We start from the raw sequence: 57,671 nt of genomic DNA, 5'->3' as shown, positions 1-57,671 counted from the left end.
ACAGCCACAGCCAATATCATGAACAGAGCCATAAAGTTCATTGGTATCGACAGTACTAAGAAGCAGTGCGGTGCCGTCATCAAGGCTTCCATGGGAAAATACATTGACATCCTGCCTAAGCTTTAGATTTTGATCATTAATGGACAGATTAAGAATATCTTCTTTATAGGTCTTGGTAAAAGGTTCTTTGTACACTGTCTCAAAGAGCGTGCATTTTCTGGCACTGTCAGTTTTGTAGACAGCATTAGTAGTAGCTATAATTTTGTCACAGGACTTGCCGCCTGACACATTCTCTCCTACTATAAAAATCTGAGTATCCCTGGCAAAAAGATGCTGAGCGCTTACTAGTATTTTGCGACAGTAATCCTTGACTTTGGATAAAAATAAAATGACACAGTCAAACTCCACATCCTTTAACTGTGAGGCAAAAATGTCAGCGCCTGCAAAACATAGATTAAGGTGTTTATAGCTAAGTAAAGAGCTTATAGAGCTGCTATCTTGAGTCAGATTCAAAGCCGAGGCAATCTGTGAGGCGTAGGCAAAGTTATCTGTAAGTACAGTGCAGGAGGCCATATCTTTTACAAGATGCAAAATGGCAGGAGAATCAATATCGCCGGCAATAAGTACCTTTTTTTGAGTAAATCTTTCTTTATTTCTTAAAAGCAGTTCTACTTTTGGATTATCAATACGCATGTTACACCACTAACTTTCAGGGATCAGAGTTTTATATTGTATAGCTAAAATAAAAAAAGATGGTGCCACAGAGCACCATCTTCAAGAATTATTATGCAATAAATACTTTAGAAAATTGAATTTAACTCATCTTCTGAGTCGACTATGCGGGATGCCAGTCTCTCATAATCAATTTTGTAGGTACCATTTTCAATTTCTTTCTTAAGAGCCGCAACTTTATTATAGTCAATACCCTCTGCCTCTTTTGCTTTAGCTACGGCAGATGAAAATACCTTTGCATCAGAAGTCAGGACAATTGCATCATTTTCAGTAGCAGCATTATCTTTAGTTTTGGCTACAGCACCGGTATTTGTTCTGCTAGCGGCCTTGCCCGCTACAGTCTCGGGCATGGCTTTGGCGATATTGCTTCTTAAAATATCTATGGCCATGATTCTACCCTCTTCTCTCTCTTAAAAATTTTTGAGTTGTAATAAATTAAATATATCTAATTATCGGAACGATTTTAAATTCCTTTAGTAAAAATTTAAAAATTTTTTATTTAAATTTTTACCATGTACAAATAACGGCAGTCAGGCAAAAAAGTTGAGTATTTTTTTACATAACTACACGGGCCTGGCCTGGGGCAAAAACCTTGGCATTTAAAACCTTCTTTGACTGATTGTTTTTAACCCTTATGGTGTCATTAAAAAAGCCATCCTCAAGAGCTGTGGCTGTGGTTTTTAAAGACAGACCTGAGCTTTGAGCCTCAAGAGTTATACTATCTCCTTTGCACACTACACAAAAGTTCTGTGGCTTTATCATATCGCCCTGTTTGATATTCTGCTTGATGCGTGAGCCGATGAGCAGCTCAGGGTTGGAAATTGATGCTTTGGTGGTAGTGTTGTTAGGAGCAAATACGGCCTTGAGATCATTTTTTGCAATAATCTCACCTTTGCTCAGATTACGTGCAGCCACTATAGAGGCAACAAGACGCTCAACCTTTACAGGAATGAAGATGGTAAAAGGATTGCCAGGGCGGCTGCAGATTATTTTTACAGTAGAGGTGCTTTTTATACTCTGACCTTGCAACTCCGCTGTCAGATAGCCCTCGCAGCGCCCTCCAAAATCTCTGTCTGTATCTACTTTTGAGGCATTGACTTCTACTTTAGAGCTGCCATCTGATGGGGGAAATTGGGCCAGAATATACTGTTCTGCAACACGTTCATAAAATTTTGCATCCTGAACATTGGCTATTGCAGTATTTGCACAAAGCAGTAAATTTAGCGCAAGAAATGCCGTTAAAACTGTTGATATAGGTTTCAAAACTGTAACCTCATTGTAGAAAGTTATACATATATGAAGTATTTTATTATACATTGTATAGCCAACTAATGATAAAATATAAAGATAGTTGTAAAAGATTTTAAGATTGAATTGTTGGAGATAGGTACATGGCAAGTGTAATGGATTCGGTCAATCAGCTTACAGAGCTGGTTGGACAAAACCGTATGGAACTTCTTCTGTTCAGACTTTCTGGCAGATCACAAAGATATGGTATCAATGTATTCAAGGTGCGTGAAGTTTTGCCATGCCCAAAACTGACTGTAATGCCAAGATTGCATAAATTTGTAGTCGGTGTAGCTCATATCCGCGGTCAAACTCTGTCAGTTATCGATCTGGCATATGCAATTGGCGGTAGACCGGTTCAGAACTTTGATAAAAACTTTATAATTATCGCCGAGTACAACAGATCAACCCACGCTTTTCTGGTTTCCAATGTCGAGCGAATTTTAAATATGAACTGGAGCAAGATTATGCCACCTCCAAAGGGTGCAGGTCACTCCAACTACATGACAGCTGTAACCGAGATTGAAGGTGAGCTTGTAGAAATTCTTGATGTTGAGAAGATTTTAGATGAAATCTCACCTAAGGAAATCATTGTAAGTGAAGACCTCAAGGTCAATGGCAAAGTTCCTACAGATCTTAAGGTGCTTGTGGCTGACGACTCCAAGGTGGCTTTAAATCAGGTGGCAAGGGCCCTTGAGAACATCGGTGTTGAGGTTATCAAGGCCAGAGACGGCCGTGAGGCTTATGATCTGCTGCGTGTGTTTGCAGCCAATGGCCCTATCAAGGACAGTGTTGAGCTTGTTATCTCTGACGTTGAAATGCCTGAGATGGATGGCTATACACTCTGCGCCTCAATCCGTCAGGATCCTACATTAAAGGATCTTTATGTAATTCTGCACACCTCGCTATCTGGTGTCTTTAACCAGAGCATGGTTAAAAAGGCAGGCGCCAATGACTTTATTCCTAAATTCAATCCAGATGAGCTTGCTGCAGCCGTAGAGCGTGGTATTGAATGTGTTGAGTCAGGAATCTCTGGTGCTGACTGCATCATGAAAAATCATTGATAAATTTGTATAAAGCTCAAAATGCAAAATATAATAAATGTATTTTGCATTTTGGCAATTCTTGCGTAAGTAAATTATAGGTTTGAGGACAGTAAAATCATTTTTAAGGTGCACTTATGACCGACAGCAACAACAGTCAGGATTTTAGACGTCCTGCAACTGCAGCTTTTAATACTACAGGACAGGGCAGATTAAACAGTACATCAGCCAATATAAGAACAGCAGCTGACAGTACTGCACGTCCTGCTCTAAGTCCAAGACCTGCAGCGGCAGCATCTTCTTCTCCCCCTTCAACTGTGTCTGCTCTATCACGTCCTGCTTTAAGTCCAAGACCTGCAGCTACAACTGCAGCCAAGCCTACTACAGGAACATTCTCATATTTTAACGGTGCACGCGACAGCGCCTCTGCAACAAGACCATCCTTTGCCTCTCAGACTGATGCCAGAACCTCACTGTCATCTCAGGCGGGGACACAAGCAACCTATACACGACCTGCATCAGTTGCAGGTGCTACAAGGGCACCATATACACCACCTGTATCAAGAGCCACAACTTCAGCCCCACTGTCAAGAAGCTCAGTGCCTGAGGTCTCGCGTGGATCTTTAAGCTCAGCAACATCAGGTGAGGCCAGAGCCACATTTACTCCAAGTACCTTCCCAGGAGCCAGCGCTCTGTCAATAGAGGCTCAGAAGGTAGGCTATGCCAGAGTCATGTCAAGCAATCCAGATGCTGCACAGTCTACAGGCGGCTCTTTATCTTCAAATTCACGCATTGTGACAGATATTCAGTATCGTCGCTTTGCAGCCTATCTTGAGGATCAGAGTGGTATTGTACTTGGTGAGGGTAAACAGTATCTAGTCAACAGCAGACTGTCTCCGCTTTTAAACAGATTCAAGGTGACAACTGTAGACGATCTTATCAACAAGGCCATGGAGCCAAACCGCTACAAGGAAATATCCTCTGCTGTTATTGATGCCATGACTACCAATGAGACCTTGTGGTTTAGAGATACCTATCCGTATCTGGCTTTAAAGAATATGATTCTGCCAGAGCTTGCCACCAAGCGCAAAAATCCTGTGCGTATATGGTCAGCTGCCTGCTCATCAGGTCAGGAGCCTTTTTCTATTGCCATGGTAGTGCAGGAACAGGTTACGCAGATGGTACATGTAGATCCGGCACAGACTCAGATTGTAGGTACAGATATCTCTCCTGAAATGCTTGAGCGCTGCCGTCAGGGTCTGTATGACAGCCATGCTCTGGCCAGAGGTTTGTCTGCAGAGCGCAAGGCTAAATTTTTCAAGCCAACCAATGATCCAAATCAGATGAAAATTGATGACAAGATCAAGCAGATGTGTATTTTCAAGCATATGAATCTATTAAGCTCCTATGCTCTGCTTGGCAAGTTTGATGTTATTTTCTGCAGAAATGTGCTTATTTATTTTAATAATGAAGTCAAATCGCAGATATTAAACAAATTTGCCTTGTCATTAAATCCAGGTGGCTATCTGATTTTAGGTTCTTCAGAGTCCATGTCAGGTCTTACTGACAAATATGAAATGGTACGTTGCAATCCAGGTCTTGCCTATAGACTAAAAGGCTGATTTAGAGAAAGAAAAAATTAATATTTTGATCTAACTTGTAGGTCTTAATAACTTTTTTAAGTAAAATCAATCTTATAGACTATTTAATAGTTGCATATAAGATTGATTTTTTTATATGCATATTTGTTTTTACATTGGTGATACAGATGACAGATGTTAACAAACTGACTTTGTCCGACGATAAACTTGCCAAGCTATGTCAAAGTCTTGGTTTATCCAGATCAGATCTTGAGACCTTTTTACGCAGCAATCCAGATTTGAGTCTTGATGAGCTTGAGGCTATGGCCTGTATGGCAGAAAAACAGCAGAGTCTGAACGAACATCTTGTAAAGACCTTTGAGGCTAATATGGAGGTGTTCAAAGAACACTATCCAGCTTTGTACGAACAGTTTAAAGATTACAAACCAGAACGCTCCTTTGAGTTTTTTGTATCTGATGACAATATAGCCAATATACAGTTTTTAGACAACAATGATATTTTTTATAAAAGCAGCAGAGTCGAGGATATATGCAAGGCACAGTATGAAGAGGTAAAGGAAAAGCTTGATAATGTATGTCTGCATTATGATCTGCAGGTAGACAAATTCGGGCAGATCCATCTGCGCTATTTTAATGAGGCCATTAGCATTATGAATGACAATAATGTCAATGGCTATACGTTCAAGGTAACCGATACTAATTTTATACCGCATCTTATTATGTTTGGCTGCGGTCTTGGCTATCCTCTTGACTATATCTACAATGATTTTAGTGTAGCCAATCTGCTGGTGCTTGAGCCAACTGCCGATGTCTTTTATGCCTCACTTTACACCTATGACTGGAAAAAGCTGATTTTAGATAGTAAGGCACAGATGCGCTCTATTGAGTTTTTTGTCGGCAGAACAGATATTTACAACGAGTGGTATGATTACTACAGAGAAAAGGGTGAATTTCTGGCAGCCTGCAGATGTACCTTTGTACATTATGTCAATGCACAGATGCAGCCTTTGATTGACCTGTACAATGAGAAGTTTTATATCTACACCTCAGCTCTTGGCATATTTGATGACAATATGTTTGGTATGTCCCATGCTGCGCACAACCTAAAGGAGCATTATCCTCTGGCTATTTACGACAGTACTGTAGGGGATGAGTATAAACATGTGCCTGTGTTTGTAGTTGGCAATGGTCCTTCAATTGACAATGATATTGCCTTTTTGCGCCGCTATCAGGATAAGGCTGTAATTATTGCCTGCGGCTCGGCTCTTGACACTCTGTACAATGCAGGAATTCAGGCAGATATATATGTGGCCACAGAGCGTATGGGCTATATCAGTCAGACCCTTGAAATCTTCAAGGATACTGGATATCTAGACAATATTTTATGTATAGGCACCAATATTCTGCATCCTTCTGTATTAAAGCACTTTAAAAAGGTCATGCTTTTTGACAAGGCAGGAGAATATTTCAGAGAGGGTCTTGTGCTAAATGGCTGCCACTCTTTTAAAAAGTGGGCCTCATTGCCTTATATAAATCCACTAGTGGGCAATGCAGGTCTAGCCACTGCCGTAACCTTAGGCTTTAAACAGATCTATATGTTTGGTATGGACAATGGCAAGGTTATAAATGCAAAAAATGAGCACTCACAGTACTCTGATCTTTACGGTAAAAGATATGCGCTTAATGAAAAGAGTCCTATTGCCGGCAAAGAGATAATTTTAAAGGGAAATTTTGGCTCTGATGTCGTATCAAATCAGCTGTATAAAACAGCTACAGATACATTTGAAAGGCTTATGCTCTCAAATGCTGATGATAAGGAGCTTGTCTGCTACAACTGCTCTGATGGTGCTCTCATCAGCAAGACAGTACCTATGCACAGCAGTGATATCAATCTTCTGCACAATGACAATATTGATAAAGACAAGCTTATTGATCATATTTTAAAGGATATGACCTTTGTAGTTGATATGACGCAGAGTGATTTGACCAATGTCTTTCATAAAGAAGAGTACAACAAGATAAGCTCATCTATTATTCGCTTTTTTGCCCAGCCGTGCCAGAATCGTTTTGAGCTTATTATGCTTTTAAGCTCAATAAGCTCTGTACTCAATAATTTAAGGCAGTCGCCTTTTACCGTAATATCACAGACTATAAATTCAGCCACACAGTATTTCTTTATTCTGCTGACTACAGTTTTGTGCGCCAGAGGCGATGATAAAGAGGCTTTGCCTATAGCCAATAAAATACTTGAACGTTATATATACTTCCTGCAGGATTCGCAGTATGTCTTTGATATGCTGCCAGATTATCTTGAGAGTGATCATGTAAGAATGCTTGGTTACAGATTAGGTCTTGATCATGACAATTCAAAGGCACCTGAAAATATAAAGGCCTTTGTTCTTATTGACAGTGACAAGCTTAAAAATAAAAAAGAAGCATTTAAAAAGCGCTATGAATAGTTAAGGATGTAATATGGATTTAGAGAAGGTTTTTAATAATATCCCAGCCTATCTGCAGGCAGATGAGGTATTAATAGCGCAGTTTTGCACTAATCTGTCAAAGCTTGAGGAATTTTTTCCCGATCTGTATGAGCGCTTTTATCTATATACACCAAAAAGACCTTTTGCCTTTATTAAAGAGGTGGATAATTCCTACAATATAGGTTTTATCAATGAAAATATAAAACTCTATCCTGCTCCTCCGGCTGAGTTTTCCCGTACCCATGTCGATGCTTTTATGCAGCAGAGCGTGGCTCAGACCTACAATTATTATAAGCAATATGACTATTTTGGAGCTTTTCACTACAAGTATTCCAATGAATGCGCAGACTTTATGGCCACTCTTAACAGAAAGAGACTAAATCTTGTTAAATGTCCGCATATGCCTGTGTGCTCCATGTATGGCTGCGGTCTTGGCTATCATATACAGGAGCTGTTTTCAAAGGTAGATATAGCCAATCTTATTTTGGTTGAAACTGATGAGGATATTTTCTACGCCTCGCTCTTTACCTTTAACTGGTCGGCATTTTTAAGTTTTTTAAGAGAGAATGGCTGTGGTTTTAAAATCATTATTGACAATGATATTGACCGTATAGTCAAAGATTATACAGACTATATTGTGCGCTATGGCAGATTTTTAACCTTTTACTATCTGCCTTTTAATTTCAGAAGCTCACCATTACATACAAAAATTCATGAGGTAGTGGATCATAAATTAAAATATGAGCTGACAGCTCTTAGTTTTATTGATGATCATCTCTTTGCCACTTCTCACTCTGCTATCAATCTTATCAATAAAAGACCGCTTTTATCAGTAAACAAGCATTTGGCAGATGATCTTAAAAAGACTCCCATCTTTATTGTGGCCAACGGCCCGTCACTTAGTAATGATATAGAATTTCTGCAGCGCAATCAGGACAAGGCCTTAATTATTGCCTGCGGCACAGCCATTGACACTTTATATAACAGTGGTATCAAACCTGATTTTTATGCGGCCACAGAAAGAACCTGCGACATTATTCCTACTGTTGAGATTTTCAACAAAGATGGTTTTTTAGACGATGTTGTGCTGCTTGCAAGTGAAGTGGTGCATCCTAAGATGAGTGCACTCTTTAAAAAACAAATTATATTCAACAAGGCCAATGAAACTATTTTATGGCTCTTTTTACAGAAGCATGACTATGTGGATTTTGTCAGAAACTGGAAGGGAGCTGTGTACATGAATCCATTGGTGGCCAATATGGGTGTCAGCGCCGCCCTGTCATTGGGCTTTGAAAATCTGTTTTTATTTGGCATGGATAATGGCAAGGTTATAGACAATACAGACTCAGAGGCCACACATCCTGAGGCATCTTTGATTTACAAAGAAAATCTAGGTGACAAAAAAGGCTATAAGTTTAATTCTACATCAACACTTGATATTGAAGGTGAAGGCAATTTTGGGCGCAGGGTTAAAACTGATTATAACTATCTTGCCTGTGCTAGATTTATTGGCAGAGCCATTGCCTACCACAGTGAAGAGCAGGGGGCGGATATAAGTGCTGTAAACTGTTCAGATGGTCTTTTAATTGAAAATGCCAAAGGTGTAAGAAGCACAGATCTTGATTTTAGTCACAATGTGTTACTTGATAAAAAGGCTATTTTAGATGCTCTTTTCAATCTGTGTTTTAGCATTGATGTAACTTACGATGAGATTAAGGCTCTGCTTGATTGCAATGAGTACAACAGCATCTGTGATGAGATCTGTAATCTTTTAAAACAGGATGTAAAGACCAGAAATGAGCTGTGTCTGCGTATGCAGGATATATGTGTCTTTTTATATGATTTGCACAGCACACGCTATAATTTCTATGCCTCACTTATAGATGGCTCGGTTGAATCTCTTTTTGTTATGGTTATGAATACACTCTATACCATTGAGGATGAGGCTGAGGCTGTTGGTGCTGCAATGCAGGTTGTAAAGCGCATTATTTATCTGCTTGAGGATTCAAAGATTCTGTTTTCCATGCTGCCAGATTATATTCAGTCAGAGCATTTAAAAAAGCTTGATTATACTATTGGTTTTGATCATGAAGACTCAAAAGGTCAAAGGGGTTTTAAAGAGTGGTATCTGTTTGATGATAAACAGTTAGCCTATTTAAAAGGACAGGTACAGCCATTTGTGAAAATAACAGGATAGATTATGTTAAAGCAGGTACGATTTTTAAATCAGGATCTTACAGATGGGCTGCTTGCAATGTTTGAGCAGAATATTGAGTTTTTTAAAAGAGCCAATATGCCAGATCTTGCCGCTTTTGAACATTACACTCCCAAAGAGGTTATAAACTTTTTCCATCTGCAAAACGGTGTGGTTAATTTTGAGCATGGCGGGAGTATTTTTTATCCATCAGAAAACCCGCTTGACTATGTACAGAATCAGGTTTTAGAGTATATAGACAATGACAGAGGGCGCTATAGCTACACCAAATACGAAAAAGAGCATGATTTTTACGGGCATATTCATTACCGTTATTTAAATGAGTGCGCCACACTTCTTGAAAACTATCTTAAGGACAATGCCAATGACAAGGACAGAGGCGTTGTAACCATTCCTCACTGTCTGATGCTAGGTATTGGTCTGGGTTATGGGTTAACAGAGCTTATATCAAGTGTTGAGATCTGTCATCTTACCTTGATTGAGCCTGATGATGACATATTTTTTGCCTCACTGTTCTGTCTTGACTATGAGTCAGTGTGCAACTATTTTAAAGACAATAACGTGCGCTTTAATATAATTACACAAAAGAATATTCCTGCAGCTCTTAGCCATATTTACAAAGATTTAAGTTACAATGGCAAATTCCTGTCAGGCTTTAGCAGGGCCTTTGTGCATTACAGCTCAGATAGTATCAAAGCTATTGTGCAGGATCTGCTGAAGTATTTTAAAAATATCTATGCCATGATGGGTTTTTATGATGATCATCTCTTTGGCATAAGTCATGGCATTCACTCAATACAAGAAGGGCGCGGCTATATATTAAATAAAAAAATGAAAAATGCCTCCTCCCTGCCTGTCTTTATAGTAGGCAACGGCCCATCTCTTGACAATGACATTGCCTTTTTGCGCAGAAATCAGGATAAGGCTTTAATTGTAGCAGCAGGCTCTGCTATTGATACTTTATACAGCGCAGGTGTGCAGGTAGATTTTTATGTAGCTATAGAGCGCACCAATGATATTACACAGATTTTAAAACATATTGATCCAGAATATATTGACAAGGTCACCTTGCTTGCAACAGATGTGGTCAATCCTGTAACCTGCCGCTTTTTCAAACAATCGGCTTTGTTTATGAAAAATGATGAGCCATTGTATGAGCTTTTAAGCGCTAATGGTGTAGATTTAAAAGCATTAAGCTCTGTAACCTATGTCAATCCACTAGTTTCAAATCTGGCACTAAGTGCCATGCTCGAGCTTGGCTTTTTGCACATCTATCTTTTTGGCATAGACAATGGCAAGAAAACAGTATATTCATCAGTGCACTCGCAGTACTCCAAAGCTTATGGTGGAGAGTATTACGGACAGATTGAATTTGACAGTGTCTACACACCTGACAGTATGGCAGAGGGTAATTTTGGTGGCATGGTAGAGACCAATTACCTGTATAAAAAGTCTGTATACAACCTTGAAAACACACTAGAGCAATATATCAAAGAGAGCAGGGATATTAGCTGTATCAATTGCTCAGATGGTGCAAAAATTGAGCATACCAAACCTAAAAGAAGCAGTGAGCTTGATTTTAATGCACATAAGGATCTAAATAAAGCTCAGATTATTAAGGACTTTTTAGCAGATAATGTCAAAGTTTTGTCTATAGGCAAGGAGCAGATTGAATCCTTACTTGATGTAAATGGCTTTAATCAGACTGTAGATACACTCTTAAATGTTATAAAGACAGAGGATATTACTGACAGGGCCAGCGCTATCAAGGCTTTGATTGAGCAGAGTCGTACTCTTTATGAGTGCAAACTCTCAGGCTGCAATGTATCACGTCTTTTAGATGGTTCGCTGCAGTATTTCTTTATATGCATGGCTCAGGGTCTCTTTACTATACGCCATGAGAGAGATGCTCTTGAGATTTTCCAGCAGATGCTTGAGCGTTATAAATATTTTCTGTCTGATGCCAAAAAGCTTTATGCCTATATGCCAGATTATATACAAAACGAGCATTTGAAGATTTTAAAGGGTAAATTAGGTTTTGATCATGAAAACTCAAAGGCCCCAGCTACCATTGACAGTTATGAGCTTGACTTTAAAGGCCATGGTTATGACAGCTTCAAAAAGCGCTATGAGTAGATTATAGAGCTTTAAAATATTAAGGGGGGATGTGCCTTGTGCAGATCCCTTTTTTTTATCTGAAATCTTGCAAAAAAGAAGGAAATAAGGGTTCTTCCCTGAAATTGGGGGTTGACCCAAGATCGCAAACGGTATCTATGGTCTTAAGCACAAGAATGCTTAAGACCCGGCCAAATTGTCAATGCAAAAACTGTCCGTCAATGACGAGCCCTTACGGGTTGGCTTTGCCAATCATTGACTGTCAGTCTTTTGCATTTGCTAAAGCTTTATGAAAAATCCCAAAGATTTTTCCCTTGAGATTAATTTTTATATTTCAGATAAAATAAGGGCCCTGACAACAACTTTACCCGACCAAAGGAAAGAATATGACAGAGCCTAGTGCTATTATAATAAATTCCTACACTGCTGCCAATACAGAAACAAATGAAACTTTAATCAAAGCCAGTGCTAATGAATTAATGCACTGTAAGTTTGAACACGGCGTTCTCAATATGTACCCGGGTTGTGTAATGTCTGGTGAGCCTGAAATAGATGCTATGGCAATGACTGTTACCTATCATCTTGGCTATACGCTTTGGAGAGAGGAGCTTGAACAAAATTGCCCACTCTGTGGCTGCCATAAAGTAAATATAAAGGACTGGGGAGAGCGCACAGTAAAAGATTGCACACTAGGACCATTTGCGGTTATTTTAAAGATACGCGTACCTAAGGTCATTTGTTGTGGTTGTGATCATGCCAGGTGGCTAAAGCCAAGCTTTGTCCATCCGCATCATAGGATAACCTTACGCTTATATGGGCAGATACTGCAGCTTCTTGATTTGGGCGAGAGTCATCTAGATTTAAAGAAAATAAGCTCTATCACGGCTGTAGAGGCAGATATTGTCAGGAACATTGATAAGGCAAGGCTTATAGAGATGTTCAAAGATATAAGTCTTGAAGACGTTAGGAACATAGCTATAGACGAGATAAGCGTTAAAAAGCACCATAAGTATATATCAGTCATCATAGATGCCGATACCAGGCGCCTTTTGTATGCTGCCTACGGCAGAAAGAAAGATGATTTAAGGCCATTCTTTGATAGATTAAAAGAGCTTGGACTGCTTGACCAGATTGAAGGTGCAGTAATGGATGGCAACTGCGGATATCAGAATCTAGTCAAAGAGCTCTGCCCTAATGCAAAGATAGTGCTTGATTTATTCCACTGCCTGCAACAGTTTAACAGTGAAGTGGCAGATGCCATAAGGCTTGATAAAATAAAAGATTTACGCAAGGAGCTTGGCGCCATGGACGCCGGCGAGTATCAACAAAAGAAAAGTGAATACAAGAAGCGTATAAAAGATCTTAGACAGAGCAAGTGGCTGACTTACATGGGCTCAGATAAACTCAACACTCTTGAAGAGTCGCAAAAAGATCTTGTAGAAACCCTCAAACAGAATAAGAGCTTGTTTACAATATCAATTTTTGGAGACCATATCAGAGATCTATGGCATAGCGGAGGTACACTTGAGCAGGTTGAAACAGAAATTAAAAACCTGTATTCACAAGCTGAAGCAACAGAAATTCCTTTACTGATAAGGTTCTGTAAGAAGCTAAAAGATTGGAGCTGTTATATTATTCATGCGGCTGCAACTGGCTTAAACACCAGTATTTTAGAGGGATGCAATGCTAAATTCAAAACCATTAAAAGGGTAGCATACGGTTTTAGAGATATAGGGTACTATATATTGAAAATGCATCAGGCTCTGTCTCGAGATAGAAAATCAACACTCAAAGCTGCCGTAGTTTCAGAGCCTGTTGAAAATGTCAACCCCCAAATTTAGGGATGAGTCGAAATAAGCAAATAAGATACTGATTATAAAAGAAAAATAATAAATAAAAATTTGGCATAAAATTTGAAATATATATCAACAGTTAAGATTGCGTTATAAATTTGACGTTTAAAAATGAGGTGTTTATGGCTATTAGCTTTGATAAGGTTTTTGGAATACATCAGCACACCATGCGTGTACGTAATGACAGAGCTGAAGTACTTGCCGGTAATCTTGCAAATGCAGATACCCCGGGCTATAAGGCACGTGATATAGATTTTAATACAGCACTGGTACAGCAGGCTAATCTGCAGTTTGAGCAGGATAAAGCTGCCCCTATGGTTAAAACCAATCAGAGACACATGGATCTGAGCGACCTTGAGAAAGATCCTCTGTTAACCTTAAAGTACAGACTGCCATATCAGGCCGACACCGGTAACGGCAATACTGTTGAGGTTAACTCAGAGCGTATGAATTATATGTCAAACAGCATTGAGTATCAGGCCACAATGCGCTTTTTAAACGGCAAAATTTCCAAGTTAAAGACAGCACTGTCATCAGGTAACTAATTTAGGAGTGTTACATGAGCGTTTTTAGAATTCTTGACATAGCAGGTACTGCTATGAATGCACAGTCAGTAAGATTAAATGCCACAGCATCAAACCTGGCTAATGCCGAGTCAGTAAGCTCCTCAGTTGAGCAGACCTATAAGGCCCGCCGTCCATTATTCTCAGCTGCTATGGATGAGGCTCTTGAGTATCAGAAAAATACAGGTGAAAGAGCTGATCCTGTAACAGGTGAGCCATATGGCATTGGAGTATCATTACGTGGTATTATAGAATCAGATGCTCCTGCTATCGTAGAGTACAGTCCTGATCATCCTCTTGCAGACAAAGATGGTTATATCTACAGACCAAATGTAAACCCTGTAGAGGAAATGGCTGATATGATAAGTGCCAACCGCTCCTATCAGACTGCCGTTCAGGTTGCCGATTCGGCAAAGAAAATGCTGCTGCAGACCCTGCGTCTTGGCGAGAGTTAATAAAAGTGGCAATAATCCTTAGACAAAAAGTGCAGTGCTAAGGATTATTTATTTGATTTTAAACAACTCTACAAAAATATTTAAATCTGGCACACATATTGAATAATTGAGTGTATAGATAGTAATAAGAGGCAAATTCTGCCTTAAAGTAAAGTTCAGAGGTGTACTATGGCTGTATCATTAAACAATCAGAATGGCTTGAATCCTAGCCTATTTAGTTTAAATAATAACAGCAAAGTCAGAACAACATCTGATGATTCAGGTGTGAACTTTGAGGCTATAGGTAAAACTCGCGATTTAGATGCCAGAGCCGTAGCTGAAAAAAGTAAATCACAGGTTTTAAATCAGGAGGACTTTTTAAAGCTCCTGACAACACAGTTGGCCCATCAGGATCCAACTGAGCCAATGGACAACTCACAGATGGTGACACAGATGTCACAGCTGTCCATGGTTGAGGGACTTAACTCTGTAAATACAGGTATGGCAGATATTATTGCAGCTGTATCATCAAGCTCAGCTCTGTCTGCTTCAACTTTAGTGGGTCGTTCAGTACTTGTTGAATCCAAGAAGGCCTTCTTTGATGGTAAGAATGCCGTTACTGCAAAAATTGACGCCGGCAAAGGCTATGGCGATATCAAGATTGTGGTTAAGGATCAGGGCGGTAATATCGTCAGTGAGTACACAGCTCCTGGTGGCAAGGGCAAGATGGACTTCTCATGGGATGGTGTCAAGAAACCGGCTGAAGGCAACAACAAAGCTGAACTATATCCTGCCGGCATGTATACCGTTGAGGCTGTAGGTACCGATCTTGCAACAGGTAAACCAACTGCGCTGCCAGTTTCAGTATATGCAGTAGTAGGTAGCGTAACCTTAGGCAAGACACACGCCGATACTATGTTAAACCTCATTGGTTTTGGCGATGTAGCTCTCAAGGACATCAAGGAAGTAGCCCTGTAATCTCTTTTAAGTTTCCGGCGCCTGTCGCCGGAAATTTGTCATATACTTCATACCTTCTCAAAAAATCTCTAAAATCTTCAAATATTTTCTTATTTATTAATAACTTATTAATTATGGCATGATGTGTGCAAAATATCTCTTGTAAAGATACATTGGTATCTGGAGGGATATTATGGATAAATTATTATGGGTGGCAATGTCTGGTGCAAAGGAAAACTTCCACAGCCTTGCAGTCAGATCAAATAATCTTGCCAATGCAAATACAACAGGTTTTAAGGCAGACTTTGAAAATTCAAGAGCCATGTCTGTATTTGCCAATGCCTATCCTACACGTGCTTTTTCCATGACCGAGCGTCCAGGCTACAACATGGAGGACGGAGCCATTGAATCTACAGGACGTTCTCTTGACGTTGCCATCAAAGGACCTGGTATGTTTGCAGTTGCTGATAAGCAGGGTCAGGAAGCCTATACCCGCTATGGCAGCTTTACCATCAATGCAGATGGTGTATTAAAAACCACAAATGGTCTTGATGTATTAGATGAAGACGGTACACAGATTGTACTGCCTGTTCCGCTTGATGATGTAGCTATCAACGAAGACGGTGTAATCTCAGGACGTCCGCAGGGTGCTGACAGAAACGTTATTGAAATATTCCAGAGATTAAAGCTTGTCAATGAAGATATACGCAATATTGAAAAGGGTTATGACGGACTGTTCCGCAGGACAGACGGCACACAAATTGCTATGGATGAGACTGTGAAGGTTGAAAGTGGTGCCCTTGAGTCCTCAAACGTCAATCCTGTCGAGGAGCTGACCAGTCTTATCAGGATTCAAAGACAGTATGATACCCAGGTCAAGCTGATGGAAACTGCAAGTCAGATGGACCAGACACAGAATAATTTAATGTCTTATGACTAAAAAATGACACATAAGTAAAACAGGAGCTAAATATGATACCGGCATTATGGATTAGTAAAACAGGCCTGGATGCACAGCAGACCAATATATCTGTGACATCCAACAACCTGGCTAACGCCTCAACCATTGGTTTTAAAAAGAGCAGAGCCATCTTTGAGGATCTTTTATATCAAAAGGTTAATCAGCCAGGCGGCAGATCATCTGCTGACACCTTCTTGCCAGAAGGTCTGATGATTGGTGCAGGCTCAAAGGTTGTAGCCACCCAGAAAAACTTCACTCAGGGTGATGTTGATACAACTGACAATTCATTTGACCTTATGATTCAGGGTCGCGGTTTCTTTGAGGTTGAAATGCCAGATGGCACCACAGCCTACACCAGAAACGGTCAGTTCACCAAGAATGATGAAGGTACTATTGTAACAGCCGAAGGTTATCCACTGCTGCCACAGATTCAGGTACCAGAAAATGCCTTAGGACTTACTGTAAGTCAGGATGGTCAGGTTTCTGTAATGCTGCCAGGTCAGCCTCAGGCTCAGGATTTAGGTCAGGTGACAGTAACTGACTTTATCAATCCAGCTGGTTTAGAGCCAGTTGGCGGCAATCTCTATCTTGAGACAGCAGCCTCAGGTGCTCCACAGCAGGGTATTGGCGGTATTGACGGTATGGGTACAATTCGTCAGGGCATGCTTGAGACTTCAAACGTTAAAGTTACCGAAGAGCTTGTCGGTCTAATTCAGGCTCAGCGTGTCTATGAAATGAACTCCAAGGTCTTGACCACCGTTGATGAAATGATGGGTTCACTCATCGCTTCGACCTAATGATTAGTGCAGTTCTGATTTAAAGGTAGGAGAGAGAAAATGAAAGCTGAAAAATTACTTATAATTGCCTTTGCAGGAACTCTTGGTTTAACTGGCTGTTCACTTGACTCTTTTGGTCCACAGCCAGATGATCCGGCTTATGCCCCATCACTGCCTAATGAGGATATAACTAACGCTGTACCTACAGGTTCACTGTTCAATCCGTATTCAAGTAATAATGGCCTGTATACAGATACCAGAGCTCACAAGGTAGGAGATCTTATCAGCGTAATTCTTGATGAGCAGACATCTGCCAGCAAGGGTGCCGGTACCACCTTGAACAAGAACAATGCCATGAATCTTGGTGGCATCAGTATTGGCGGTCATCAGGTGTCTATTCTTGGCAACAAGCCAAGTATTGGCTTAAACAGCTCATCTGATTTTAAAGGTTCATCAAATGCCTCACAGTCCAACAGCCTGTCAGGTCAGATTTCCGTCAGTGTCATCAGGGTGCTCTCAAACGGCAATCTTATGGTGCGCGGCGAAAAATGGCTGATGCTCAACAACGGTAATGAATATGTGAGAGTTACTGGAGTTGTAAGATCAGAGGATGTATCATCAGATAATACTATATCTTCACAGCGCATAGCCAATGCCAGAATTCAGTATGGTGGCACCGGTGACTTTGCAAGCACTCAGGAACGTGGCTGGCTGTCCAAGTTCTTTAACAGCGCTTTAAATATATTCTTCTAATTAAAGGAGAAAATAGTTATGTTTTTTAGAAAGGGATTATCTGCTCTAGTGGCATTCATGGCTCTGGCCATGTGCCTTGTGGCCGCACAGACCGTGCAGGCCGCACGTATCAAGGATCTGACCACAGTTGAAGGTGTAAGACCCAATCAGCTCGTAGGTTATGGCCTTGTCGTAGGTCTTGCCGGTACTGGAGAGAAAAACAACGAATTTTCCGAGCAGAGCTTTCGCTCTATGCTCAACAACTTTGGTATCAAGGTAGGTCCTGATACCAATCTTAAAATCAAGGATGTTGCACCTGTTGTAGTACATGCCGAGCTGCCTCCTTTTGCCAAGCCAGGTCAGATGATTGACGTCACTGTTTCAGCTATTGGTGAGGCATCAAGTCTGCGCGGCGGTTCTTTATTACAGACCGTACTCAAAGGTATTGACGGAAATATTTACGCAGTGGCCCAGGGCTCGTTGGTTGTAGGCGGTCTTGGTGTTGAGGGTGCTGATGGCTCACGTGTCACCGTCAATACTCCGACTGTAGGACGTATTTCCAATGGAGCAATTGTTGAAAGAGAAGTTCCTTCATCTTTCTCAAGCTCTGATGAAATTGTGTTCAATTTAAACCGTCCTGATTTTACCTCTGCAAAAAATGTGGCAGATACCATCAATGAACTGTTTGGTTCAGGCACAGCAGTGGCACAGGATGCTGTATCTGTAAGAGTTGGAGCTCCACGCGATCCGTCCAAACGTGTAGAGTTTTTATCTACCCTTGAAAACCTAGACGTTACTGAAGGTAAGGATCTGGCCAAGATCGTGGTCAACTCCCGTACAGGTACTATTGTTATAGGCAACATGGTTAAATTAAAACCTGTGGCAGTAACTCACGGTGGACTTACCGTAACTGTAAGTGAGGATCCTCAGGTATCTCAGCCAAACCCATTCTCACAGGGTGAGACAACTGTTGTACCAAACTCTTCAATTCAGGTTAATGAAAAACCAGGTAAGATGTTTAAACTCGATACCGGTACCACACTTGATGATTTAGTTCGCGCCATCAATCAGATTGGTCTTGCTCCTGGCGATCTGATGTCTGTGCTCGAGGCTCTAGATCAGGCTGGTGCCATTGAGGGTAAACTGGTAATTATTTAAAAGCTTTCTAAAAACATAACGCAAAAGATCCTGCCTGGCAGGATCTTTTTTTTGATCTGAAAATGCGTATTTAATATTACGCATGGCTAAAGCAGAAATCGCTGCAGTTCAATCTGACCTACCAGGCCGACATTCCTCCATCAACAGCAAGATGCTGTCCTGTGATATACAGTGACAGATCTGAGGCTAAAAAGACAATGGCATTTGCAATATCATCTTCACTGGCCATGCGTCCCAAAGGTACTTTTTTGACATATCTTTCATAAAAGTTTTTATCCTGATTTCTATATACGCCGCCTGGGCTTATGCAGTTGACTCTGACATCAGGAGCAAGCACAGTAGAGAGCCAGCGTGTAACCTGAATAAGGCCTCCCTTGCTTGCAGCATAGGCAATAGGATTACCCATAGAGGTGCCATCGTACAGATGCATGTCAGGACCTAAAAAACCATAAATCGATCCTAAATTGACAATATTTGGATTTTTTGACTTTAGAAGATAGGGCAGGGCATTCTGTATTAAAAATACAGGAGAGGTCAGATTAAGATCAACTGCCTGTCTAAATGTATCAATACTCTGTTTTTCAAATGGTACTGCCCATCCTGTAAGTGAGCTGGTGCCAACAAAAGCAGCATTTAAAATAAGAGAGTTTAGTGAACCAAAATCATTGTATATGCGCTCTCCAAGTGTCCTTATAGTCTCATCTTCACTTAGATTGCAGGTGTAGCCTTTGGCCTTGATGCCATAGCTGTCACTAAGCTCTTTGGCCTTAGCATCAGTATTGTCTGTTATATCTATAAGAGCAACTGAGGCGTTGAGCGAGGCAAAAGCTTTGGCGCTCTGATATCCTATAAAGCCAGCGCCTCCGGTTATAGCAACTACCCTTCCTGTAAAATCAAGATTAACTATATAATTGTCCATCCTCTCTCTCCTTAAACAGAAATTCAGCCACCTTAAAATCGACTATATCATCAATATCTATACACTCTATACCATCTGCTACAACAGCCTTGACCGGACCTTTGAAAATATGATCGTATTTTTGTATAAGATCAGGTGAGCACACATAGGCAACAGTACTTATATTGTAGGCCCCAGGCGCATCCTGTCTTCTTGATACATCACTCTGACACATCAATGTAGCATTGGCACTCTCATCTATTCTTACCATATTAAAATAGGGATTATTATGTGCCTTGCAGCAGGTTAAAATAAGACTGTCTTTATTTTTTTCAAAAAGCTCAAGGCAGTTTAGTACAGTCTTATTGGTTCTAAGCGGCGCAGTGCAAGGCAGTGAGACAAAAGTATCAAAGTTTTTATCAACGCTTTTTACAAATTCAGCTGCATGACGCCAGGCAAGCCGCTCAGGACTGTCATCTGTAGCAAGCTCAGCAGGACGCATAAAAGGTACACTGGCGCCATACTCTTTTGCAACCTGAGCAATTTTCTGCGAGTCAGTTGAAACAATAATATCTTTAAAAATTCCTAGTGCTTTTGCAAATTCTATTGTATGTGCAATTAAAGGCTTGCCACAAAAAGGTCTTATATTTTTATCTACAATGCCTTTAGAGCCACCTCTGGCAAATATAAAACAGTAAACTGACATTTATCTTCCTTAAAATACAGCGATTTATATAATTATCGTCAAATCAATAAAATACTTAAAGTTAAAGATGAAATCTAAATACAGATAGTATTTACGCTTACAAATATTAAAAAGCAAAAAAAGTTAAAGAAAAAAATACAGCGGCCGTTAAGGGTGTATCTATAACAAATGATTTGCTTTTTTTGAGGATAAAATCATGGCCTTATTTGTAAATACCAATGTTTCATCAATCAATGGTCAGCGTAATCTTACCAACGCTACCAACAACTTAAATACCACTTATCAGAGATTATCATCTGGTATGCGTATCAACTCTGCAAAGGACGATGCTGCCGGTCTTCAGATCTCTGATCGTTTAACATCTCAGATCAATGGTTTAAATCAGGGTAACCGTAATACCAATGAATGCTATCAGAAGGAAGCGGTAACCGCTGCATAGTATTTCAGCCCCTCCTGCTTCCCAAGGTTTTTACAATGAGGAAGCTAACATGCCCACATCTACAATATCTCAAGCATCCATAGACTACATAAACGAATTCTTTCTAAAAACTGGTAAAAGATACCTTGCAGTAGATCTTGCATCCAGAGTTGTTCAGATTTGCTACTACTCAATAGCCCATAAAAAGATAATCAATAAAGAAATAAGAGCCAGCGAGCTTGAAAGTGTACTAAGCTCATATGAATCAGGAACTTTGATTGTAGGCTTTGAGGCATGTGGCGCCTGCCACTACTGGGCACGCCGTGCTCAGGAGCTGGGCCATGAGTACAGATGCTTTATGGCAGAAAATATACGTAAACATAAGAAAAAAGAAAAGACAGATAAGATTGATGCTCTTGCCATCTTCAAAGCTTTACTTGACCGTGACAGTGCAGATCTGAGCATAAAATGTAAAAGTCTTGATCATCAGATGCTCTCAAGTCTCATGACAACCCGTTCATGCATTACAAGCCAGAAGGTTAAGAGCCTGAATGCGCTGCGCGCATTCATGTATGAATTAGGAGTAGTCCTACCACGGGATTTAAGTCCTCAAAGGATGATAAAAAAGGCGCTTGCTTACAAGGAGCAGATGCTGCTCGAGCAAGGTGCCGACAGTGAAGCCTTTATCTTTTTTGATATATCGCTGCAGACCTATATTGCACAGATAGAGCACTGTGTAAAAATTATTGATGGACTGGATAAACAAATTGAGGAGCTCTCACGCAAGAATACAACATGTCAGCTGCTAAGAACCATACCTGGCGTTGGCTATATTATAGCTATGATGCTCTATATTGCAGGCTTTGATATATCAAACTTCAAAAATGCCAAGCACTTTGCAGGCTTCTGTGGCATAGCACCCCATGTAGAAGGATCAGGTGGCACTGCAACCAATCTTGGAGTCAGACATTTTGGCAACAGAGCTCTGGCAGGCATGCTCTACATAGGAGCTATGGCCCACTACTCAAATACATTAAAAAAGACGTTGGAAAATTCAGAGAATGAGCAGATCAAGGTGCAGATGCAAAAGAGACGTAAGGTCTTAATCTGCGCCATAGCAAATCACATAGCCAGAACTGCATTTGCTGTTATAAGGGATAAGACCCCCTATACAACGCAAAGAGCAAGTGGGCTACTAACTGCCTATAAAGAATGTATTTAATGTCTTTTATTTAAAGTTTTTTACAGGAAAACCACGAACAAGCTTAATGCCCGTGAAAGCGAATATAGATTTGTGTATGTAAAAAACTTATGTCATAAAAGATGACAACCAAATTTTAATGAGTCAGGTGAATGAACCTAAAAAATATAAAAACTATTATCCAACTCGATTTAAGAGGAGGACTTTAATTTAATTATACAGGTTTGTGAGCCTGACTTAAAAAGTATCAACCCCTAACAGAGGAGTCAATTATGTAAAGGTTATTGAACCTATACTAAAATAAACACGCTACAGTTTTAGTATATGGTATTTAAAAGGTAATAGCAAGTATAAAGTATTTAAGGCAATCTTAGGCTTAAAGCTTACGTCAACACAAGTATACACAGTACCTGCGTTACCTGGAGTATTGTCTACAAAAAAGATTGAATCTAAGTTCGAAATCGCGTCTAGCTTAAAACTGCCCTTTGAATAGGAACATGATTCAATCAAGATGGATGCATTGTAAAATGCATAGAAAAAGAAGGCTGTGGCCTTCTTTTTGTTTGGATGTTTAAGGAGGTCGATGCCTCCTTAATACAGAACTCAAATTTTGAATATATTAGCCAAGCAGTGATAAAGCCAGCTGTGGTCTTGAGTTGGCCTGTGTCAGCATGGATGATGCAGCCTGCTGAATGATGGTCTGCTGTGACAGTTTGGCTGACTCTTCGGCAAAGTCTGTATCACGGATACGGGCACGGGCATCAGATACGTTCATGGAAACATTTGACTGATTGCGAATTGATGATTCCATACGGTTCTGCATAGCACCCAAATGGGCACGATGTTTGTCAATTCCAGCAATAACTGAATCAATTGTAGTAATTGCAGCTGCTGCCTTGGATTGAGATGTTACTACAAATAATTTACCTGCCACAAAACCATGATCGTCTTCAGTTAAAGCAGCCCCGACTGCAGCTGAAGCAAAAAGACTTAAAGCAAATCCTTCACTAAAACCTGTCATCTGTAAGGTATCGCCTTTATAGGCACCAACCTGAATTGTGATAACACCACCACTGGCAACTATACTACCAGCCCCACTGCCATTTAATATAGTGTTTCCACCAAATTTTGTTTGCTTAGCAATTCGTGTTATCTCAGATGACAGCTGTGTCACTTCCTGCTGAATTGCCTCACGGTCCTTGGTGTTATTCGTACCGTTTGATGACTGTACTGCTAAGGTACGGATACGCTGTAACATGGTTGTCATCTCATCCATAGCTCCTTCCATAGTCTGAGCAAGGGCTATGCCGTCGTTCGTATTTCTATTTCCCTGATTTAAACCGTTAATCTGAGCAGTCAGACGGTCAGAAATCTGCAGACCTGCAGCATCATCTTTAGCAGAGTTAATACGCAGACCAGATGATAATCTCTGATAGGTGGTATTGAGATTGTTGGTAGCATTGGTCAGGTTTCTCTGGCCATTGATTGATGAAACGTTGGTATTGACGAATAGCGCCATGGCGACCTCCTAAATTGAATCTGTTTCTTTCTATAGCTTAATTATCGACCGGGGGGGGGGGTAACTTTAGGATTTTTCTAAAAATTTTTAGTCTCTACCCTATAAACAAATTTTTATCTTGCTTTGATCCTGTGCACCACTCAGGATCTTTTCCCTTCCTATAACTTCTATTTAATACCCAAGCTGATTGGTGCAGACTATAAGCACATAATTAAGCGAGGGTTACTTATGACAATTAAAACCAGATGTTCTACCAGCAAAAGACCAGACTGTCTATATTTTATTCTTCATCGCTTTATAGAGTACTGCGTCTCATGCATGAGAAATAAGCAACGTATAGTCAGAGTCCGTTTCTATAACTATCTAAGAGATCAAAAGCTCTTCACTGTAGGTAAGGCTCCAACCTGGATGGATAAACTCTATTACAGGCATGAGGAGTTCATTATTAAAACAACTGATGCTGTGTATGCAGGTCTGCTAGGACCTGTAGAGTTTGAGCAGGCTATAAAAGAGTACATTAGTATTTATCTTGGAGTAGATATGGATGAGATTAATAAGGCGCAGGCTGTAACTGTTATAGATAACTCAGACTTTAACAGCTACATGATAAAGAAACCAAAAAACAGGCTGCCAGTTATTACTACAGCTACATCTGAGAGTTCAGGATCGGATGGCTATATTGCATGCTGCGATTCTAAATCTGCCCCTCTAGGCACTAATAAGAGTACAGCAGATGCATCTCTTGAGATAAGCATAGGATCTTTTGATTTTAGGATTAAAAATAAAGATGGAGCCTCACTTTTTTGTGACGTGGTAACTATGATGCGCACCGGAGGGTTACTGAAATGAGATTTTTTGAAACTGGGGAAATATATTATTGCTCTGCGCCTGTAGACTGGCGTATGAGGATGAGATCTTTAAGCTCATATTCATCAGCTCTGCTTGGCATCAATATAAGGGATAAAGACTGCTATGTCATATTTCGCAACAGACATGGTAATGCCCTTAGAGCTCTGCACTACAGACAGGGGCAGATGATGATGCTTGAGGCAGCACTCGATGAGGACAGGGCCAAATATCCTATGGTCAGAATAGAAAATGGCAAAGCAGTATTCACTCTAAGCCGAGAGGAGCTGGCCTGTCTCTTTAATCGAGGTGTTGGTGCTGTTACTACCTCGAGGTAGCAACAGCTGCCTATGCTTTATTCTGTCTTAAGCTCAAATGTGCGCGCTGCACATTCAGGGCTCAGCCACGGTATCAGATGCGCTGGCAACTCAATATCAGCATAGAGCTCAGGTTTGTTGTAGTCATCTCTATTGCTTTTCGGGTTCGATTTAAGCTCTCTGGCATTAAATGCAGCTACACGAGCTTTAGTAACTCCCTGAATCATGACATAAGATGCCACATTCTGCAGAAATTTTATTGGATCAGATATACCACAGCGGTTTATAGTATGCACACAACTGAGTATTCTGCTGATAGCAACACCACTGTCATGGGAATGAATAAAGAGTTTGGCATTACGGGCTGCTGCTACAGATTTAGCACAATGCTCAGCCTCCATGCTTGTAGTATCAAGCATGCCATGCTCGATAAAAGCATTAAACTCCTGGGCATTGTTCATAAAATACACCACAGGTGTAGAAACATTGCTGATACGCTGAGCCTTTTCATAGCGTTTCTTTTTCTTTACTGCATAGACTGTGGCAAGACTGGTAAAGAGTGTATTCACATCCTGCATCAGCTCTTTACTGTATGTATTACGGTAGCGCTGTCTTATAGAGGAATAATCAGAGCCCTGATCTTTAGTCTGTATATATTCATTGTAGGCACATTTTTCTACATCAAACACCTGTTTGAGTTTGCCATAAATAATGTGCAGTACCAGCATAGCCTGGTTTTCATCCTGCAGGTCATAGCCATTCTTTTCTATATTTTCAAAGACACTGTCAATATCAATAGCTTTACATGTAGCAGTGTTGTAATAAAGCTCAATACTGCGTCTTATCTTGGTCATAAGATGACCAAGACAGGACTGATGTCTGATATTGTTATCCTGAGCAAATGTACCATATGTGGCAAATGCATCTGTAGTAATGCCGGATAATGCAGAGTCACAACCTATGAACTGCTGTATAAAATCCTTTGTTTTAGAGCGTGAACCTGACGGACCAAAAAGAATAAGTGGAGCATCAGGTAGAGAGCTGCAGGCTATAGGCACATATTCAGTGGTAGCGCCTTTACCTTTTATAACATGGGTAAACTTGGTCTCATCAAATTGCAGAGTATTACACTTGCACAGCTCCTGTGTAATAGCCTTTTCAAGCGGAATGAGCAGATATGAGAATGTAATAAGGCTGGAGTATAAAGTACTGTTTCCAAGCTGCATACCTTTGACAAAGGCCTTTTTAAAGCTGTTGACAGCAAAACCCATAGACATCATAAGGGCCATGAGAGTTATTACATTCATGCTAATAGAGCGACCTGGTAGCAAAGGCAGTGCTCCTGTGTATATGGTATCAATAAAGCCACAGGTCTTGCATTCAGCTTTCACCACAGGGGTTACTATCTTATACACACCATTATTCTTATCTACAAAACCAGTGGCGGCCAGACTGTCTAAAATCTCTGAGGCGTCTTTATTGATAACCTCAATATTGGTCGAGCCACAGTTAGGACAGATACGATCTTTTAAAATCTCCTCAACAGATTTTGCGCTCTTGTCTTCAACTGTATTTAGGTTGCTGGCTTTGCTCTTTTGTTTGCCATTGCTCTTACCACTCCTTGCAGGTGGGCAAGGTGTCTTATGCTCCCTGGACATGGCAGAGGCAAGCTCATTATTGCTATTAACAAGCTTATTAAATCTATTAATACCATTAACGATAGAGTTTTTGGTATCCATAATCTTTTTAGATATAGCAAGACCTTTAGCCTTTTCAGACTCAACCTGCTCATGTATCTGCTCTTTTGCAGGTAATGAATCAGAATACTCATCTCCATCGGCAGCATTGGCATGCATATCTCCTGTAGAGGCCACATTTGCTTTTACATCATCTCCTGATGCAGAGCTGGAGGCAGTTGGTTTGATTTTAGGAACAGCAAAGAACTTATGTGCAAATAAAAATTCTTTTAATTCTGCATTGCTTGTCACCAGCTCACATAAGATTTGGAAAAGCTCAATTAAAAGCTCAGAGTTATCGCTGACACCACAGATTCTGTCGTACACATGTGCAGGAGCAACAACAGCAAGTTGCTTGACAAGAGCGTGGACAGAGGCTCTGTTAATCATTAGGTATCTAGGAATGTCATTTTTCAGTATGTGGTATTCCTGATTCATCTGCTGGATCTGCAACTCCTGCTCTTTATTTTTCTGCTTGGTTTTTTCAAGCTCTTTTTGAAGAAGTTGTATCTGAAGTTTGAGCTCTTGCTCTACTGCTTTTGACATGACATAATCCCTTTAAAACTATGCTCTAATTATACCATACAACAGGTGTAAAAACCCTTTATTTTTTCTATATATTTCCTTATATATCAAGCAGTTACATGCAAAATCTAGCATCAAAAACATGCAAAATCAGCCTCAAAAAATGATAATAATATGACTACTTAAGTAAAATAAAGGATAACAGAAATGCCATACTGAAATGCCACATAAGTCCAATGATGAGTGGGGGTGATTTAACCCCCATCAATCTGGCGTTTCATGAGGCTATGAGGTAACAATGGCAGATTTGATGGATTTTATCCTTTGAAGGGGCGGAAGATTAGGTACGTCTGACAGATGGGGGTGGATTCACCCCCCCCCATACTCATTTGGCATAGACAGCGGCGCAATCAAAAATATTTTTTCTGGGGCTTCGCCCCAGACCCCAGACACCTAAAGGTGTAAGACCATGGTTTTAAGTGATGTCGGCTTATTGTCTTTTATATTTTTGAGTTTGTTTATAGGGTAGAGACAATTTTTACGATTTATTGGCTTTTATTATAGTATGCCAGAAACGTCACGTTTTTATTTGATGTGTTTTTATTTTTACAAGTTATGTGTTTTGAAAATCTTTAGAGGCAACAAAAGAGCCCTGTATGTCACTACAGAGCTCTTACCTCTAAATTTTCTTTAAAACGAGGATTTAATTATGTCACAGATCTACGATTTAAGAAATAACCCATTTGCTCAAGCCTGGATAAATTTTGATTTTAAGGTGGCTACCAAGCTGCAATGTGATCGCATTATTCAGGATTTATTTGAAACAAGTGACTCACTGCCTATGAGTTTTAACAGCAGGCAGGAGGCTCAGGAGCATCTGAATATAAGCTACAGAGCACTTTTTGAAAGAGTGGAGAGAGCCAAGTCCAGAAGCAAGGCTCATTTAGTTGCAGCAGGCTGCAAAGAATTTGAAAACATACCTGTCATCATAGAAAAAAGTGAGCTTAAAAAGTACGTGAATGTCTTTGAGCCATACATGATTAATAAAATTGTCAGTAAATGTAAGAAGTATGTGGTGATAGAGCTGCCAGCTGCCGCTGCTATCATCTTTAATCTTACATCGCGATCCAACCGCAACAAGATAAAACAGCAGTTAGGTGGCTTTACCGATAAGGGTGAACTGATTGTAGGTATAGATTTGGCCTCAGAATTACAGGAAATCTGTTTTTATCATGACACACTGCACTATCCTGTCAGTGTCCCTGTAAAGACCAATGTGCTTTTAGCCTATTTAGACTTAAGTCATCAGAGCATGTTTATAGTCTCAGAGTCCTGCTCTATGATATCCAAGCTCAATGATATGGTGGAAAGGCTTAACCAAAAAGCCCACCATGGCAGGCACTATACCTATGTTGCCCTCAAGAACACACATATCAATTATTTAAAAAGCCGTGACTCCAAGACTGATAAAAGTGATGCCACCATTTTATTTATAGCAGGCTCCACTCCCTCAAACCTGATACCTAAATCTCTTATATCTGATGAATACTGTGCCACTGGTAAAATCATATCATCTATACTCAAGGCCAAAAATCAGAGATATCAGAGTGTCATAACTGAAATTAAAAATGCAGTGCTCGAGCTTACCGGCACTGCCATAGATAAAAATGCCAATGGCGATGAGGTGTGCCGTGCCGCCACACTGTTACTGCTCTCACTTATGCCAAAGCTAAGATACTGTGTACAAAGGGTTTTATCTGATAGTGACCCTAAACATAATGAAGAGCTTATAGCTGCTGTCAGGGGACTGCGTCTTTTAGATGATGAGCAAATCAACAGAGCATTGCAGATGCGCAGCATCTGCAATGATGAAGATGTAACACCAGATTTGCAGGTAAGATTTATAGATAATGGATCCAGTGCTGATGAAATAAAAGCCGGCAAGGTTACATATAAAGGATTTGAGGGTTTAAATTTAGATTACTGTAAAGATATTGTAACAGACGGAGTGCTTACACATCTGACTCCAGCCCCTGGCTATAGCTATGAGGAGATGGATGCCATTATGTTTTACACCATGGCCTCATCACTTATTGGCAGTATACAGGAGGCTGTAATGCTGCAGATGCAGATTGAAACCCAAAAATGTGCCATAAAAGATTTAGTGGTGCCCTCCAATATTGCCATGACAGCAGCTTGTCAGATTCCTGCCATAGGCAGATATCAGGCTTTTGAGCTTGTTATCTCACTAGGTGATGTATGGCGTTTTGCCTCAGCCAAGGATGCTCAGTCATACCTGGGTATAGTTCCTGTACAGAGCTCTACAGGACATAAGCATTGTAAAGGTCGCAGGCAAAGCAGAAAAGGACGAAAGTCCTTTAAAAAGAGTATGTTTTTAGGACAGCTGGCTGAATCTATGCGCCATGACTTTGGAATATCAGATGACTGCAGCTTATGGAAAAACATATGTCATGCTGTGGCCGTCTACATTGCCATGATGAAACAGAACAAGCAATATATGCCACTTAAAAAAGATGCCGATGGCAGAAATAAAAGTAAGCTCAGGCAGTTCTCCAAGGTTAAGGTAGATGATAGATCCGATATTATTGCCTCAATACGTAAATCAAGAAGAGTATCCAAGCAAGGCATGACTGCCATGCTTTGCGGGCTGTACACAATAACCAGAGTCAAAGAGGCTCACAATTCCTGTCAGGATGAGCCTTTAATGGTTTCTGATTTTGAAAATGACACTGCCATCATGCCTACCTATCAGAACAACTACAAGCTGCCAAAAGTGGACAGCAGATATGAAAGACATCTTATAAAAGAGCGTATCAGTCATGCCCTGTTTAATGACTACAACTGCTTTTATGCCACTATTGACAGCATCTGCCCTGGCAGAGGCTCGCTTATGGGCTGGTTTGGCAACAACTATTTTGCATTTTTAGATTTGCTTATAAATGACATTTCCGCTCACTCCTATGCTTTTGCCAATACTGTAAAACACGCAGGAGCACAGGAGATTTTGAAAATTGTACAAAGAAAGGTTAATACATTTGGCAAGAAAGCCAAAAGCACTTTAAACAGCATCAAGAAGGCTGAACAATATCAGGCCGCAACTGAAATTACTCTGCAGAGCTTATAGGAGCTTTATATGCAAAGAGACTTAGATTTAAATCCTATTAACCAATAATTTGAACGAACTATAGAGTCAGGCAGTCGTGTTGACTCTTAATGTAATTCTGGGCTTCGAGCCATTTCAATAATGTAGAGAAACATGACTGCAACCCACTTTGAATGATAACTATAAATGCCATTAGCATTTAGATTTTTTATCTGAAATTCATAATATAGATGTTAGCTGCGAGCTATTAAAGCCTGAAAAAAGGCCTGTCTGACTCTAAAGTCCCCGTTCTGCGGGAGAAATTTTATGCCGTAAAAAGCTATTTTTTTGTTTTTTATGTGACCCAATTTAAGCTGAGGACAGATTTTTGCCCTCTGAATTTTTTTACGCCCAAAATTTTGGGCTTAACTGGATATAAACGCGATAAAATCAGGAATTCTATTTAAAAGAGTAGGCATTTTGATCTGTGAAAAAATTAAAAAAAGTGCTTGATTTAAGATCCAGTCCGATATAGACGCCATTGCTTTAGCTCAGACTGCCGAAGGCGCCATGGATGAGATGTCAAATATGCTTCAGCGCATCCGTACCTTAGCAGTACAGTCAACAAACGGTACCAACAATGCAAAAGATCGTGAAGCTATTCAGCAGGAAGTTACACAGCTGTCAAACGAGATAACACGTATTGCTGAGCAGACTAAGTTTGGTGGTCAGTCATTCCTCTTTGGTGGTAAAGCTGACGGCTCAACAATTGCTAACTCAGTAGGTGAGATTACCATTCAGGTTGGTGCCTACAATGGCGATACCTTAAAGATGACTGGATTTAGTGTGGGATTTGCTATCAGTGTTTTGGGAGATGGTATGGATGCCGATACCAATGGCTTTGACGGCACAGCATTTGTTGTAAACAAGCAGTCTCATGCCTCACTTGCTATTACAACAGCTGATACCTTTATTGCAGCTATCGACAAGCAGCGCGCTCACTTAGGTGCTATGCAGAACCGCATGGAATCATCAATCCGCAATCAGTCAAATGTTTCCATGAATGTATCTGATGCCCGTGCCCGTATCCGTGATACAGACTTTGCCGAAGAGTCAGCTAAACTGTCACAGCAGACCATCATTCAGCAGGCTGCCTCATCCATGCTGACACAGGCCAACTCAAGACCACAGCTGGCCCTGTCACTTCTTGGCTAATAAGATTCAATATGAATTGTGTTTGTATGAAGGAGGCTCAGGCCTCCTTTTTAAATTTGAGAAAAAATAAAAAAAATTTAAAGATCGGATTTCTATTGACGTTAATAGAAGTATATATCAGATACAGAATTCAATTTTTAGGAGCACCATTATGGCCTTATTTGTAAATACCAATGTTTCATCAATTAATGGTCAGCGTAATCTTACCAACGCTACCAACAACTTAAATACCACCTATCAGAGATTATCATCTGGTATGCGTATTAACTCAGCTAAAGACGATGCTGCTGGTCTGCAGATTTCCGATCGTTTAACCTCACAGATCAACGGTTTAAATCAGGGTAACCGTAATACTAATGACGGCATAGCTTTAGCTCAGACTGTTGAGGGAGCTATGGATGAGATGACAACCATGTTACAGCGCATTCGTACTCTTGCAGTACAGTCATCAAACGGCACTAATAATGCCAAAGATCGTGATGCTTTAAAACAGGAAGTTACTCAGTTATCTCAGGAAATAACCCGTATTGCCTGTCAAACTAAATTCGGTGGAGAGAAGGTTCTAGCAGGTGCAGCTGCCGCAGCAGGTCAAATGAACGGTCTTATCAATACAGTTGGAGAAATCACCATTCAGGTAGGTGCTTACAATGGCGATACTTTAAAAATGACCGGTTTCTCAATCAGCTTTGCTTTAAGTACATTTGCTTCAAAAGCAGCAAATAAAGCCCTTACTGCTGCAGATAGCGGTTTCGAAAAGGGCCTGTTCCTGGTTTCTCTACAGTCTGAGGCACAGGCTGCAATTGATACAGTTGATCTTGTAATTGCTGGTATTGACAAGCAGCGCGCTCACTTAGGTGCTATGCAGAATCGTATGGAATCATCAATTCGCAATCAGTCAAATGTTTCCATGAACGTATCTGATGCCCGCGCCCGTATCCGTGATACAGATTTTGCCGAAGAGTCAGCAAAACTGTCACAGCAGACCATCATTCAGCAGGCAGCATCATCCATGCTGACACAGGCCAACTCAAGACCACAGCTTGCCCTGTCACTGCTTGGTTAATATGTCTTGAAATAGATTGTCTTTGTAAGAGGAGGCACAGGCCTCCTTTTTTTATTTTATAAAAAATAATTAAAGAAAAAATTACTAGTGACGTTAATAGAATTATAAAACAGATACAGAATTCAATTTAGAGGAGCATCATTATGGCCTTGTTTGTAAATACCAACGTTTCATCAATTAATGGTCAGCGCAATCTTACCAATGCTACCAACAATTTAAATACTACCTATCAGAGATTATCTTCTGGTCTTCGTATTAACTCTGCCAAAGACGATGCTGCCGGTCTGCAGATTTCTGATCGTTTAACCTCACAGATCAACGGTTTAAATCAGGGTAACCGTAATACTAATGACGGCATAGCTTTAGCTCAGACTGTTGAGGGAGCTATGGATGAGATGACAACCATGTTACAGCGCATTCGTACTCTTGCAGTACAGTCATCAAACGGTACCAATAACACTAAAGACCGTCAGGCAATTCAGCAGGAAGTTAATCAGCTTTCTGAAGAGATTACACGTATTGCCTGTCAGACCAAATTTGGTGGCAACTCAATCTTAAATGGCAGTGCTGCTCAGGGTACTCTTGTCGGCTCAGGTGGTTTAATTACCTTACAGGTAGGTGCCTACAATGGTGATACTCTAACTTTAACTGGTTTTAGTGAAGGTTTTGCTTTAAGTATTTTTGCTTCAACAGCTGTTGGCGCAACTCTTGCCGCAGATACTCATGGTTTTGCTGGTGGTAAATTTGTTGTTACAGCGCAGTCAGAGGCTACTTTAGCTATTAACACTGTAGATGCCGTTATTGCAGGTATTGACAAGCAGCGTGCTCACTTAGGCGCCATGCAGAATCGTATGGAGTCAACCATTCGTAATCAGTCTAATATTTCTATGAATGTATCTGATGCCCGCGCCCGTATCCGTGATACAGACTTTGCCGAAGAGTCAGCCAAACTGTCACAGCAGACTATCATTCAGCAGGCTGCAAGCTCAATGCTGACACAAGCCAACTCAAGACCACAGCTTGCCCTGTCACTGCTTGGCTAATATGTCTTAAAATAAATTGTCTTTGTAAGAGGAGGCTCAGGCCTCCTTTTTTAATATAAAAAAACTAAAGAATTATTTTTTACTGACGTTAATAGAATTATAAAACAGATACAGAATTCATTTATAGGAGCATCATTATGGCCTTGTTTGTTAATACCAACGTTTCATCAATTAATGGTCAGCGCAATCTTACCAATGCAACCAATAATTTAAATACTACATATCAGAGATTATCCTCTGGTCTTCGTATTAACTCTGCCAAAGACGATGCTGCCGGTCTTCAGATCTCCGATCGTTTAACATCTCAGATCAATGGTTTAAATCAGGGTAACCGTAATACCAACGATGGCATAGCTCTTGCCCAGACCATGGAAGGTGCCATGGACGAGATGACAGGTATGTTACAGCGTATCCGTACTTTAGCAGTACAGTCATCAAATGGTACTAATAACGCCAAAGATCGTGATGCTATTCAGCAGGAAGTAACTCAGCTTTCAAATGAAATTACCCGTATAGCTTGTGCAACTAGATTTGGTGGAGAACAAGTTTTAGCTGGCGTAGGTCAAAATAATGCAGCCAATGGATTAATCAACAGTTTAGGAAAGATTAAGATTCAAGTAGGCGCTTATCAGGGTGATACTTTAGAGATGACTGGTTTTTCAACAGGTTTCACCTTAAGTAAAATGGCAACAACAGCTCTAGGTGCACAGGTTGCTGTTGATACACATGGCTTTGAGGGAGGTAGATTTGTTGTATCACAACAGTCTCTTGCTCAAAATGCTATTGCCTCAGTAGATAAGTTTGTAGAGCTAATTGACAAACAGCGCGCTCACTTAGGTGCTATGCAGAACCGTATGGAATCATCAATTCGCAATCAGTCAAATGTTTCCATGAACGTATCTGATGCCCGTGCCCGTATCCGTGATACAGACTTTGCCGAAGAGTCAGCCAAACTGTCACAGCAGACCATCATTCAGCAGGCAGCATCATCCATGCTGACACAGGCCAACTCAAGACCACAGCTGGCTTTATCACTGCTTGGCTAATAAGATTCAATATGAATTGTGTTTGTATGAAGGAGGCTCAGGCCTCCTTTTTTGATCTGGATATTTTTAAAAGGAAAAAAATTAAATCGCCGTTTTTGCAGTAAGGTTCAAATATATGACATAAAAGTGTCGTATTTTCAGTGTATTATATTGTTTAAATTTTAAAGATTCGTCTAGAGCATAGTGCATTTGTGAGAAGGTTATGAATAAATATCTGTGTGAAGAGAGTGAAAGTATAAAACATGCTCTTGAGCAGCTTGGCAATGTACCTATACGTACACTTATTATTGTGCACAAGAATATAGTGTGCGGTTCTTTAACTGACAGTGATATTAGAAAGGCTGTGCTAAAGGGTATAGATACCACAGCTCCTGTCAGCTCCATTATGAACACCAACTGCATCAGATATGAGGTTTGCAGTAAAGATGAGTTTATCTCAGATGAAAAAAGACGCAGCATCTTAAAAGACAGCAATTTAAATATGGTGCCTGTTGTAACTCATGCCAACGAGCTTGTCGATCTTATAGTCAAGAACCATTCTATCTATGCAAAGACTCCTGTGGTTATTATGTGTGGCGGTCTTGGTACACGCATGGGAGATCTGACACGTGAAACGCCAAAGCCAATGCTCAAAGTCTATGGCAAGCCTATGCTTGAGATTATCATCAGACAGCTGGCATCAGAAAAATTCAAAAAGATTTATCTTGCTATTAACTATCTAGGTGAACAGATAGAAAACTATTTTGGAGATGGTAGTGATTTTGGTGTTGAAATCAAATACATCAAAGAGGGCAAGAGACTGGGTACAGCAGGAGCTCTGTCACTGATTGAAGATGATATCAAGATGCCGCTTGTGGTCATGAACGGTGATATTATCACTGATTTTGATGTAAGAAATCTTATGGATTTTCATATGCAGAATCATTCCTTTGCGACTATGGCCATAGCTGAGCATACTATACAAAATCCATTTGGAGTGGTTGATTTTAGCGGCATTGATTTTATTGAAATAAAAGAAAAACCAGTGTACAGAAGTTTTATAAACTCAGGTGTATATGCCATAGATCCTGCGTTTTTAAAGCTTGTGCCCCAAGATACATTTATAGATATGCCGACACTTTTGAATATGGCCAGAGATATGGGTAAGAAGGTACGAGTCTATCCTATTATCGAAAGCTGGGTTGATGTCGGTCGTGTTGATGATTATCAGAGAATTAATGCATAAGAGAGATATATGTTTAAAAAAATATTAATCACAGGAGCTGATGGTTTTATAGGCTCCCATCTGACTGAATACATGGTCAGGCAGGGTTATGATGTAAGGGCATTTGTTCTTTACAATTCCTTTAACTCAAACGGCTGGCTTGACAGTGTGCCTGAGGATATTAAAAATTCAGTTGAGGTTTTCTCTGGCGACATACGCGATCCAAATGGTGTAAGACAGGCTTTGCAGGGCTGTGATGCTGTGCTGCATTTAGCTGCCTTGATTGCAATTCCTTACTCCTACCACAGTCCTGATACCTATGTTGATACCAATATCAAAGGTACTCTCAATGTGCTGCAGGCAGCACGCAGCCTTGATGTGCAAAAGGTTGTGGTGACATCAACCTCTGAAGTTTACGGCAGTGCGCTATATGTACCTATAAATGAGGAGCATCCGCTGCAGGGGCAGTCTCCATATGCGGCCACCAAGATAGGAGCCGATCAACTGGCTTTGTCATTCTATCGCTCCTTTGAACTGCCGGTAGCACTGATAAGACCATTTAATACCTATGGTCCAAGACAGTCAGCCCGTGCCGTTATACCTACAGTAATTACACAGATTGCATCAGGACTTGAGAGTATAAAGCTTGGAGCTTTATCTCCCACACGTGATTTTAATTACGTTTCAGATACAGTGAGCGCCTTTGAGGCGATTTTAAATTCAGATAAGGCCATAGGTCAGGTCATAAATGCCGGCTCCAACTTTGAGGTAAGCATTGGCGATACTGTAGATATTATAAAAAGACTTATGGGATCTGATATTGAAGTGATTACAGATGAGGTACGTCTGCGCCCACAAAAGAGTGAAGTCAACCGTCTGTGGTGTGATAATACAAAACTCAAAGCACTGACAGCCTGGCAGCCTGAGTATGCAGGACTTGATGGTTTTGAGCGCGGTCTTGCAAAAACCATTGAGTGGTTTTCAGACAAAGACAATCTTAGTCTGTACAAGGCAGGTGTGTACAACATATAGGTACTCTTATGCATAAATTTGCTTCACATGTTGATTTTATACGTGATCTCTACAAGGCAGGGGCAGATACAATGGTGCCTTTGCATGCTCCTGTATTTGCAGGCAATGAGAAAAAATATGTAGCAGATACTATTGATTCAACCTTTGTCTCAAGTGTGGGTGAGTATGTAAATGAATTTGAAAGAAAGCTTGAGAAAATTTTAAATGTGCCTCATGCCATTGCCTGTGTCAATGGCACCTCTGCCCTTGAAATTGCACTGCGTCTTGCTGGGGTTAAAGAGCATGATGTGGTTTTAACTCAGTCATTGACCTTTGTGGCAACTGCCAATGCCATTGCCCATATTGGGGCCTCACCTGTCTTTCTTGATGTAAGTACACAGGGCTTTGGTCTGTCGCCATATGCCCTTAGAGATTTTTTAGAGCAAAAGTGCTATCTGAAAAATAATGTGTGTTATTTAAAGTGCAATGACGCAAGGGTTGGAGCCTGTGTGCCTATGCACACATTTGGTTTTGCCTGCGATATTGAAAATATCGTAAATATCTGTAAAGACTACAATATCCCTGTGGTGGAGGATGCGGCCGAGGCTTTAGGCTCTGCCTATAAGGGCAAAGCTTTAGGCACCTTTGGTCTTTTAAGTGCTCTGTCCTTTAACGGCAATAAAATTGTTACAACTGGTGGCGGCGGGGCTATTATCACCCATGATGATACTTTGGCAAAAGAGGCTAAAAAACTGACCACTACAGCCAAGGTTGCCCATAAATACCGCTTCTATCATGATGAGGTGGCATGGAACTTTCGTCTGCCTAATATCAATGCGGCCCTGGGCTGTGCGCAGCTTGAAAAACTGTATGAGTTTCTTGTAAATAAAAGACAGACTGCCATGGCCTATAAAGAGCACTTTTGTACTGATGAGTGTCTCTTTGTCAATGAGACAGAGCCATGCCGGGCCAATTTCTGGCTGTGCGCCGTGCTGCTTGAGGGTGAAAAAGAGCGCGATGAGTTTTTAGAGTACAGCAATGACAATGGAGTTATGACCCGTCCGTGCTGGGAGGGCATGCATACACTGCCAATGTATAAAGACTGCATCAGAGATGATCTTAAAAATACTAAGGATATCTGCAGCCGCCTTGTAAATATTCCAAGCGGAGTGCGTCTGTAATGCAAAAAAAACGTGTGTTTATAGTAGGCGCAGGTGGCTTTGCCATAGAGGTTTACAACTGGTTTGTATCAAGTGCATCACACAGACAAGGCTATGAATTTGCTGGCTTTATTGATGATTATGCCACACAGAGCAGGATCATAGACAGGCTTGGTTTAAATACAGATCCTGTGTGCACACAGCTTTATACTCTTGATGAGTATAAATATAAAGATGGGGACAGACTGCTTTTGGCCATTGGCATGCCTGAGGGTAAAAAAGAGTATGTACAGGCTTTGGCACTGCCAGAGAGCGCCTATCTTACCTTTGTGCACGACAGTGCCATAGTGGGCCCCAACACTACCCTGGGAAATGGCGTGATAGTAGGACCTATGTGCATGATTGAGTCAAATATATCCATAGGCGCTTTTAGCTCATTTAATGTATATTCTTTTATAGCCCATGATGTAAAGATTGGCGCTTATTGCTCTCTTGCCCCGCGTGTAAGTGTACTTGGAGGGGCCATGGTTGGCAATGAGAGCTTTATAGGAGCAAGCGCTGTCATCAATATTAAAAGACAGGTGGGGGACAGAGCCTTTGTAGGAATGAACTCATCTGTCATACATAATGTTGCAGATGATAATAAGGTCTATGGAGTACCTGCAAGAGAGTATAAAAAATAGGATTGAGCATGTCTGATAATTCAGTAATGATTATTGCCGAGGCCGGAGTCAATCATAATGGCAGTGTTGATCTGGCTCTAAAGATGATTGATAAGGCATATGAGGCCGGAGCTGATTATATTAAATTTCAGACTTTTAAAGCATCAAGTCTTGTGTCATGTCATGCCAAAAAAGCCCGCTATCAGGTTGCCAATACCAAAAGTGATGGCACACAGCTGTCCATGCTTGAAAAGCTTGAGCTTTCCTTTGATGATTTTATAAGGCTCAAGGAGCATTGTGAAAAGGTTGGCATTGGCTTTATGTCAACGCCCTTTGATCTGGAGAGCGCCTTGTTTTTAAATGATATAGGGCTTGAGATTTTTAAAGTAGGCTCAGGGGATATTAATAATAAAATTCTTTTAGATAAAATTGCCTCTTTTAAAAAAGAGGTTATTTTATCAACAGGTATGTCAGATCTTTACGATATAGACAAAGCCATGAGTGTACTTGAGGGATGTAAGGTCTCACTTTTGCACTGTACTACAGAATATCCATGTCCCTATGAGAGTGTGAATATGCAGGCCATGCAAACATTAAAGGACAGATATGATGTAACTGTGGGCTATTCAGATCATACCAGGGGCCTTGAGATAGCTTTTATGGCTGTGGCCATGGGCGCCAGAATTATAGAAAAGCACTTTACCCTTGATAGAAATATGGAGGGTCCTGATCAGATTTCCTCGCTGCAGCCTGATGAGCTCAAAGCCATGGTCCTGGGTATAAGACATATTCAGATGGCTTTTGGTGATGGTAAAAAACATATACAACAAAGTGAGATTGAGAATATCAAGGTTGCAAGAAAATCCCTTGTAGCCTCACGTGATATAAAAAAAGGTGAGCTTTTGAGCATGAATAATATATGCGCCAAAAGACCTGGCAGCGGTATATCGCCTATGGATATAGATAAAGTGCTATTTAGTGCGGCTATACGTGATTTTAGTAAAGATGATCTTATAGAGATTTAAATATGCGTCATGATATTGTGGTATTTACAGGCAGCCGTGCTGATTTTTCACTGCTTTTGCCTTTGATTACAAGGCTTGAGAGTGAGCATAATGTAACAGTACTTGCAAGTGGCGGGCATCTGCAAAAAGAGCAGGGCTATACCATAAATACGGTAAAGGAGAGTGTGCACACTGATGTCATCAGTGCCGATATTGCACTTGATAATGATAAGGATCTGACCCATATTATCTCGCATGCCACAAGAGTGTACGGCGATATTCTCTCAACGCTCAAATGCACTTTATTTATAGTTTTAGGTGACAGATATGAGGCTTTTGCAGCAGCCATTGCCGCCAATTTAAAATTTATTCCCATACTGCATCTGCATGGGGGCGAGGAGACATTAGGGGCGCAGGATAATTATTTTAGAAACTGTATAACCAAACTCTCAGCCTATCATTTTGTCTCCTGTGAGCGCTACAGACAGCGTGTCATACAGATGGGCGAGCATCCATCATGTGTGTTCAATACAGGGGCTATAGGTCTGTACAATGTGCATAATATGCAGATTTGGAGCAAAGAGCGTCTGTATCAGGAGCTTGGACTTGCTCCTGATGATAAGTTTTTTTTAATTACGCTGCATCCGGAGACTATGAGTGATAATGCAGACTATATGGTTATGCAGCTACTTGAGGCTCTGGATAATTTTAAAGATTACAGGATGATTTTTACAGCCGCCAATGCCGATACAGGAGGCGATATTATAAATGCGGCTATACAGAAAAAATGTGCAGAAGCTGACAACTGTAATTTTTTCTATTCACTGGGTATTTTGCGCTATATAAATGCCATGCGCTATGCATGTGCCATTATTGGAAATTCATCAAGTGCTCTTATTGAGGCGCCGTCTTTAAATGCCCATATTATAGATATAGGTCAAAGACAGGCAGGCAGAGTCAGAGCAGACTGTGTTATATCCTGCAAGTGCAGCAAAGAGCAGATAAAAAATGCAATAGATAGCACTCTTTTAAGGGATGATACGCTGCCTGACAATCCATATTATAAAGAGGATACAGTGGCTGCTATGTGCAGTATTATTGCCTCATTGAACACTGACAATATCATGCAGAAGGCTTTTTACGATCTTAAGGAGTAAGTATGCAAAGGGCATTGATTATAGGCTGTGGCTCTATAGGGCTTAGGCATAAAAAGGTACTTGAGAGCCTGTCTTTTAGCGTATTTTTTGTATCTATGCGTACAGACTTAAAGGATCTTGAGCCTTATATGTTCAGATCTTTAACCGAGGCTTTTTTAGATAAAAAAGGCTATAGTCTTGTCATTATTGCCAATGAGACTATAAAGCATGAAAAGAGTTTAAAAGAGCTTGAGAGCATGCACTACAGAGGTCCTGTTCTTGTAGAAAAGCCTCTTTTTGCCAGTTGCAGTCAGCCAGCTCTTGAGAGTACTGATAATATTTTTGTAGGTTACAATCTGCGTTTTCACCCCTTGGTGCAGAGAATAAAAAAGCTTATTGCCCACACCAAGGTCTATTCAGCTCAGCTGCATGTAGGTCAGTATCTGCCCACCTGGCGTGAGCGTGACTACAGATATATCTATTCATCCAAAAAATCCATGGGTGGCGGTGTGCTGCGCGATCTGTCCCATGAGCTTGATCTGGCATACTATCTTTTTGGCAATGTTAAAACCTGTGTTTCAAATATTGGCCGTTTTAGCGATCTGCAGATTGACAGCGAGGATAGTGTCGATGTGCTAAGTGTGCATGAAAAATGTGCTATGGTCAGTGTGCATCTTGATTATACGGACAATATTAAAAAGCGTTATATAAGTCTGCAGTGTGACAGGCTATCTATTGAGGCGGATTTTATCAACAATACTTTGTCAGTTGACAATATGGTTGAGCCTTTAAGACCGTGCGATACCTATACATTGCAGGATGAGGCCATAATAACACGCAGTACTGATGTGGCATGTAGCTATGCTCAGGGCCTTGAAATTATGAAATATATTCAAATGATCGAAAAAAACTGCATGGGTGGTGTCTGATGGAGCATATGAGCCCACTTACTGATAGTGTAAAAGAGCAGCTTGTAGCGTTTTTTAACACCAACATGCGCGCTTTTGAGCGTTTTTTGCCAGATATTTATAATAAGTTTAAAGACTATAGACCAAAAGGGAGTGTAAGCTTTGTACAATCAGATCTGACAGGAGAGGTCAATCTTAAACTTACAGATGGCAGTACACTTTATCCTCATGAGGTTATGAGCTTTTGCCAAAGTGAGGTGCAGAGTTTTTTAAGACGTGAGGTTAATTATTATAATTATGCACGCGAGCATGACAAATACGGTCTGTTTCATTATAAATATGATACAGAGCTATTTGACAGCACCCCATATCTGCAGAATCATCGCGGAATAATACCAGAACATAAGGGTAAACTTGCCTTTTGTGTCATGTATGGTATAGGTCTTGGCTATCATATACCTGAGCTTTTATCTAAAGTTGAGATTGCCAATTTAATTATTGCTGAGCAAAGTGAGGATCTTTTCTACAGCTCATTGTATACCATCAACTGGGCAACAGTACTTGAGTTTATCAATGAGCAGGGTATGGGCTTTAATCTTAGTATAGGCACGGATAAAAAAGATCTGCTATCTGATATACATGAATTTAGCAATAAATACGGACGCTTTTTAGTGCGCGGCTATTGTGACTATACCCATGGTACAGGGCAGCACAACAGCCTTTTGAGAGATTATATTCAGGATAATATTCTAAGAGTGCAGCTGTCCCTTGGCTATCTTGATGACAGACTCTTTGGTATCTCACATGCAGCCCATGTTTTAAGCAGGCCATGCAGGCTTTTAAAAAGAGTGGAGACAGGGCAGAGCATAGACTATCCTGTATTTATTATAGGCTCTGGCCCTTCACTGGATAAAGATCTTGATTTTATAGCAAAAAATCAGGATAGAGTTATAATTTTTGCCTGTGGTTCAGCCATTGAGATTTTATACAGACGTGGTATTGTACCTGACTTTTTTGTAACCACTGAGCGCACCTATGAGCTTTCAGTGCCACTTGGCATGTTTGACACAGATTTTTTACAAAAGGTTAGTCTCATATCATCTGAGGTGGTACATCCAGCTATTACGGCACTGTTTAAAGAACATATTATCTGTCTTAAAAATGATGAGTCCATCTACTATCTTTTACTGCAGGACAGAAAATATGATGATCTTATCTATGCCTGGGAGAGACTGCATCTTATCAATCCTCTGGTGGCCAACTGTGCCTTAAGTGCTACCTTGGCCCTTGGCTTTAAGGATATATATCTTTTTGGTGTTGACAATGGTGTCGGCAGCTGCGCCTATGAGAATACGCACGCTAAAAGCTCAGGTCTTTATGCTCTTAATTTAAAGAAAAAGGATGGAAGTGCGGCCGATGCCACAGCCGATCTTGATCTTAAACTTGAGGGTAATTTTGGCTCACAAGTAAAAAGCAATGCTCTTTTTGTACAAAGCGCGTGCAATATGAGAATACTTATGGAGCATTATATTAAAAAGCAGCAGAGGGATTTTTGTGTCTACAACTGCTCAGATGGTCTTAAGATAGATGGCACACAGCCTCTGCACAGTGCAGATCTTAAGCTGCAAAGCGCTATGGATAAGGCTTTGATTAAAAAGGCACTGCTTGAGCACACCTTTGTCTATAACATTACACATGATGAAATAAAGGCGCTTGTTGATAATGCGCGCTTTGCGCAGATTACAGACAGCATCACATCTTTGCTTATGACTGATAAGTGCAGCATAAATGAGGTTATAAGATGCATGCAGGATATATCCTACTATCTGTATCAGATGTTAAATACCAAGGAGTGTTTTTATGCAGCCATGATTGAAGGCTCGATACAGATCTTTTTTGTACAGGCGCAGTATCTGCTCTACACTATAGAAGATGAATCTTTAGCCCTTTTGCAGGCTAAAAAGGTCTTTTTATATCTAAGTTATCTTCTAGAGGATGCCAAGACGCTTTTAACCTATCTGCCAGATTATATACAGCATGAGCATCTTGCCCTTATAGATAACACCATAGGCTTTGAGCATGAGCACTCACATCCAATCTATAACTTTAAAGAATATAATATCTTTACTAAAGATGTGATAAAAAGGCTTGAGCAGGGTAAAATCTCATTTTGTAAAAGATACTGACAGATATAAAAACGGCAGAGTGTAGACTCTGCCGCATTTATTATTAAAGAGGGTTGATATCAAAGGAGTTGTTGACTACAACTGTGGTTCTTGCAGGCAGGGTCAGGGTTTTACCCTCTGTAAGCTCCTTGATAAAGGATTGTGCAAACTCCTGAGTATTCTTATTAAAGCCATAGGAGCTGACAGTAAGTTTTTCTCTTGAGAGCAGCTCATACAGAGCCTCAAGACCCTCACCATGATCGGTACGTCTTACATTGCGGCCTGACAGAGGAATAAGCAGGGTCTCACCGCTGTCCTCACCTTCATCATTATTGATGCTGTCTGTTGGCAGATACATTGATACAAGCAGAGGGAAGAGAATTGAGCCCTGTTCAATTTTAACATTCTGTCTTGAGGCATTAGTCAGTACTATGGCAAACCTGTCAGTATAAATACGCATATAGCCAAAGTAGGCACCGCCTGCACAGATGAAGATTAAACTGCCGTTGGTCAGAGCAGGATTGGAGCGGCGCATAGCGGCAAGCTCTGCCAGGGTATTCTGCACAGAGCTGCAGTGGGCACTTACTGTATGATTTTTCATGGCAAGATATGGCAGTGGTGCCTTAGGGCCGAGCTTATAACTTGCTATGGCATCGCCAAGCTCACTGCCCTGATACACGCAAGGAATACCGCGCCAGGTATAAAGTACGGCAAGGGCTGCAGCATAGAGATATTTATCATGACCTATGATGTCATAAAAACGTGGCAGATCATAATTATCAAGCTGATTGAAAAGATGCAGTTTAACCTGCTGAGCCATACCTACAGCATAGTTTTCGCAGGCGCGGCGCAGATCCTCTCCTGTATAAGGCACAGGCTCGCCCAAAAGATTGACGCCGCCAAAAAATGATCTTACAGGGCTTAAAAAGCCTGTATAGTTGATTGAACCATCAACGCTGTCATCAATATTCAGGGCATAGCGGGCATCGCCTACAAACTGACCTATAAGCAGTGCGTCACTGTTGGTCTGACGGGCTGCCATACACAGCTGTGTCAGGCGTCGGACATTGTGTTTGGCCACACCGTCATCGCCTATCTGTGAGGCTGCATCTAAAACCCAGCCATCAATGCCATAAGGCATACGCAGCCATTTGCGCACTACAGAATTGTCGCCATCGTACATGGCATAACGTACAGCCTTGGAGCGATAGTCAAGCTCAGGCTTTGTCGGATCCTGCTTGTAGTAGGCAATATTTTCATCGCTCTCATCATTTATGGTATAGAACTGACGGTAAGGCGAGTCATCATGATGTAAAGCTCCTTTGCCTGTACGCTCCTGACGGTCAAACCATGGGTGAATATCACCTGTGTGATTAAAGGTTCCATGCAGCAGAATACGCATATCCTGCTCTTTGGTGCTTAATCTTAATCTTTTAAGGGCACCGTTGCCGCCAAAGTGGCTGTCAATGACATCATAATCTTCTGTATCAAATTTATAAGTGGACGGGGCTTTGAACACGGGAGCCAGATAGATGCCGTCAAAGCCCATTTCCTTAAGATATGGCAGCATGGAGCCTACACCGTCAAGGCAGCCTCCTGTGTGCAGTTCATCCATATTTTTAAACTCAAAGACATCACTGTGTACAGGAGCATCGGCGCCATAGCGGTCAGCATCAACCATAAAGTATTCTTTAGTTGAGGCAAAGCGATCTGGCAGAATCTGATAGCAGATAAGATTGCGTGCCCAGGCAGGTGAGGTTTCATTGAGGTTGAAGGCAAAGCAGTGCTGCAAAAGCGGTGTCTCACGGGACATGCCAAGTGAGCTGTACCAGACAACATCGCAGATCTGCGATGCAGGATTTAAAAGTGAAATTTTAAAACTGTAGCGCTGCAGATTAAAGCCAGTATCCACAGGAAGGGGAGCACTGAAACGGTGTATACCTGATCTTGAACCTGTATAGTGCATTTTAACAGCCACAGGCTCACGCTGCGGAAAGGCAACAAGATGGCAGATCAGGCGTGACGGTTTTGCTCCGCGCACAAATAGTATGGTCTCTTTTGGATCCTTGAATGGAGCAGAGCTTGAATGAAAGCACTGAAAAGGCAGATTGCCTCTTGGTGATGATGTATTCTGGCGCATACAGTTTTTTCCTCTATATAGTGTTGAGGGTCTTTAAAACAGTCTGATAAATGCTGTTGACATCAGCAATCTTCACTTTCTCCTGAGGAGTGTGGGCTCCTATGACCAGTGCTCCTATGGAGACAAGCTGCAATGAGTCACTGGCCTTTTGGGCAAACATGGCACACTCAAGACCTGCAGCCATAACTGTCACCTTCAAAGGGCAGGAGGTTACTTCCATGAAATTAGCTTTAAGGCTGTCAATAAGAGCGTTTTTGTCAGGTGAGAGCCAGCAGGCGTGGCGGTTGTCAACGCTAAAGTCCACATTGTCATACTGTGAGCATATACCGTCAATGCGGGCAATGATGGCATCTAATGAGTCATCATTTAATGAGCGGCACATACAGTAGATTGAGACCTTGTCATCATAGCACTGTACAATACCAAGATTGTTTGAAGTCTCGGTAACAGAGCTGTCAACTGAGCTCATGCGCAGGGCGCCAAGAGGCAGTGACAGAATAAGGCTTAAAAGTGACAGGCTGTCTGTATAAGATAGTGCTGTGACAGATGAGCTTTGAGTTTCACAGCACTCAAGTGTCATATCAGGATCTGTATCTTTATAAATTCTCTGATAGCGCTCAAAGGCAAGTGAGGCACCTTTGACAAAGGCATCGGCACTTTCCTGCGGCACCAGAACTTTAATGCTGGCGCGTGATGATATGGCATTGCGCAGACGGCCAGAGGAGAAATCCTGAATGAAAAAGTCAAAATCGTCACTTAAATCATTAAGTACAGCTGCCATGGTGCAGGCGGCATTGGCTCTGCCTCTGTGAATATCGGCACCTGAATGACCGCCTTTAAAGCCGCTGGCATTGAGCTTTATGGCACGGCAGTTGTCGGCCTCGATTTTCTGTACATTAAAATCAAGAATAATATCGGCAGAGCCCTGACAGCCTACATACAGATTATAGGTTTCCTCAGAATCAAGATTTATAAGGTAGTCACCCTCAAGATATTTTTTGTCTATATATGTAGCGCCCTTCATCGTGGTTTCCTCCTCCACGGTGAAGATGGCACGCAAAGGGCCGCATTTTAGATCAGGATTTTCAAGTAAAGCCAGAGCTGTGGCTACACCTATGCCGTCATCGGCACCTAATGTGGTATTGTCGGCTCTGACAAAATCACCGTCTATTATGGTTTTAATCTTGTCTTTGACAAAGTCATGGTCACTGCCCTGTGAAGCTAGCGGCACCATGTCCATATGTGACTGCAGAATGATAGTGCCTTTGTTTTCACAGCCAGGAGCGGCCTTTTTTTCAATGATTACATTGCCAAGCTCATCTTGCTCACAATCAAGATTATTTTCTTTTGCAAAGTTTTTAATATACTCTGCCACCTGCGCCTCATGTCCTGACGGATGAGGAATATTGCAGATATTTTCAAAGTGTTTCCATAAATTCTGTGGCTGTAAGCTTTCAAGTGCCATAATCTGTCCTGTTGTATATACATCTGCCAGATGGCGGCAGTTAGGTTTAAAATCTTTATAAACTGTAACAGTAAATTAAAGGGATAGGATTTAATTATACAAAAAAAATCATAGCTTTATTTTAGAGTACAGACTTTTTTGTATGACAAAATATTGTAAAAATGCTGTGCTTTTCAAAGTATTAACAAAAATAATTTCTAAAAATGTCATATATACACTTTAATTGAAATAAATAGGATAATATAGAGAAAAGAATAAAAAGGATAATATAGAGCATAAACTGTAATATAAAGGACTTAGATTATATGTTTGCACTGCCAAGACTGCGCCATCTTGTTATAAAATCTGCAATGGTGCTGTTTGTTGTATTTTCTATAAACGGCTGTACTCCGGCTATTGATGACTATGCCGGTACATGGGTTGGCCTTGATGAGAGAAATCCAGAACACTCAAGTGTCTATGAATATCAGATAGCAGAGGCAGGTGACAATCAGCTGTCTGTGCGTGTTATAAAAAAATCCTATGAGTATTCACAGACATCAAATGTCTATGTCTGGACTGAGAGTGCTCCTAAATACTTCCCGGCTCTGTATTCTCCAAGCGAAGGCGGTGCCATATCCACACCTTTTGGTATTTTAAAGTATGATGTGGCTACAGGTGGTCTTGACTATAACAATATTCGCTTTGTCAAAAAAGCCAAGAATACTGAGCTTAAGCTTAAGTATGTAGCAAGAAAACATATTTCAGACAGTAAACCTGAAGCCAATTTTGTAGATTAGAAATCACAATGTCCCTTTATCAGAGAATGCAGGAGCAGCTTGATAAAAAAAGACATGACTCCTGCTTTCGTTTTTTAAGAAGCAGCAGACAGACAGACTGCTATATCAGCACAGATAACAGACAGTATATCAATCTAAGCTCAAATGACTATCTTGGCATTGGCCATGATAAGGCTCTGGTGCGTGACTTTATAGACAGTAGCAGATCTGAATCTGACTTTTATTTTTCATCATCATCCTCACGCCTTTTGACAGGCAGCTATATGTGCTTTGAGGAATTTGAGCAATACATTGGCAGTCTGTATAACAAAAAGGCTTTGTATTTTAATTCAGGCTTTGATGCAAACAGCGGCGTACTGCAGACCCTTGGTTCTGCAGATACTTTAATTCTTGCTGATAAAAAGTCCCATGCCTCTATTATTGACGGTATGGCCTTAAGCTCTGGCAAAACATTGCGCTTTAAACACAATGATGTGGAGCATCTTAAAGCTCTTATTGAAAGATACAAAGATGAGTATGAGAGTATCATTATTGTCACAGAAGCACTCTTTAGCATGGATGGCGATATAGCTCCGCTTGAAAAAATAGCTGCGCTCAAGGATGTGTATGACAATATTTACATCTATGTGGATGAGGCCCATTCCTTTTTTGTATACGGGCAGGGACTTGGCCTGTGTTATGAAAAGAAGGTTCTCTCAAAGATAGATTTTGTGCTAGTCACCTTAGGCAAGGGTTTTGGCTCGGCAGGAGCTGTGCTTATGTGCAGCGATGTTTGCAAAGATTATCTGATTAATACCATGCGCCCTTTTATCTTTACCACAGCACTGCCGCCTGTCAATATTCTTTATTCACTCTTTATACTAAAAAAATCTGATATATTTGCCAAAAGACGTGACAGACTTGCACAGATAAGCACATATATACGCTCTGTAATACACTCAAAGGGTTTAAATTGCCCGTCTGACAGTCATATAATACCTATTATTTTAGGCAGCAATGACAATGCCATAAAGGCAGCGAGTCTGTTTGAGGAGCATGGCTTTTTAGCCATGCCGGTTAGGCATCCTACAGTGCCTGTGGGGCAGGCCCGTCTGCGTCTGTCTTTATGCTCTTTTTTAAGTGATGATGACATTGAAAAGCTGTCCACTCTGATTTTAAGGCTTTAGTATGCAGCAGAAATTTATTTATAAGGGTAAAAGCAAAACCCTTATTGTCTTTTTTTCAGGCTTTGCGCAGTCAGACAATCTGCTAGATGGCATAGAGTGCAGTCATGATCTGCTTTATGTCTATGACTATTCAAATTTTTCCTATGATTTTTCCTGTTTTGAAAATTACAGCAAAATAGAGTGCATAGGCTGGTCCTTAGGCGTCTTTGTAGGAGCCTGTCTTTTATCCACCTGCAACAAGGTCAATTTTCATGCAGCCATCAATGGCTCGGTTAAGGCCATAGATGAAAGCGAGGGTATAAGTCCTGCTATGTATATGGCTACAGCTGATAATCTTGGCGGTAAAAGCTTTGATAAATTTCTTATGCGCATCTGTGGCGGTCTTAAAGCCTATGAGAGCTATAAACAGTACAGATGCACACGCACTGATGAGCAGTTAAGAGCAGAGCTTTTGTGCATTAAAAAACTCTATGAGAGCACTGATATTCAAAGTCTTTTAAAGATTCATTTTGACAAGGCTTATATAGGACTTAAAGATAGAATTTTTGCCCCAGACAATCTGCTTGCTCACTTTAAAGACCGCTCTTTAATCATACAAAGTGATAGTGCCCATTATGACAGAGAGCTCTTTGAGCTGTCTTTAAAGCTCTAGAGACTCTTTATGAGTGCATCTCGTGTAAAAAAGAGCTTTGATAAAGCCTCTGCAAGCTATCATGACTATGCCCATGTGCAAAAGGATATGGCAGAGTATCTTGTCTCTATGCTGCCTTTAAAAACAAGAGATCTTATCCTTGAGGCAGGTTGCGGTACTGGCAATCTTACAGAGCTTTTAATTAAAAATAGCATAGGCGCAGATCTTGTTATAAACGATATCTCACCTGCCATGCTGCAAAAATGTCAGGAGCTTATAGCCCCCCTTGCCGATAAAAAGGCTCTGGCATATGCCGGGGATTTTATGGATTTAAAAGGCTCTGCCACCTATGATCTTGTCATAAGCAATGCTATGCTGCAGTGGTGTCAGGATTTAAAAGGAGCTCTATTACATTTAAAGTCTCTTATAAAGGATCATGGCGAGCTTGCCTTTTCAAGTTTTGGACCACAGAATTTTAAAGAAATTAAAAGCCTTTTAGATATAGGTCTTGACTATAAAGGGCAGGATGAAATCTGCGCCATACTTGAGAGTCTTGGTTTTAAATGCATCTTTAAAGAGCGTGTGATTAAAGAGTATTTTGCAGGCAGTCATGAGCTTTTATCCTATATAAAACATACAGGTGTAGGCGCATTAAATGACAAACCTCTGTCATTTAAAGAATTAAGAAATTTTATGTCCTGCTATGACAGAGATTTTAAAGAAGGTGATAAGGTCTATATCACCTGGCATCAGTATTTTATCTACGCTACTTTATAATACAGGCCAGGCCGCCAAGTGCGGTCTCCTTGTACTTATAGCTCATATCGCGCCCTGTTTTATACATGGTGTCTATAATCTCATCTAATTTAACCTTCTGCGCCTCATCTCCTGACAGGGCAATACGTGCTGCTGATATGGCCTTGATGGCTCCAAAGGCATTGCGCTCTATGCAGGGGATCTGCACCAGGCCATAGACAGGATCGCAGGTAAGACCTAGATGATGCTCCATGGCAATTTCAGCTGCATTGCAGGCTTTAATGGCACTGCCGCCAAGCACAGTGGTCATAGCGCCTGCTGCCATGGAGCTTGCAGAACCAATCTCTGCCTGACAGCCTGCCTCTGCCCCTGAAATACTGGCATTTTGCCTGTAGAGCGAGCCTATTAACATGGCTGTAAGCAAAAAGTCTGAAGCTTTGCAGTCATCAAAATCAGGCAGTGAGTTTTTAAGATAGAGCATGGTGGCAGGAATAACAGCACAGGCTCCGTTGGTAGGCGCTGTAACCACACGCGCTCCTGAGGCATTTTCCTCAGCTATGGCAATGGCATAGAGTGATATGTTGTCAATAATGGACAGAGGATCATCTGAGGTTAAAAGATTGCGTGCAAGGGCAGGCGCTCTTCTTTTTAAATGCAGTGGACCTGGCAGAAATTCTTTTTTGGTGTTGACACCGCACTGATAAATCTCCTGCATTACATGCCAGATCTTCTTTAGATAACCTGTAATATACTCATGACTGTTAAACTGCAGTTCGTATTTTAATGACAAAGAGGCAAGATTGAGATTATGCTGTGTGCACAGTTTAATGGCATCTTTGGCACTTTTTATATAAAAGATGTCAGAGCTGGTGGTATCAGGGTCAAGATCAGAAACCATTTCATCAGCTCTTTTGATAAAGCCACCGCCTATTGAAAAATAGGTCATATCACAGACTATCTGTCCTTTTTTATCAAAGGCGTGAAAGGACAGAGCATTTTCATGTTCTTTTTTAAACTCTTTGGAAAAAACTATATCCAGTATAGGGTTGAAGGTTATTTTTTTACGTCCACACAGTAACAGCACTCTTTGTTCTCTGGCAAGAGATAAAGAGTGTTTCTGCTGCTCCTCAGTTATACTTTCGCACTCAAGATTACAAAGCCCCCAGATCACAGCACTGTCAGTTAAATGCCCTCTGCCTGTTAATGACAGTGAGCCGTATAAAATAATCTCAATGCGCTCAATGCTCTCAAGCTTAGGCTCAATTCTGCTGCAAAAATCCCTGGCACTGAGCATAGGTCCGAGGGTATGTGATGATGAAGGGCCTATGCCTATTTTAAAAATATCAAGATTAGATAACATAATCAGGCTAAAAGAAATGGTATTAGTGTATTAAATGCAATCATAATGCACAAGGATACCATTATACACAAGGTATTAAGATTGGCGCTATCTTCTGCATACTCAGGTACTGCCTTGATAGTTAAGATAGGAGCAACTGATGGCACGGGAGCTGCAAGTATGACCATGATGACAATGCGCACGGAGGCATCAAGCGGCAGTAAAAACCATACGGCAAGGGTAAGTACAAAGCAGGTTGAATAGCGTAAAAGCAGCATGTAGGCCAGCTTTTTAACCTGCTCAAGTCTTATTCTGAAGCTGATGGCAATACCCACCACCATCATACATAAAAAGGTGTTGGATCCGCTGAGTGTTTTATAGGTATGCAGTAGAGTTTCAGGCCAGGTTAAACTGCAGGCTGCCATAAATATGGCTACTATATAGGAGTAAAAGGGCAGTGATTTTGACATCTCTTTTAAGATGGCCTTTAGTGTAATGGTACTGTCATTGCTTGCACCCTTGTTAAAGAACAGGGCTAAAGAGTAGGCGCCACCGAAGACAAAGAGCGCATTTATAATGTCAAACATACAGATGACCATAAAATCGCGAGAGCTTAGCGCTCCTGCCATAAATGGAATAACAAAGTTACCTATATTAAAGCCCGTAAGATTGATCATGGTAAAGATACGCATCTTGGCGCTTCTTTGCGTAAAATAGCCTACACATAAAAGAATTATATTGATACAAAGAGATATAAGCAAAATGGAGGTTAATGACAGATCAAGCTTAATACCATTGGTTGAGACAAGAATGGTACAGGGCAGCGTTATGTACATGACTACATACGACATACGCTTGGCCACATCAAGAGATAAAAGACGAATTCTTTTTAGAAAATAGCTAAGAAAAATAATAAAGAGTATGGTAAAGGCGTTAGAGAGCGCTGCGCTCATAAAATTACCTCGCTGCAAAAATCTAGTTCGCAAGGTAATTTTACTACAAAAATGTGATCTTAAGCAGATTTATGTAAAGTTTTTTGATTTAAAACTATAAGATCTGCATCAATATAATCAACTATTTCCTCACATGTATTGCCAATAAGAGCGGCTGACACTCCCTGACGTCCGGCAGAGCCTATAAATACAGTCTTGGCATTTAACTGCTTGCACAAATTTGGAATGACATCATATGGCATACCCTCTGCAATATGGCAGTTTTCAAGCGGTATATTGTGCTGTCTGGCAAAGTCCTCAAGACGTCTTTTATGTTCTTTTAATACATTTTCTGTATAGACCTCAGGAGCATAGTTTGGCACTTCAAGCATAATGGTTGGCATCAGCACCGGAGCTGAGTTGACAAGATGTATGGTGCCTCCTGTTATGGTTGAGAGCAACTGTGCCTCACGTAGCAGAATGATATTGGTTAGCTTCTTGCTTGAGGTTGTAAAATCAAGGGCTACAACAATATTGCCGCCATCGCTCCAGGAGTGCTCCTTGGCAATAATTACAGGCAGTGGAGAGTTGCGCAGTACGTACCAGTCAATTGGGGTAAAGATGATGGAGTCTAAAATACCGTGATTGTTGGCGCCTTTGATTAAAAGATCATATTTATTGTCCATCATTTCCTTGACAATGCCCTGACCTATATCTTTGGCAAAGATTACCTTAGGCTCTATATTGACATTATCTTTAGCATAAGGAGCAATGATCTTCTCTAAATTATGTATATGCACATCCTGCACATCCTCTTTGGTCTTGCTCTCTTTATTCTTGTTTAGAATATGCAGATCATAGGAGAAGTCATATACGAGGCGTAAGGCTGTGATCTTTACTTGCGGATTATAGCGGGCAAATTCAATAGCTCGGCTCAATGCCACCTGTCTTTCTCTTTTTGGCTCAATCACAACTAAGAGATTTATATATTTTTTCATGAATGCCACCTAAAAAAATGATTTATATACATATATCTTAGTACTAAATAAAAAAAATTAAAGATATATCATTAAGATATCGTGTACCGAACCTCATTTTTTAAACTTCTATCTTTTTATATCTTTGATTTTAATTCCCAAAAGCAAGGCACTGACGGTAAAAACAAAGGCGCCTGAGACAATAAAGGCTGCAAGATATAAACATGAGTGCAGTGAACTCATATTGACCCATGTGGCAAAATCAGGGCTGAAATAGCGCACGCAAAACCCCATGACAAGAGCTGCAACAAGGGCCTTTAAAATAAAGAGCAGTGTGGTTTTTGATACTGTATAAATACCTTTTTTATAGAGCATATATAAAAGCAGTATGGCATTGACATAGGCTGCAAGTGCTGTTGACAGGGCAAGGCCTATATAGGCAAGAGGCCAGATTAAAATCAGATTGAACACAATGTTGGAAAAGATGGAGGCTAAAGAGCATTTAACAGGTGTTCTTGTATCCTGAATGGCGGCAAAGCCCTGAACAAGCACACGCACGAGCATAATGGCGCACAGACCTGATACAGATGCCAGCAGGGAATAGGATGAAAGCAGCACATGTTCGTGATTGAAGGCACCGCGCATGAAAAGCACACGCAGTATTGGCTCGCGCAGCACAATAATTCCAACAGCAGATGGTATGCCAAGCAGCAGCACAAGCCTTACTCCCCAGTCAAGGGTTGAGGCATAATGAGCTTTTTGTGTGACAAAATCTATGCGTGAGAGCGATGGCAGAATAACAGTTGAAATAGCAACTGCAAAAATACCTATTGGAAATTCAAGCAATCTGTCTGAATAGTACAGATAGGATATGGAGCCGGTGGCTAAAAATGAAGCCAGAATTGTGTTGACTAGAAGATTGAGCTGACTTGCTGATACTCCAAGTAAAGCTGGCAGCATTAAAAATCTTATGCGCTCTACCCCCTCATGTCTCCAGCCCCAGCGAGGCAGCACAAAAAGCTTTAGTTTTATGATAAAAGGTACATGAAATAAAAACTGCAGGACACCGCCTGTGACCATGGCATAGGCAAGAATAGTGTTTGGATCATAAGCACTATAGTGTGGTGCAATGAAATAGGCAGCAGCAATCAATGACAGATTTAAAATACATGGAGTTATTGCCGGTACTAAAAATGAATTATAAACATTAAGTATAGAGCTGTATAAAGCTGTAAGAGTTATAAAAAACAGATAGGGAAATGTAATTTCAAGCAGATCCGAGGCCTGTGTGAATTTATAGCCATCTGCACCGCCCTGCACATAATCCTGATACCAGCCATAACCAAAAAGAGCTGTGACCACAGGCGAGAGTATCATACCGGCAGCACATATGATAAAGACAATGGCGCCAAGCGTACCCATGGTCTTGGCTATAAGCACTCTTAGATCATCAAAGTTCTGATCCTTTTTGGTTTTGGTCATGACAGGAACAAAGGCCTGAGCAAAGGCACCTTCGGCAAAAAGGCGTCTGAAGAAATTTGGAATACGGTTGGCAAAGAAAAATATATCGGCACTAAGACTCGCGCCTAGCAGTGAGGCAATGGCCATATCTCTTATCATGCCTAAAATACGTGAGACAAAGGTGGCCATGGCAGTAATCATGCCTGATCTTAAAAGTGAACTTTTGTTGCGTGGCATAGCTGTATATCGATATTACTAAAAATGAAAGCTATTTTACCAAAAAAGACAGCCTATACAGTGCACCAGTTTTTTATTAAAAAAGCTCATTTTTATAAAAATAAAAGGAATCCAACAGCTTTACAACACTTATCCAACAATATTTGTATTTTCAGAAATGAAAGTTTTACTAAATGTAATGATATTTTGTGGCATTATTATCAAACCTCGAAAAATCAATATGTTAGATTTGTGGGATTTTTGTGATATTTCTTTTTGAAAAAGATATAATTAATAAAAGTCAATGCCAAAAAGGTCATTGTAGTAATTGTTGTGTTTAGCTAACTTTTAATTATAAGTTACTGATAATTTGTAAGTTTACAAAGTCAAGTAAAATGTTTTATTTGTTTTCCCACAAGCTCAAAAGCGCTGTATTATCGTAATATCCCACAGATTTAACACAAAACCACATGTTTTCCCACATTTGATTTTTATTAAATAAAAATTTTACAGTTGACTATTTATAATTTTTCAATTCTGAAAGTAAAATATGGGCGTTTTACTGTAGATTTTAGGAGCTAAAAGTAGGCTTTGAATAAAAATTATTCTTTTATTCAGTATGTTAGTAAAGTCAAGCTATGAAAAATAAATTTTAAAGATTCGTATGGCTGTGGGAAAATTACACACAGTCTGATGTCTAATTGTAGTGCATGCTGTGAGAATTTTTTTTTACAAAAATTTTTAAGCTGTGTGATTTTTGCAGGTCAGCAAGGGGAAGTTATGATGCGTATAATTTGTAGGTGCACCTTAAAGGATTTAAAGTTACGTAAAATCAGTAGTTTACCGTATAAAATTTGAATGTTATCACTAACATTGAGTTAATGATACAAAAGTGTATGTAAATGCACTTAGTGCTTTAAGTTTTTTAAAATGCCGTTATCATGGGCTTTGCGAAAACATGGTTGTAACATATTGATATTAAATATTAAAATTAAATTCAAGTTTTTGCTTATTTTAAATCCCACAGGTCGTCGAGCGCTTATAAATCTGTATTCCCCACAGATATCGACAAAATCCACATGTTTTCCCACAAATATTTTCAAAAAATTTTTAGCTTTACAGTTAATGGCAAATGTGATCACATTGTCGGCAGCTTATAAGTGCTCATAGATACACTGTCTTTAACAAACTGACTTTTATATAAAATGTTTTTGGCAGGCGGCTGTATATGATAAGTAAGGAAAAACGTTATTTTTATATAATCCTTTTGTATACAGGGGCGTTTGCATCGAAGATACAGTGCAGAATAAACGCTTTTGATAGCCATCTCAAAGCCCAGATTAAAAGTAGAATTTATAAAAATGCATTTTTTAAAATATTGGCTGTAAAAGAGCTTGGAGTCCTACTTCAAACTTTAGGATAATATATATAAATATGAGCATAAATTACTGAAAATAAAGTTAAATATATAAAATTTAAGTGTCTGCAGGGCATTGCCAGAAGCGTCGGTGGCCTTGTTAAACTGACAAGAGCGTATTTAATAATTTTTTGCATTAGAAAAGCTTTTGCAAAAGGTTTAAAAATTCTTAAAAAACACATTTTTGGGTTTATAATGCATTCAACAGTGTTAAACATACAGAATTAATTTACTAAACGGAGATATAAATATGTCATTAATCAATAAAGAAGTTGCTGATTTTACAGTTCAGGCCTATCAGAACGATGCCTTCCACGAGGTTTCAAAGAAGGACATTCTTGGCAAGTGGTCAGTATTCTTCTTCTACCCAGCTGACTTCACCTTCATCTGCCCAACTGAGCTTAAGGACTTATCAGAGAAGTACGAAGAGTTCAAGAAGATTGGTTGTGAGATCTACTCAGTATCAACCGATACTCACTTTGTTCACAAGGCATGGCACGATGCTTCAGACACCATCAAGGCAATTCAGTACCCAATGCTTGCTGACGCCGCCCACCGTCTGTCACGTGATTTCCAGGTTCTTATTGAGAATGACGGCA

General features: G+C 40.5%; 47 protein-coding genes and 1 pseudogene (2 of these 48 only partly in view). 35 read left to right on the top strand and 13 right to left on the bottom strand.

The genetic code is table 11. The features are described from left to right. From DRZ93_RS10680 to flgA, 3 genes are all read right to left on the bottom strand, one after another. Window positions 1-693, bottom strand: partial view of a methyltransferase gene (locus DRZ93_RS10680; protein ID WP_113746578.1) — the 5' portion only. Its footprint begins 393 nt before the window's first position; only the first 693 of its 1,086 coding nucleotides appear in the window; its start codon is at window positions 691-693; the stop codon falls past the left edge of the window. Between the two features lie 107 nt (window positions 694-800). Beyond that, entirely contained in the window at window positions 801-1,121 is a 321-nt protein-coding gene (gene flgM / locus DRZ93_RS10675; protein ID WP_113743648.1) for a flagellar biosynthesis anti-sigma factor FlgM, read from the bottom strand. Between the two features lie 166 nt (window positions 1,122-1,287). After that, entirely contained in the window at window positions 1,288-1,995 is a 708-nt protein-coding gene (gene flgA, locus DRZ93_RS10670) for a flagellar basal body P-ring formation chaperone FlgA (protein ID WP_172458198.1), read from the bottom strand. 128 nt (window positions 1,996-2,123) lie between these two features. Here flgA and DRZ93_RS10665 point away from each other — a divergent pair, with 128 nt between their 5' ends. The 13 genes from DRZ93_RS10665 (at window position 2,124) to DRZ93_RS10605 (ending at window position 18,907) form a co-directional block, all read left to right on the top strand. Next, window positions 2,124-3,083 (top strand): chemotaxis protein, encoded by a 960-nt coding sequence (locus tag DRZ93_RS10665; protein ID WP_113743650.1) that lies wholly within the window; start codon window positions 2,124-2,126, stop codon window positions 3,081-3,083. 116 nt (window positions 3,084-3,199) lie between these two features. After that, window positions 3,200-4,684, top strand: a complete 1,485-nt coding sequence (locus tag DRZ93_RS13775; protein WP_245933799.1) for a CheR family methyltransferase — start codon at window positions 3,200-3,202, stop codon at window positions 4,682-4,684. 146 nt (window positions 4,685-4,830) lie between these two features. Then, complete coding sequence (locus tag DRZ93_RS10655; protein WP_113746576.1) at window positions 4,831-7,122, top strand: 6-hydroxymethylpterin diphosphokinase MptE-like protein; 2,292 nt, start codon at window positions 4,831-4,833, stop codon at window positions 7,120-7,122. Window positions 7,123-7,135: 13 nt separating this feature from the next. Continuing rightward, window positions 7,136-9,340, top strand: coding sequence for a motility associated factor glycosyltransferase family protein (locus DRZ93_RS10650; RefSeq protein ID WP_113746575.1), 2,205 nt, complete (start codon window positions 7,136-7,138; stop codon window positions 9,338-9,340). A 3-nt stretch (window positions 9,341-9,343) separates the two neighbouring features. After that, window positions 9,344-11,494: a motility associated factor glycosyltransferase family protein gene (locus tag DRZ93_RS10645; RefSeq protein ID WP_113746574.1), complete on the top strand. Its 2,151-nt coding sequence runs from the start codon at window positions 9,344-9,346 to the stop codon at window positions 11,492-11,494. A 365-nt stretch (window positions 11,495-11,859) separates the two neighbouring features. Further along, window positions 11,860-13,314, top strand: coding sequence for an ISL3 family transposase (locus DRZ93_RS10640; RefSeq protein WP_113746573.1), 1,455 nt, complete (start codon window positions 11,860-11,862; stop codon window positions 13,312-13,314). Window positions 13,315-13,448: 134 nt separating this feature from the next. Continuing rightward, complete coding sequence (gene flgB / locus DRZ93_RS10635; RefSeq protein ID WP_113743654.1) at window positions 13,449-13,871, top strand: flagellar basal body rod protein FlgB; 423 nt, start codon at window positions 13,449-13,451, stop codon at window positions 13,869-13,871. Between the two features lie 14 nt (window positions 13,872-13,885). Further along, window positions 13,886-14,344, top strand: coding sequence for a flagellar basal body rod protein FlgC (gene flgC / locus DRZ93_RS10630; RefSeq protein ID WP_113743655.1), 459 nt, complete (start codon window positions 13,886-13,888; stop codon window positions 14,342-14,344). Between the two features lie 168 nt (window positions 14,345-14,512). Further along, window positions 14,513-15,301, top strand: coding sequence for a flagellar hook assembly protein FlgD (locus DRZ93_RS10625; protein WP_113743656.1), 789 nt, complete (start codon window positions 14,513-14,515; stop codon window positions 15,299-15,301). A 172-nt stretch (window positions 15,302-15,473) separates the two neighbouring features. Next, window positions 15,474-16,220 (top strand): flagellar basal body rod protein FlgF, encoded by a 747-nt coding sequence (locus tag DRZ93_RS10620; protein WP_113743657.1) that lies wholly within the window; start codon window positions 15,474-15,476, stop codon window positions 16,218-16,220. 32 nt (window positions 16,221-16,252) lie between these two features. Then, complete coding sequence (flgG, locus tag DRZ93_RS10615) at window positions 16,253-17,038, top strand: flagellar basal-body rod protein FlgG (RefSeq protein ID WP_113743658.1); 786 nt, start codon at window positions 16,253-16,255, stop codon at window positions 17,036-17,038. A gap of 39 nt (window positions 17,039-17,077) precedes the next feature. Then, complete coding sequence (locus DRZ93_RS10610; protein ID WP_113746572.1) at window positions 17,078-17,770, top strand: flagellar basal body L-ring protein FlgH; 693 nt, start codon at window positions 17,078-17,080, stop codon at window positions 17,768-17,770. Window positions 17,771-17,827: 57 nt separating this feature from the next. After that, on the top strand, window positions 17,828-18,907 hold the full coding sequence (locus tag DRZ93_RS10605) for a flagellar basal body P-ring protein FlgI (RefSeq protein WP_113745067.1): 1,080 nt from the start codon (window positions 17,828-17,830) through the stop codon (window positions 18,905-18,907). A gap of 118 nt (window positions 18,908-19,025) precedes the next feature. Here the strand turns inward: DRZ93_RS10605 and DRZ93_RS10600 are convergent, their stop codons facing one another. Further along, window positions 19,026-19,826: an SDR family oxidoreductase gene (locus tag DRZ93_RS10600; protein ID WP_113746571.1), complete on the bottom strand. Its 801-nt coding sequence runs from the start codon at window positions 19,824-19,826 to the stop codon at window positions 19,026-19,028. Continuing rightward, on the bottom strand, window positions 19,807-20,511 hold the full coding sequence (locus DRZ93_RS10595; RefSeq protein WP_113746570.1) for an acylneuraminate cytidylyltransferase family protein: 705 nt from the start codon (window positions 20,509-20,511) through the stop codon (window positions 19,807-19,809). The genes DRZ93_RS10600 and DRZ93_RS10595 overlap by 20 nt, the downstream gene beginning before the upstream one ends. 196 nt (window positions 20,512-20,707) lie before the next feature. On the opposite strand from DRZ93_RS10595, the pseudogene DRZ93_RS10590 reads away from it, so the two are divergent. Together DRZ93_RS10590 and DRZ93_RS10585 are read left to right on the top strand one after the other, a co-directional pair. Further along, window positions 20,708-20,917 (top strand): annotated as a pseudogene (locus DRZ93_RS10590) (flagellin N-terminal helical domain-containing protein); the annotation flags it as partial. Between the two features lie 82 nt (window positions 20,918-20,999). Further along, window positions 21,000-22,151, top strand: a complete 1,152-nt coding sequence (locus tag DRZ93_RS10585) for an IS110 family RNA-guided transposase (RefSeq protein ID WP_113745807.1) — start codon at window positions 21,000-21,002, stop codon at window positions 22,149-22,151. Window positions 22,152-22,749: 598 nt separating this feature from the next. Here DRZ93_RS10585 and DRZ93_RS10580 read toward each other — a convergent pair. Continuing rightward, the gene (locus tag DRZ93_RS10580) at window positions 22,750-23,649 is read right to left on the bottom strand and encodes a flagellin N-terminal helical domain-containing protein (RefSeq protein WP_113745808.1); all 900 of its coding nucleotides are present in this window, start codon (window positions 23,647-23,649) and stop codon (window positions 22,750-22,752) included. A 228-nt stretch (window positions 23,650-23,877) separates the two neighbouring features. On the opposite strand from DRZ93_RS10580, the gene DRZ93_RS10575 reads away from it, so the two are divergent. Together DRZ93_RS10575 and tnpB are read left to right on the top strand one after the other, a co-directional pair. Beyond that, on the top strand, window positions 23,878-24,498 hold the full coding sequence (locus DRZ93_RS10575) for a hypothetical protein (protein ID WP_113744016.1): 621 nt from the start codon (window positions 23,878-23,880) through the stop codon (window positions 24,496-24,498). After that, window positions 24,495-24,833: an IS66 family insertion sequence element accessory protein TnpB gene (tnpB, locus tag DRZ93_RS10570; protein ID WP_113744302.1), complete on the top strand. Its 339-nt coding sequence runs from the start codon at window positions 24,495-24,497 to the stop codon at window positions 24,831-24,833. The genes DRZ93_RS10575 and tnpB overlap by 4 nt, the downstream gene beginning before the upstream one ends. Window positions 24,834-24,850: 17 nt before the next feature. On the opposite strand, the gene DRZ93_RS10565 is transcribed toward tnpB, so the two are convergent. Further along, window positions 24,851-27,094 (bottom strand): IS66 family transposase, encoded by a 2,244-nt coding sequence (locus DRZ93_RS10565; RefSeq protein WP_113746569.1) that lies wholly within the window; start codon window positions 27,092-27,094, stop codon window positions 24,851-24,853. Between the two features lie 688 nt (window positions 27,095-27,782). Here DRZ93_RS10565 and DRZ93_RS10560 point away from each other — a divergent pair. From DRZ93_RS10560 to DRZ93_RS10500, 13 genes are all read left to right on the top strand, one after another. Further along, a complete protein-coding gene (locus tag DRZ93_RS10560) occupies window positions 27,783-30,218 on the top strand; it encodes a transposase (protein ID WP_113745809.1) in 2,436 nt (811 codons plus the stop codon). A 537-nt stretch (window positions 30,219-30,755) separates the two neighbouring features. Then, window positions 30,756-31,391: a flagellin gene (locus DRZ93_RS10555; RefSeq protein ID WP_172458196.1), complete on the top strand. Its 636-nt coding sequence runs from the start codon at window positions 30,756-30,758 to the stop codon at window positions 31,389-31,391. Window positions 31,392-31,542: 151 nt separating this feature from the next. Then, window positions 31,543-32,454: a flagellin N-terminal helical domain-containing protein gene (locus DRZ93_RS10550; RefSeq protein ID WP_113746567.1), complete on the top strand. Its 912-nt coding sequence runs from the start codon at window positions 31,543-31,545 to the stop codon at window positions 32,452-32,454. A gap of 143 nt (window positions 32,455-32,597) precedes the next feature. Then, window positions 32,598-33,497, top strand: a complete 900-nt coding sequence (locus tag DRZ93_RS10545; RefSeq protein WP_113746566.1) for a flagellin N-terminal helical domain-containing protein — start codon at window positions 32,598-32,600, stop codon at window positions 33,495-33,497. A gap of 137 nt (window positions 33,498-33,634) precedes the next feature. Next, the gene (locus DRZ93_RS10540) at window positions 33,635-34,543 is read left to right on the top strand and encodes a flagellin N-terminal helical domain-containing protein (protein WP_113746565.1); all 909 of its coding nucleotides are present in this window, start codon (window positions 33,635-33,637) and stop codon (window positions 34,541-34,543) included. 202 nt (window positions 34,544-34,745) lie between these two features. Then, complete coding sequence (locus DRZ93_RS10535; RefSeq protein WP_113746564.1) at window positions 34,746-35,768, top strand: nucleotidyltransferase family protein; 1,023 nt, start codon at window positions 34,746-34,748, stop codon at window positions 35,766-35,768. A 9-nt stretch (window positions 35,769-35,777) separates the two neighbouring features. Next, entirely contained in the window at window positions 35,778-36,779 is a 1,002-nt protein-coding gene (locus DRZ93_RS10530; protein WP_113746563.1) for an NAD-dependent 4,6-dehydratase LegB, read from the top strand. An 8-nt stretch (window positions 36,780-36,787) separates the two neighbouring features. Further along, window positions 36,788-37,939: a LegC family aminotransferase gene (locus DRZ93_RS10525; protein ID WP_113746562.1), complete on the top strand. Its 1,152-nt coding sequence runs from the start codon at window positions 36,788-36,790 to the stop codon at window positions 37,937-37,939. Then, complete coding sequence (locus tag DRZ93_RS10520) at window positions 37,939-38,601, top strand: NeuD/PglB/VioB family sugar acetyltransferase (protein ID WP_113746561.1); 663 nt, start codon at window positions 37,939-37,941, stop codon at window positions 38,599-38,601. The genes DRZ93_RS10525 and DRZ93_RS10520 overlap by 1 nt, the downstream gene beginning before the upstream one ends. 8 nt (window positions 38,602-38,609) lie before the next feature. Continuing rightward, entirely contained in the window at window positions 38,610-39,605 is a 996-nt protein-coding gene (neuB, locus tag DRZ93_RS10515; protein ID WP_113743670.1) for an N-acetylneuraminate synthase, read from the top strand. Between the two features lie 2 nt (window positions 39,606-39,607). Then, window positions 39,608-40,741 (top strand): UDP-N-acetylglucosamine 2-epimerase, encoded by a 1,134-nt coding sequence (gene neuC, locus DRZ93_RS10510; RefSeq protein ID WP_113743671.1) that lies wholly within the window; start codon window positions 39,608-39,610, stop codon window positions 40,739-40,741. A gap of 2 nt (window positions 40,742-40,743) precedes the next feature. Then, complete coding sequence (locus DRZ93_RS10505; protein ID WP_113743672.1) at window positions 40,744-41,649, top strand: Gfo/Idh/MocA family protein; 906 nt, start codon at window positions 40,744-40,746, stop codon at window positions 41,647-41,649. Window positions 41,650-41,657: 8 nt separating this feature from the next. Then, entirely contained in the window at window positions 41,658-43,814 is a 2,157-nt protein-coding gene (locus DRZ93_RS10500) for a motility associated factor glycosyltransferase family protein (protein WP_172458194.1), read from the top strand. A gap of 43 nt (window positions 43,815-43,857) precedes the next feature. On the opposite strand, the gene DRZ93_RS10495 is transcribed toward DRZ93_RS10500, so the two are convergent. Further along, entirely contained in the window at window positions 43,858-45,933 is a 2,076-nt protein-coding gene (locus DRZ93_RS10495; RefSeq protein ID WP_113743674.1) for an alpha-amylase family glycosyl hydrolase, read from the bottom strand. A gap of 13 nt (window positions 45,934-45,946) precedes the next feature. Further along, window positions 45,947-47,398, bottom strand: a complete 1,452-nt coding sequence (gene pepD / locus DRZ93_RS10490; RefSeq protein WP_113743675.1) for a beta-Ala-His dipeptidase — start codon at window positions 47,396-47,398, stop codon at window positions 45,947-45,949. 305 nt (window positions 47,399-47,703) lie between these two features. On the opposite strand from pepD, the gene DRZ93_RS10485 reads away from it, so the two are divergent. The 4 genes from DRZ93_RS10485 to DRZ93_RS10470 are packed head-to-tail and all read left to right on the top strand — an operon-like array spanning window position 47,704 to window position 50,751. Then, window positions 47,704-48,177 carry a hypothetical protein gene (locus tag DRZ93_RS10485; protein WP_113746559.1) on the top strand — a complete coding sequence of 158 codons (474 nt, stop codon included), beginning with the start codon at window positions 47,704-47,706 and terminating at the stop codon, window positions 48,175-48,177. An 8-nt stretch (window positions 48,178-48,185) separates the two neighbouring features. Continuing rightward, a complete protein-coding gene (locus DRZ93_RS10480) occupies window positions 48,186-49,343 on the top strand; it encodes an aminotransferase class I/II-fold pyridoxal phosphate-dependent enzyme (RefSeq protein WP_113746558.1) in 1,158 nt (385 codons plus the stop codon). A gap of 1 nt (window position 49,344) precedes the next feature. Beyond that, window positions 49,345-49,995: a pimeloyl-ACP methyl esterase BioG family protein gene (locus DRZ93_RS10475; RefSeq protein ID WP_113743678.1), complete on the top strand. Its 651-nt coding sequence runs from the start codon at window positions 49,345-49,347 to the stop codon at window positions 49,993-49,995. A 9-nt stretch (window positions 49,996-50,004) separates the two neighbouring features. Then, window positions 50,005-50,751: a methyltransferase gene (locus DRZ93_RS10470; RefSeq protein ID WP_113746557.1), complete on the top strand. Its 747-nt coding sequence runs from the start codon at window positions 50,005-50,007 to the stop codon at window positions 50,749-50,751. On the opposite strand, the gene DRZ93_RS10465 is transcribed toward DRZ93_RS10470, so the two are convergent. From DRZ93_RS10465 to murJ, 4 genes are all read right to left on the bottom strand, one after another. Continuing rightward, complete coding sequence (locus tag DRZ93_RS10465) at window positions 50,741-52,090, bottom strand: L-serine ammonia-lyase (RefSeq protein ID WP_113746556.1); 1,350 nt, start codon at window positions 52,088-52,090, stop codon at window positions 50,741-50,743. The genes DRZ93_RS10470 and DRZ93_RS10465 overlap by 11 nt on opposite strands. Before the next feature lie 2 nt (window positions 52,091-52,092). Further along, window positions 52,093-53,022, bottom strand: a complete 930-nt coding sequence (locus tag DRZ93_RS10460; protein WP_113743681.1) for an AEC family transporter — start codon at window positions 53,020-53,022, stop codon at window positions 52,093-52,095. 59 nt (window positions 53,023-53,081) lie between these two features. Then, window positions 53,082-53,999, bottom strand: coding sequence for a universal stress protein UspE (uspE, locus tag DRZ93_RS10455; protein ID WP_113743682.1), 918 nt, complete (start codon window positions 53,997-53,999; stop codon window positions 53,082-53,084). Window positions 54,000-54,107: 108 nt separating this feature from the next. Further along, a complete protein-coding gene (gene murJ, locus DRZ93_RS10450; protein WP_113746555.1) occupies window positions 54,108-55,676 on the bottom strand; it encodes a murein biosynthesis integral membrane protein MurJ in 1,569 nt (522 codons plus the stop codon). Between the two features lie 1,646 nt (window positions 55,677-57,322). Between murJ and ahpC the strand changes: the two genes are divergently transcribed. Continuing rightward, window positions 57,323-57,671: the 5' portion of an alkyl hydroperoxide reductase subunit C gene (gene ahpC, locus DRZ93_RS10440; RefSeq protein WP_113743688.1), read on the top strand. Its footprint extends 215 nt past the window's final position; 349 of the gene's 564 nt are visible here — the first part of the coding sequence; its start codon is at window positions 57,323-57,325; its stop codon lies beyond the right edge, outside the window.

Source organism: Anaerobiospirillum thomasii (genome assembly GCF_900445255.1).
Classification (GTDB): Bacteria; Pseudomonadota; Gammaproteobacteria; order Enterobacterales; family Succinivibrionaceae; genus Anaerobiospirillum_A; species Anaerobiospirillum_A thomasii.
This window is presented reverse-complemented; position numbering and strand designations above follow the sequence as displayed.

Excerpts from the sequence above, each read along its gene's own strand:
- DRZ93_RS10575 (WP_113744016.1), top strand. The coding sequence starts at position 23,878 with ATGACAATTAAAACCAGATGTTCTACCAGCAAAAGACCAGACTGTCTA.
- DRZ93_RS10530 (WP_113746563.1), top strand. The coding sequence starts at position 35,778 with ATGTTTAAAAAAATATTAATCACAGGAGCTGATGGTTTTATAGGCTCC.
- DRZ93_RS10500 (WP_172458194.1), top strand. The coding sequence starts at position 41,658 with ATGAGCCCACTTACTGATAGTGTAAAAGAGCAGCTTGTAGCGTTTTTT.
- DRZ93_RS10505 (WP_113743672.1), top strand. The coding sequence starts at position 40,744 with ATGCAAAGGGCATTGATTATAGGCTGTGGCTCTATAGGGCTTAGGCAT.
- neuB (WP_113743670.1), top strand. The coding sequence starts at position 38,610 with ATGTCTGATAATTCAGTAATGATTATTGCCGAGGCCGGAGTCAATCAT.
- DRZ93_RS10545 (WP_113746566.1), top strand. The coding sequence starts at position 32,598 with ATGGCCTTGTTTGTAAATACCAACGTTTCATCAATTAATGGTCAGCGC.
- DRZ93_RS10470 (WP_113746557.1), top strand. The coding sequence starts at position 50,005 with ATGAGTGCATCTCGTGTAAAAAAGAGCTTTGATAAAGCCTCTGCAAGC.
- pepD (WP_113743675.1), bottom strand. The coding sequence starts at position 47,398 with ATGGCACTTGAAAGCTTACAGCCACAGAATTTATGGAAACACTTTGAA.
- DRZ93_RS10580 (WP_113745808.1), bottom strand. The coding sequence starts at position 23,649 with ATGGCGCTATTCGTCAATACCAACGTTTCATCAATCAATGGCCAGAGA.
- DRZ93_RS10650 (WP_113746575.1), top strand. The coding sequence starts at position 7,136 with ATGGATTTAGAGAAGGTTTTTAATAATATCCCAGCCTATCTGCAGGCA.
- DRZ93_RS10565 (WP_113746569.1), bottom strand. The coding sequence starts at position 27,094 with ATGTCAAAAGCAGTAGAGCAAGAGCTCAAACTTCAGATACAACTTCTT.
- DRZ93_RS10625 (WP_113743656.1), top strand. The coding sequence starts at position 14,513 with ATGGCTGTATCATTAAACAATCAGAATGGCTTGAATCCTAGCCTATTT.
- DRZ93_RS10665 (WP_113743650.1), top strand. The coding sequence starts at position 2,124 with ATGGCAAGTGTAATGGATTCGGTCAATCAGCTTACAGAGCTGGTTGGA.
- DRZ93_RS10475 (WP_113743678.1), top strand. The coding sequence starts at position 49,345 with ATGCAGCAGAAATTTATTTATAAGGGTAAAAGCAAAACCCTTATTGTC.
- DRZ93_RS10495 (WP_113743674.1), bottom strand. The coding sequence starts at position 45,933 with ATGCGCCAGAATACATCATCACCAAGAGGCAATCTGCCTTTTCAGTGC.
- DRZ93_RS10485 (WP_113746559.1), top strand. The coding sequence starts at position 47,704 with ATGTTTGCACTGCCAAGACTGCGCCATCTTGTTATAAAATCTGCAATG.
- DRZ93_RS10645 (WP_113746574.1), top strand. The coding sequence starts at position 9,344 with ATGTTAAAGCAGGTACGATTTTTAAATCAGGATCTTACAGATGGGCTG.
- DRZ93_RS10525 (WP_113746562.1), top strand. The coding sequence starts at position 36,788 with ATGCATAAATTTGCTTCACATGTTGATTTTATACGTGATCTCTACAAG.
- DRZ93_RS13775 (WP_245933799.1), top strand. The coding sequence starts at position 3,200 with ATGACCGACAGCAACAACAGTCAGGATTTTAGACGTCCTGCAACTGCA.
- DRZ93_RS10520 (WP_113746561.1), top strand. The coding sequence starts at position 37,939 with ATGCAAAAAAAACGTGTGTTTATAGTAGGCGCAGGTGGCTTTGCCATA.
- DRZ93_RS10605 (WP_113745067.1), top strand. The coding sequence starts at position 17,828 with ATGGCTCTGGCCATGTGCCTTGTGGCCGCACAGACCGTGCAGGCCGCA.
- DRZ93_RS10480 (WP_113746558.1), top strand. The coding sequence starts at position 48,186 with ATGTCCCTTTATCAGAGAATGCAGGAGCAGCTTGATAAAAAAAGACAT.
- DRZ93_RS10535 (WP_113746564.1), top strand. The coding sequence starts at position 34,746 with ATGAATAAATATCTGTGTGAAGAGAGTGAAAGTATAAAACATGCTCTT.
- DRZ93_RS10620 (WP_113743657.1), top strand. The coding sequence starts at position 15,474 with ATGGATAAATTATTATGGGTGGCAATGTCTGGTGCAAAGGAAAACTTC.
- DRZ93_RS10600 (WP_113746571.1), bottom strand. The coding sequence starts at position 19,826 with ATGGACAATTATATAGTTAATCTTGATTTTACAGGAAGGGTAGTTGCT.
- uspE (WP_113743682.1), bottom strand. The coding sequence starts at position 53,999 with ATGAAAAAATATATAAATCTCTTAGTTGTGATTGAGCCAAAAAGAGAA.
- DRZ93_RS10560 (WP_113745809.1), top strand. The coding sequence starts at position 27,783 with ATGTCACAGATCTACGATTTAAGAAATAACCCATTTGCTCAAGCCTGG.
- tnpB (WP_113744302.1), top strand. The coding sequence starts at position 24,495 with ATGAGATTTTTTGAAACTGGGGAAATATATTATTGCTCTGCGCCTGTA.
- neuC (WP_113743671.1), top strand. The coding sequence starts at position 39,608 with ATGCGTCATGATATTGTGGTATTTACAGGCAGCCGTGCTGATTTTTCA.
- flgC (WP_113743655.1), top strand. The coding sequence starts at position 13,886 with ATGAGCGTTTTTAGAATTCTTGACATAGCAGGTACTGCTATGAATGCA.
- flgM (WP_113743648.1), bottom strand. The coding sequence starts at position 1,121 with ATGGCCATAGATATTTTAAGAAGCAATATCGCCAAAGCCATGCCCGAG.
- flgG (WP_113743658.1), top strand. The coding sequence starts at position 16,253 with ATGATACCGGCATTATGGATTAGTAAAACAGGCCTGGATGCACAGCAG.
- DRZ93_RS10550 (WP_113746567.1), top strand. The coding sequence starts at position 31,543 with ATGGCCTTATTTGTAAATACCAATGTTTCATCAATTAATGGTCAGCGT.
- DRZ93_RS10640 (WP_113746573.1), top strand. The coding sequence starts at position 11,860 with ATGACAGAGCCTAGTGCTATTATAATAAATTCCTACACTGCTGCCAAT.
- DRZ93_RS10585 (WP_113745807.1), top strand. The coding sequence starts at position 21,000 with ATGCCCACATCTACAATATCTCAAGCATCCATAGACTACATAAACGAA.
- DRZ93_RS10595 (WP_113746570.1), bottom strand. The coding sequence starts at position 20,511 with ATGTCAGTTTACTGTTTTATATTTGCCAGAGGTGGCTCTAAAGGCATT.
- DRZ93_RS10555 (WP_172458196.1), top strand. The coding sequence starts at position 30,756 with ATGTCAAATATGCTTCAGCGCATCCGTACCTTAGCAGTACAGTCAACA.
- DRZ93_RS10610 (WP_113746572.1), top strand. The coding sequence starts at position 17,078 with ATGAAAGCTGAAAAATTACTTATAATTGCCTTTGCAGGAACTCTTGGT.
- murJ (WP_113746555.1), bottom strand. The coding sequence starts at position 55,676 with ATGCCACGCAACAAAAGTTCACTTTTAAGATCAGGCATGATTACTGCC.
- DRZ93_RS10540 (WP_113746565.1), top strand. The coding sequence starts at position 33,635 with ATGGCCTTGTTTGTTAATACCAACGTTTCATCAATTAATGGTCAGCGC.
- flgB (WP_113743654.1), top strand. The coding sequence starts at position 13,449 with ATGGCTATTAGCTTTGATAAGGTTTTTGGAATACATCAGCACACCATG.
- DRZ93_RS10460 (WP_113743681.1), bottom strand. The coding sequence starts at position 53,022 with ATGAGCGCAGCGCTCTCTAACGCCTTTACCATACTCTTTATTATTTTT.
- DRZ93_RS10465 (WP_113746556.1), bottom strand. The coding sequence starts at position 52,090 with ATGTTATCTAATCTTGATATTTTTAAAATAGGCATAGGCCCTTCATCA.
- DRZ93_RS10655 (WP_113746576.1), top strand. The coding sequence starts at position 4,831 with ATGACAGATGTTAACAAACTGACTTTGTCCGACGATAAACTTGCCAAG.